We start from the raw sequence: 57479 nt of genomic DNA, 5'->3' as shown, positions 1-57479 counted from the left end.
ACCAGTTGACCATGCCGCCGTGCTCATCGAAACCGTATGCCTGGCGCATCAGTTCGACGTTGGCGATCAGGTTGCGCTGACGCACTTCAACGCCTTTGGGTGCACCAGTGGAGCCCGAGGTGTATTGCAGGAAAGCCACGGTGGCACCATCAACATCAGGACGTTTCCATTCACTGGCCGGCGGCAGACCGAGACCCTGGACTGTCGACACGTCAACCTTGCCCTTCACTAATTCCAGCAGTCCCTGGCAATGATCCTCCGGTGCCAGAATCAACGCTGGCTGTGCATCCACCACCACGTTGCGCACGCGATCCAGGTGGCGCGGTTTGCGCGACGGTGGCGGGAACAACGGTACGGCGATCAGGCCGGCATACAAACAGGCACAGAACGCACGGGCGTAGTCGAGGCTGCTGGGCAGCATCAACAACACCCGATCTCCCGGCGCGTAGCGCGCTTGCAGCGCCGCCGCCAGCGACCGGCTCTGTTCATGCAGTTGGGCAAAGGTCAGGGTTTCGCCGATCTCGACGCCGTTCGGCAAGAAGTGCAGGGCTGCACGCTGTGGGAAGTGCCGGGCATTGGCTTCCAGTACTTCGATCCAGTGATTGAATGAGAACATGGTGGAATTCACGCCATGGCAACGATGACTTTGCGGTCACCGGTGTAAGGATTGCGGCCGTGTGCGACCAGTCGATTGTCAAGCATCAGGATGTCGCCGGGTTGCCAGTGGAAACTGATGGCGGTCTGGCGATAGACCTCGCGCACGGTATCGAGCACCTCATCGGGAATCGCCGAGCCGTCACCGAAGTAAACATGGCGGGGCAGGTTCTCTTCACCCACCGCGGCGAGCAGGCTGGCGCGCACGCCCGGCTCGATGGCCGAGACATGAAACAAGTGCGCCTGATTGAACCAGACCCACTCACCGGTATCAGGGTGCTGCAGCACGGCGGCGCAACGCTGGCGAGTGCGCAGGTCGCCGTCGGCTTTCCATTCCCACTCGATGTCGTTGTCCCGGCAGTAGCGTTCAGCCTGGGCGCGGTCCTCGGTGTTGAACACTTTCTGCCACGGCAGATCCAGCGCGCCGCTGTAGTTACGTACATAGAGCAGCTCGCGACTGGCGAACAGTTCGCGGATCTCGGCGGGCATGCGCTGGTAGATCAGGCGGCTGTCGGCAATCGGTGTTTCGCCACCGGTCTCACTGGCCTTGATGCAGTGGAACCAGATGCGCGAAGGCCACGGTCGGGTGTAGGCCTGCTCGTTGTGCAAGGGAATGAATTGATGGGCCGGGTATTCGGTGGAGCTATACACCCCGGCAAAGACTTTGCTGCGTGGCGTGGAACCGAATTCGTAACTGGCCAGCGGTGCGCCGAAACTGGCGGCGAAGCGCTTGAAGTCGATAGGTGTGGCGACAGTGAATCCTCGAAACAGCACGCCACCAATGGTGGTCAGCGCGTGGGGCAACGTGTCGCGAACTGACGGGTCGAGATTATGAATCGACTGTCCCGGCGTCGCCTGCACCAACACGGGTAACGACTGCTCGTTGCCATCCGCTGGAGCAATGGAGAAAGACTCGGAACGCCCGCTCAGGTGTTCGATTGAGGTCATCCTTTGTACTTCCTTTTTTATCTTTATTCGGCCAGTCGGGCGGCTTGGGCAGACCTTGGAAACAGGGCAGAGGCCGCCGTTGCAGAGTTCGACTGAAATGTATTCGCTCTGATACACGGCGGCATATTAGGTGTTAATGAGATAGATTATCAATACTATTCCTTTAAGTTTTTTTTTGGATTAGACTCCGCCCCGCTGGCCCGAATGAGCATTTGGCCGGCCGAAAAAACAAAAAATATCTGTCGCATGGGAGCGGGGCGTGAATTTCAAAAAGAACACAATTGCGTTGGCTGTGGGGTCGGCGGTCTGCCTGGCTAACAGCGCATGGGCGGCCGAGCAGTCGAACACAATGGAGATCGCTCCGATCACGGTGACGGGTGAAAAAATCAACCGCTCCCTGGAGAAAACCCAGTCCAGCGTCGTGGTTGTCACCGAGCAGCAACTACGCGAGAAGGCCGACCAAAGCCTGGTCGACGTGTTTGCCCGTACGCCGGGTGTGTACAGCCAGGCCGGTAACGAAAACTGGGGTATTCGCGGTGTGCCGGTGTCCGGTTTCGACGACCAGGGCCCGGCCACCCTCAACGGTGCGGTATCGGTTTATGTCGACGGTGCCGTGCAGCCGAACCGTGCACTGACCCTCAGCCCGATGCCGCTGTGGGATGCGGAACAGGTCGAAATTTTCCTCGGCCCGCAGTCCACCACTCAGGGCCGTAACTCCCTGGCCGGCGCGGTGGTCATCCAGACCAAAAAACCAACCTTCCAACCGAGCTTCTCGGCGCAGACCAATGTGGGGAACTATGGTGAGAAGGGCGCGGCGGTAGCCGGCGGTGGTTCGATCGTCGACGACAAGATTGCCGGGCGTATCGCCGTGGATTATCAGGACGGCGACGGTTACATCGATAACGTCACGCTCAATGAGGACGCCAATCCGCATCGCACCAGCAATACCCGCGGCAAATTGCTGATCCTGCCCAATGACGACACAGACGTTTTGCTGACCTACGCCCATAGCGAGCACCGTCAGGGCGACCGCTCGACGATGCGTCTCAACGGCAAGCCGAGTTATTACGACATATCGTCCAATACCGAGGCCTTCGACAACCTCAAGCAGGATACCCTCAGCGCCAAGATCGATTATCGCCTGAACGATGCCTGGACGCTGACCAGCCTCACCGCCAATACCCGTACGGACTACAGCGCCCGTCTGGACTTCGACCAGACCGCTGACTCCAATGAAATCGTTCTGCGCAAGCAGGACGGCGACCTGTTCAGTCAGGAGCTGCGCCTGAATTACGCCTCGGACACGGTGAAGAGTTTCGTCGGTGCCTACTATGGTCATAACACCAACAACTTCCACGACCGGTTGTTGTTCGACAACGAACTGTTCGGTACCACCAAGGGTGATACGCGGATTGAGAACAAGGCAGTGTTCGGTGAAGTCAACTGGACGTTCGCACCGCGCTGGACCCTGATCACTGGTCTGCGCTACGACCACGAGACGAACGACACCGACGTCGAGCAGGACGACTTCTCCAGCCCGGGGCAAGTCAGCAAGTCGTTTGACGCGGTACTGCCGAAACTCGGTATCGACTACGAGCTGGCCACGGATCAGTACCTCGGTTTCATGGTGCAAAAAGGCTATCGCGGCGGTGGCGTCAACGTCCGCGCCGGTGGCGGTCACCAAGCCTACGATCCGGAATACACCACCAACTACGAGCTGTCCTACCGCGGTTCGTTCTTCGACAAGAGCCTGCGCACCCGCGCTAATCTGTACTACACCGACTGGAAGGACCAACAGGTCAGTGTGCGGCAGAGCGGTACCCCCTTCGTTCAGATCTACAACGCCGGTCGCAGCGACATCAAGGGCCTGGAAGTCTTCGTCGAAAAAGACCTCACCGAACAGCTGACGCTGACCGCCGGTGGCGCTTACACCGATGGCAAATACAAGGACTTCGTTACCGGCGAAGGCCAGGACATGAGCGGCGAATCGTTCCTCCTTTCACCCAAGTACAAGGTGTCGGTGGGCGGTATCTATCGCTGGGACGACCGCCTGACCTTCAACACGGACGTTACCTACCAGAGCACCGCGCCGTCGGAATACGAGTTCGGCGCGGACGGCAAGGTTACTGGCGAGCGCAAGAGCGACAACTACGTGCTGGTCAACTTCAACACCGAGTACAAGGTGACCAAGAACGTCGCTGTGTCCGGTTTCGTGAAAAACGCTTTCGACAAGGAATACGTCACCAACGACCGGAGCGACGGCATCATTGATGTGGGTGCGCCGCGCACGGTGGGTCTGGTTCTGCGTTACGACATGTAAGCCGATGAGCGCGGGGAGGCAATCTCTCCGCGCTCGTTTTCAGGCCAATTGTTCCTTTCCAAACCCAGCCTCCCTGGAGGAAATCATGAGTGCTTTTTCGAATGTCACGTCGGGTGGCGCGCAACAGCTACGCCTGTTGCACACCGGTCTGTCGAGCCCTTACTGCCTTGATTCGACGCCGATGCTGGAACGTCAGCAACAGCAGGAATCCAACGCCCGCAGTTACCCTCGGCGCATTCCACTTGTGCTCGAACGAGCCCATGGCATTTATGTGCAGGACAGTCGCGGACAAGTGTTCGTCGATTGCCTGGCCGGCGCCGGCACCCTGGCGCTGGGCCACAACCATCCAGTGATTATCGAAGCCATAACCCAGGTCATGGCCGCGGGTGTGCCAATGCATACTCTGGATCTCATGACGCCGGTGAAGGATGCATTCGTACAGGAAATCTTCGGCTGCCTGCCGGCTGACTTCGCGCGTAATGCACGCATACAGTTTTGCGGCCCAAGCGGGGCCGACGCAGTCGAAGCAGCGCTGAAGCTGACCCGCACCGCCACCGGACGCCATTCGGTACTGGCCTTTGAAGGGGCTTACCACGGCATGACGCTGGGGACACTTTCCATTAGCGGTAACCTGTCACCAAAAAATGCTCTCGGTGCCCTTATGCCAGGTGTTCAGCGCCTGCCGTTTCCCCATGATTACCGTTGCCCGTTCGGTGTGGCCGGTGATCAGGGTGTGACGTTGAACGTGCGTTACCTCGAACATTTGCTCAACGACCCGGAAAGCGGTGTCACCGCACCGGCAGCAATGATTCTGGAACCGATCCAGGGCGAGGGTGGGGTGATTGCCGCGCCGGACCGCTGGCTTCAGGAGCTTCGTCGATTGACCAAGGCCCACGGAATTCCGTTGATCGTCGACGAGATCCAGTGCGGCATCGCTCGCAGTGGTCGGATGTTCGGTTTCGAGCAATCGGGCATCACGCCGGACGTCATCACCTTGTCCAAGGCTATCGGAGGCGGGCTGCCGCTGTCGGTGATGGTCTACAACGATTCGCTGGATGTCTGGCAGCCGGGCGCTCACGCGGGCACATTCCGGGGCAATCAACTGGCCATGGCTGCCGGCACCGCGACCTTGCGTTTCATACGCGATCAGGGCCTGGTGGCGCACGCCGAAACCGCCGGCGCACATCTGCGCAAACAGTTGCAGATGCTGCAAAGCGAGTTCGCCTGGGTGGGCGATGTGCGCGGTCGCGGCTTGATGCTCGGCATGGAAATCGTCGACCCGCTAGGCGCACTCGACGTCCAGGGTCATCCACCTGTCGATCAGGTCCGGGCCAAGGCCTTCCAGCGGGCTTGCCTGAAGCACGGTTTGATCGTTGAACTCGGCGGACGCCACGGTGCGACAGTGCGCTTCTTGCCGCCGCTGATCATCACCGAACAGGAAATCGATTTCGTCGCGCAAATCCTGTTCCAGGCAGCCAGCACGATCAACGAGCGCCCTGAGCATTAATGCTTCGCCGTCACCCAGGGCTTGCCGACATGGAACGGCAAGCCCGTTTTTGTTTTGAACAGGGACTGAAAATGCGTAGGGCTTTAGCGACGATAAAACCCACGTGGGTGCTGGCGACCGTATTGGCATTGAACGGCTGTGGAGCACAGGATCAGTCCGCTGAACACAGTACGTCGCCGCCGCACGTCAAGACGCTCACCGTGCAACCCCGACCGTTTGCCATGACCTCAGACCTGCCTGGTCGAATAGAACCGGTGCGCATCGCCGAGGTGCGCGCACGGATTGCCGGTGTTGTGTTGACCCGACATTTTGAAGAGGGCAGCGACGTCAAGGCTGGCCAACTGCTCTTCAGCATCGACCCTGCGCCGCTCAAGGCTGCATTAATGCGGGTCGAAGGCGCCTTGGCCAAAGCAGAAGCCGATGTCTATCGCGCCAACGCTCATGTGCAACGCTACAAACAACTGGTGGAAATCAACGCCGTCAGCCCGCAGGTATTCGACGACGCGGTCTCTGATCTCAAGAGCGCCAAGGCTAACCGCCTGGCCGCTCAAGCCGATGTGGCGACCGCCCGACTCAACCTCGGTTACTGTCAGGTGCGAGCGGCGATCAGTGGCCGTATCGGCCGCGCCATGGTCAGCGAGGGCGCACTGGTAGGCCAGGACGAAGCCACGCAAATGGCGCGGATTCAGCAACTGGACCCGATTTACGCCGACTTTACCCAGTCCGTCGATCAGATCGTGGCCTTGCAGCAAGCCGTGGCCAGTGGTCGTCTGACGCTCACCGGTGCGGGTGCAGCCAAGGTTACGGTACAGGTCGGCACTCCGGCACAAACTCGACAAGGCAAGTTGATGTTCTCCGATATTTCGGTCGATCGAAGCACCGGGCAAGTCACCTTGCGCGGCGAGTTTCCTAACCCGGACAGCGTACTGCTGCCGGGCATGTATGTGCGGGTCGTAGCGCCGGCGGGGATCGATCCGCAAGCGTTGTTCGTGCCGCAGCAAGCTGTGCAGCGCGGTGTCGACGGCCAGGCCAGGTTGATGCTGGTGGACGCCCAGGGGGTGGTGCGCGAACGGGTGGTCAGCACCGGCGCGATGCTCGGTTCCGACTGGCAGATCACCCAGGGACTAGTGGCCGGCGAGCAAGTGGTGGTCGAGCGCGCCGACAAGCTCAGTGTCGGCACCAGGGTCAACATAATCACCTTGGCCGAACAGCAGGCCCATAACTGAGGGCGTGGCGCTTTTACCCACGGTTGTTAGCCAGGATCTTACCGATGCCCGATTTTTTCATTAACCGTCCGAACTTCGCCTGGGTCATCGCGTTGTTCATCGCGCTGGCAGGAGCGCTGACCCTGGGCACCTTGCCGGTCAGCCAATACCCGGACGTGGCACCGCCGCAAATCAGTGTCAGTGCCAGCTACCCCGGTGCCTCGGCGCAGATCATCAATCAGAACATCACCAGTCTGATCGAGGAGGAGCTCAACGGCATCAAGGATTTGCTGTATTACGAATCCAACAGTGCCAACGGCAGTGCCGAAACCACCATCACCTTCAAACCGGGCATCGATCCCGACATGGCGCAGGTCGACGTCCAGAACCGCTTGCAACGGGTAGTCGGGCGCTTGCCCCAAGCGGTGATCGAGCAAGGCCTGAAAGTGGAGCAGGTACGTGCCAACTTTCTGATGATCTATGCCTTGTCCTACACCAATGGGCAGCAGGATTCGATCGGGTTGGCAGACTACGCCGCGCGGGGCATCAATAACGAGATTCGCCGCGTGGCCGGGGTAGGGCGGGTGCAGATGTACACCGCCGAACGGGCCATGCGCATTTGGGTCGATCCTGCCCGGCTTGTGGGTTACAACCTGTCGATGGCCGATGTCAGTAAAGCCATCGCCGGGCAGAACGTGCAAGTACCCGCCGGCAGCATGGGCGAACGTCCGGGGCCTGCCGAGCAGCACATTACCGCCACCGTCATGGTGCAGGGTCAGCTCGAATCCGTGGAGGCGTTCGGCAACATTATGCTGCGGGCCAATGACGACGGCTCCAGTGTCAGGATTCACGATGTGGCCCGAGTCGAACTGGGTCGTCAGGACTACCGCTTCGACGCTCGCCTGAACGGCAGACCTGCGGCGGCCATGTCGGTGCAGTTGGCACCCGGTGCCAACGCGCTGCAAACGGCGGCGGCGATCAAGGCCCGGCTGGATCAACTGTCGAGCACGCTGCCAGCGAACATGACGCTGAGCGTGCCTTATGACACCTCATACTTTGTCGACGTGGCGATCAAGCAAGTCATCTACACCTTGATCGAAGCCATGGTGCTGGTGTTCCTGGTGATGCTGCTGTTTTTGCAGAACCTGCGTTACACGCTGATTCCGGCCATCGTGGTGCCGGTCTGCCTGTTGGGCACCCTCGCGGTAATGGCGCCGCTAGGGTTTTCGATCAACATGATGACCCTGTTCGGCATGGTGCTGGCCATTGGCATTCTGGTGGACGACGCCATTGTCGTGGTAGAGAACGTCGAGCGCTTGATCACGCAGGAGCGCCTGTCGCCCAAAGACGCGACCCGCAAAGCGATGCAGCAGATCAGCGGGGCGATTGTTGGCATCACCCTGGTGCTGGCGGCGGTATTCCTGCCGTTGGCGTTCATGGGCGGTTCGGTGGGGGTGATCTACCAGCAGTTTTCCATGGCGCTGTCGGTGTCGATTCTATTCTCCGGGTTCCTGGCGTTGACCCTGACCCCGGCCCTGTGTGCCACCTTGCTAAAACCCCTCGACCCGGCGAAAGAGCTACGACCCAACCGCTGGGCGAACGGCTTCAATCGGCGCTTCGATGCCTTGGCCCGGCGCTACGAGCGGTTCAGTTCGAGCTGGGTCCGGCGCAGCACTCGCAGCATGAGCCTGTACCTTATATTGTTGTTGGTACTCGCTTTTGCCTATCACCGATTGCCATCCTCATTCATGCCGTCCGAGGATCAGGGCTACATCATCACGGATATCCAGCTACCACCTGCGGCTTCGGCTTCGCGCACGGATGTGACGGTGCAAGCGTGGGAGCACTATGCCCTGGCGCAACCCGCCACGGATCAGGTGCTGGCCATCATGGGGTTCAGTTTTTCCGGGGTCGGGGCTAACGCGGCGTTGTCGTTTACCAGCCTCAAGGACTGGTCGGTTCGCGGTGATGGCCAGGCCAGCGACGCGGTGGCCCGACGCGCGAATGAGGCTTTTGAGAACGCCGCTGACGGCACGCTGTTCAGCGTGGTGCCGCCGCCGGTGGACGGCCTCGGCACCTCGAACGGTTTCGAGTTACGGTTGCAGGATCTGGCAGGGCAGGGGCACGAAGCGCTGTTGAAGGCCCGAACCCAATTGCTGGAGGCGGCAAAGGCGTCGCTGGTGATCGATTACCTGATGGAGGATGGCCTGGCGGATGCGCCGCAGATCAATGTCAGCATCGACCGCGAAAAAGCCGAAGCCCTCGGTGTGAGTTTTGATGTGATCAGTTCAGCGTTGTCCTCGGCGCTGGGCTCGGAACAAATCAATGAGTTTGCCAATCAGGGGCGGATGCAGCGGGTGATCGTTCAGGCGGACAGCATCAGTCGACAGACGCCTGAAGCGCTGCTGCGCCTGCAAGTGCCCAATCGACAGAACCGATTGGTGCCACTGGAAGCGTTCAGCCGTTTCGAGTGGCAGGTCGGGCCACTGCAGATCGCGCGCTATAACGGGTCGGCGTCGCTGCGTTTTTCCGGTGATGCCGCGCCGGGTTACAGCACTGGTCAAGCCATGGAAGAACTGCAGAAAATCGCCCGTCAGTTACCGGCCGGTTTTAGCCTTGAATGGGCCGGGCTGTCACTTCAGGAACAACAGGCCAGCGATCAGGTGCCGCTGCTGGTGGCGTTATCGTTGATTGTGGTGCTGCTGGTGCTGGTGGCGCTGTATGAAAGCTGGACGATCCCCTTTGCCGTGCTGTTGATCGTGCCTGTCGGCATGCTCGGTTCGGTAGCCGCGGTGACGATCATGGGCCTGCCCAATGATGTCTATTTCAAGGTGGGGCTGATCACGATCATTGGACTGGCGGCGAAGAATGCAATCCTCATCGTCGAGTTTGCCAAGACACTTCACGTTCAGGGCGCGAGCCTTGCGCAAGCGGCGGCTCAGGCCGCGCGTCTGCGTTTTCGTCCGATCGTCATGACGTCCCTGGCCTTCATTCTCGGCGTGGTGCCTCTGGCTATTGCAACTGGTGCGGGAGCTGCCAGCCAGCGAGCGATCGGCACAGGCGTGATCGGCGGTATGCTGGCGGCGACAGTGCTCGGGGTCTTGTGGGTACCGGTTTTCTTTGTCTGGGTTTTGTCCGCGGCAAATCGGTTGCGTAGTCGCCGTGTCAGCCCCACCGAGCCCGGGGCAGACGATGGAACGCGGTAATGTGGATTCAGCTCCCACGTTACATTTTGCGGGCGCCGTTATGCCGGGCTGATGTGTCGGTCAGCAGTTTTTTCGATGTGCTTTGATTGTCGGGTAACTGGTCGCTGAGGTCCCAGATTTCAAGCATTTTGGCGTACTCGAATGCGTGACGCGGATCGGTCTGAATCCACTGCTGAAAGGTCAGGCGTTCTTCGGTCGTGCAGGTTTCATCATGCAATCGCACACACCAATGCGCAGCTTGAGTGAGGATTTCTTCGTCCATTTCGCAAGGGTTGGGGGGATTCATTGACAGCTACCTGTATGGCCGGACAAGCCACGCTACGAGAGAGATTGGTAAAAAAATGTCAAAAAAAACCAAAACAAAACAGTCTTGCGTCCAAGTCTGGAGACTTGGACTCAGCGAATCTTTGCAAACCGTACATTTCTGAAAAGGAGTATTCGCATGTACAACCACTCAGCATCGGCACCCCCCGTTACGCAATTGCAATTCCAGGCAGCGGCAACTCAACGAGCATCCGAGTCAGATCGCGGCACTAATAAACATATCCGTGAGTTGCTGCGTTACTACGGACTGCGCACCAGCTTGATCCGCTTGAAAGTTATCGATGCCTTGCTGATCGCCGCCAGAGATGGACGTTCCATCAATGCGCGCGACGTGCATGCCTACCTGGAATCATTTGCTGCCGAGTTGTCGTTCATTTGTGTGCGTGAAGTGCTCAAACGCCTATGTGATGAAGGTGTAATCCTTTTTCAATCAGACAAGAGATACATTTTTACCACCCAAGCCTGCGCAATACTGGAACAGCACTCCGATTGTTGAAGGCCTAAGGTGCCTCATCACTGGCCGCTTTTGGCTGTGGATTCAACCGGTCGATGCAACTGATTGGCTAAACCTTCAGGTCTTTCGTGTTTCGCGTAACCAGGGAAAGCTACGGGTCAAGGTATGGGCTGGTGGATTTTCACCAAACCCCAGAAACGACAAAGCCCTGAATAATCAGGGCTTTGTCGTATAAAGATGGCGGAGGCGATGGGATTCGAACTCATGGACCTGTTACAGTCGACGGTTTTCAAGACCGTTGCCTTAAACCACTCGGCCACACCTCCGTTTGCGTTGCGGGCGCCATAATACCTGAATGAAACACACTGTCAAACTCTCTGCATAGCTTGTTACAGAGCGTCTGTTATGATCTTTGCGACTGAACGTTTCAAACCAACAGGAGTGTCGCCATGCGCGAACAGGATTACGCAGTTAATAACAGCGTGCAGGTTGAGCAGCTAGAGGTTAGCCGCGTCCTGCGCAACACTTACGGCTTACTCGCTCTCACCCTCGCATTCAGCGGCGTGATGGCGTTTGTCGCTCAGCAGATGCGTGTCGGCTACCCGAACGTTTTCGTGGTGCTGATCGGTTTCTACGGCCTTTTCTTCCTAACCAACAAACTCCGTGATTCGGCCTGGGGCCTGGTGTCGGCATTTGCCCTGACCGGTTTCATGGGTTTCCTGCTCGGCCCGATCCTCAACCGTTACCTGGGTATGCAGGGCGGCGCCGAGGTGGTCAGTTCGGCCTTCGCGATGACAGCGCTGGTGTTCGGCGGTCTGTCGGCTTACGTGCTGATTACCCGCAAGGACATGAGCTTCCTGGGTGGTTTCATCACCGCAGGCTTCTTCGTGCTGCTGGGTGCAACACTGGCGAGCTTCTTCTTCCAGATTAGCGGTCTGCAACTGGCGATCAGCGCAGGTTTCGTGCTGTTCTCCTCGGTCTGCATTCTGTTCCAGACCAGCGCCATCATTCACGGCGGCGAGCGCAACTACATCATGGCGACCATCAGCCTGTATGTATCGATCTACAACCTGTTCATCAGCTTGTTGCAGCTGTTCGGCATCATGAGCCGCGATGACTAATCTTCAGCGTTGAGGGAAAAACCCGCTTCGGCGGGTTTTTTCTTGCCTGCGATTTGAGTAAAGGGTCACGCCATCGGTGGCAAGCGGCGCTTTACCGGGGTTTTCTTGACGATTGCAGTGTTGGTTTCGGCGTGGGTGTTGAGGCGGTCGAGCAGGGTGTCCAGTTGTTCCATCGAACGCACATGCAGTCGGGCGATGAAACAGTCATCGCCGGTGACTTTGTCGCACTCGGTAAATTCGGGAATGGCCTGAATCTGCCGTTCCACTTCCTGCAACTGGCCGGGCAGCGGACGAATGCGGACGATGGCTTGTAATTGATAGCCGAAGCATTTTGGGTCGATCTCGACAGTATAGCCTTTGAGCACGCCACGCTCTTCGAGGCGGCGTAAACGCTCGGCGACGCTGGGCGAAGACAGGCCGCTGATTTGCGCCAGAGCCTTGAGCGAGCGGCGTGAGTCTTCCATCAATGCCGTGATCAGCACTTGGTCAATATCGTCGGTCATGGCAAAACCCCTATTAGGCAGTTAACTCAAACTGCCTTGATAAAAAAGGCAGAAACCGAGTTTAGCCTGATTTTTGCGCTGGAGAAGCCCCTCGGCAGATTGGCATACTTTGGGCTCAAACACAGGAGTCTGATGATGGACAAAACAATACGTCACGGGTCATTCGAAATGACCGCCGCCATGCTGATTTCCGGGACCATCGGCTGGTTCGTGCTGGTGTCCGGGCAACCGGTGCTGGACGTAGTGTTCTGGCGTTGCGTGTTCGGCGCCGGCACGTTGTTGCTGATCTGCGCGGCATTCGGCTTCCTGCGCCCCGGCATTCTGACCCGCACTACGTTCTTGCTGGCCGTGCTCAGCGGCGTGGCGATTGTCGGCAACTGGGTGCTGTTGTTTGCTTCTTACTCCCGCGCCTCGATAGCCATCGGCACAGCGGTTTACAACATTCAGCCGTTCATGCTGGTGGGGTTGGCCGCGTTGTTCCTCAACGAGAAAATCACCCTGCAGAAACTGTTCTGGCTGGGCATTTCGTTTCTCGGGATGCTGGCGATTGTCAGTGCACATGGCGGGCAGGGCGAGAGCGGCAATGATTACCTGATAGGCGTCGCTCTGGCGCTGGGGGCGGCATTCCTTTACGCGATTGCCGCGTTGATCATCAAACGCCTGACCGGCACACCGCCGCATCTGATCGCGCTGATTCAGGTCACCACCGGCGTGCTGTTACTCGCGCCATTCGCGCACTTTTCGGCGCTGCCGCAAGCGCCGAGCGCGTGGGCCAGTCTGGTCACCCTGGGCATCGTCCACACCGGCGTGATGTACGTGCTGCTCTACGGCGCCATTCAAAAACTGCCGACGGCATTGACCGGTGCGTTGTCCTTCATCTACCCGATTGCGGCGATTTTCGTTGACTGGTTTGCCTTCGGCCATCGCCTGGAGCCGCTGCAATGGATCGGTGTCGTCGCAATTCTGTTGGCCGCTGCCGGCATGCAACAGGGCTGGAACCTTAAGTTTCGTCGGGCTGTTACGCCTCAGTAAGCCGTAAAGAAACGTCAGATGTTCCAGCGCGGTGCCGTCTTGGCCAGGCGCTGGCGCATCTCGCCGATGTTGGCGGCTAACTGCCGGACCAATAACCGGTAGCCGTCCAGCGGATTGTAAACCGATGCGGTCAGGCTTGAATCCGACGGCAGCTCGACAGGCCGACTCAGCCGCTGGGACGCACCGGATTTCAGTGCTCGGGCCATACCGATCAGTTGCACCCGAATCAGCCGATGCTCGGCTTTCAAGGACGATTGCAGATGGGCCATGGCATCGGGGTCACTGGTGTCAGGTCGGGTGTTGCCGAGGATTTCCAGGGTGCTGACACACATCCGCAGATGGCGTTGGATAGCATCGAGTTCGGTCATGGAGATCCGCACTTCCTTGGACACCGACGGCATCAACGAGCGCAGTTGCACCATCACGGTGTTCAGGCGGCCCACGAGTTTATGGTGTTCGTCATCGGTGACCGATTGGCCATTGATGATGCGCCCGTAGATCGTCGCGCAGTCGCGCAAGGCATCGGCCAGGTTATAGCGCCAGGAATAAACCGCGTAGAGCGGCAGGGCGAAAGAAAATGCCAGAGCCAGGGCGATGCCGATCAGGATGTCCACCCCACGCCACAACCCGTCGGTGATCGGATTATCGCCATGCCCCGCGACGATAAACACGGTAATCGCCGACAGCAACGCGGTGTAACCGCCCTTGCCGATGGCGTGGTACGAGAAGAACCCACAGACCACTGCCATCGCGAAATAGGTTAGCCACGGCATCCCGAGCCACGCCTGTTGCGCCACCAGCATCAAGCCGACGCCGGCGCCGATCAAGGTGCCGATGGCGCGTTCGGCGGCTTTTTTGCCGATGTTTCCGTGGTGCTGCAAACCGCCAATCACCACCAGCATCGTCACCGACGCCCACTCACCGTGGGGCAGATTGATGCCGGTGGTCAGCAGGATCGTTGCCAGCAACCCCAGCGACACACGCACCGCGTGAATCACCCTGGCGTGGCGATAGCGCCGATACGGGTCCAGCAACGGACGCAGCAGGCGGCGCATTAGCGGTGGCAGTCGATTGGCTCTGAATGTGCTCAGGCTCGCTCTCCTCAGAAGATGTAATCAGTGGTCAGGAAACTCGAACTGCGTCCGCTGATGATCTCGCTGATGAGTTCTTTGTTGGTTTCCTGGAACTTAGTCGCCACCAGTGTCCGAATCGAAAACACCCGCAACGCATCATGCACCGACAGCGTGCCTTCGGCGGAGTTCTTGCGGCCGTTGAACGGGAAGGTGTCCGGGCCGCGCTGGCACTGGGCGTTGAGGTTGATCCGGCCGACCTGGTTGGCGAAGGTGTCCACCAGCCGGCCGACCGCCACCGGGTTGGTGCCGAAGATGCTCAGCTGCTGGCCGAAGTCCGATTCCAGGACGTAATCGATTACCGTGTCCAGATGCCGGTAAGGCACGATCGGCACGACCGGGCCGAACTGTTCTTCCTGATAGACGCGCATCTGCGGCGTCACCGGGTACAGCACGGCAGGGTAGAAGAATGATGCGCGGGCTTCACCGCCGTTGGGGTTGACCACGGTGGCGCCTTTGCTCACGGCATCCGCCACCAGCGAGTGCAGGAAATCGACTTTGCTCGCTTCCGGCAACGGCGTCAGTGCCACGCCGCTGTCCCACGGCATGCCGGGTTTCAGGCTGGCGAGTTTGGCGTTGAATTTCTCGATGAACGCCTCGACCACGTCTTCATGGACGAAGAGGATTTTCAGCGCGGTGCAGCGCTGGCCATTGAACGACAGCGAGCCGGTGAGCGCTTCGCTGACCGCGTTGTCCAGATCGACTTCGGGCAGCACGATGCCGGGGTTTTTCGCATCCAGACCCAACGCCGCGCGCAAGCGGTGCGGTTTTGGATGGAGTTTTTTCAGATCGCTGGCCGCTTTGTTGGTGCCGATAAACGCAAAGATATCGATCTTGCCGCTGGCCATCAGCGCGCTGACGGTCTCGCGGCCGCTGCCGTAGATCACGTTGATCACCCCGGCCGGGAAGCTGTCGCGGAATGCTTCCAACAGCGGACGAATCAGCAGCACACCCAGCTTGGCCGGTTTGAACACCACGGTGTTGCCCATGATCAGCGCCGGAATCAGCGTGGTGAAGGTTTCGTTCAGCGGGTAGTTGTAAGGTCCCATGCACAACGCCACACCCAGCGGTACGCGGCGGATCTGGCCGAGGGTGTCCTGTTCCAGTTCGAAGCGGCTGGAGCGGCGGTCGAGCTCCTTGAGCGCGTTGATGGTGTCGACGATGTAATCGCAGGTGCGGTCGAACTCTTTCTCCGAGTCCTTGAGGTTCTTGCCGATTTCCCACATCAGCAACTTCACCACCGCTTCGCGCTGTTCACGCATGCGTCCGAGGAAGGCTTCGACGTGCTGGATGCGTTCTGCCACCCGCATCGTCGGCCACAGGCCCTGGCCCCGGTCATAGGCGCGGACGGCGGCGTCGAGGGCGGTCAATGCGGTGTCGGCATCGAGCAGAGGCGTGCTGCCGAGGATCACTTGTTCGTCGCCATTTTCACCCGTCAGGTACACCGGGCTGCGGACCTGGGCGAGGGGCCCGGACCAGGTTTTCAGCTCACCGTCGACCAGGTATTCACGCTGCTCGGTCTGGCCGTCGAGGCGGTATTTTTCCGGGATGTCGGTGGCGTCGGGAAACAGGTTGCCGAGGATATGTGCTGTGGTCATGTCGCTACTCCATGTGATGTAAGCCATGCGCTGGCGGCTTGCCGTTCAGATTCACTTCAAAGGTTATACGCCTTATTGGCACGACTTTTTAAGTGCCGATCTCATGATCCCGCGATCTTTTGACCTGAGAACACACAACGGCCGATGCTGCGGTTAAACTTCGCGCTATTTCTAAAGGAGTTCATATGAGTTACTACCAGCCGGGCATTCTCGCCACCCCAGTTCCGCCTCAAGCCCGTCATATGTTCTTCGCACTCGAATCCGCCGCTGCCTTGCCGGCCGCGCTGGAGAATCTTAAGGGGCTGGTGGACGGGAAGTCGGCAGTGGTCGGGTTCGGTGAATCCCTGGTCAAGGCCCTCAAGGGGCAAATCGAAGGCCTGCGCACCTTTCCAGCGTTGACCGGTGTCGGCGTCGACAACCCGTCGACCCAGCACGCGCTCTGGGGCTGGTTGCACGGTGTCGACCGTGGCGAACTGCTCAATCGCAGCAACGCCATCGAAGCCGCGCTGGCCCCGGCCCTGCGCCTGGTGCAGATGAACGAAACCTTCCGCCATCTCACCGGCCACGACCTGACCGGTTACGAAGACGGCACCGAAAACCCTCACGACGAAGCCGCTGTTGCCGCTGCGCTGGTGAGTGACGGCGCTGACGGAATGGTCGGCGGCAGTTTCGCCGCGATCCAACAGTGGCAGCATGATCTGAAAGGCTTCCACGCGATGCCACCCCATGAGAAGGACAGCATCATGGGCCGTCGTTTGAGCGACAACGAAGAGATCGACGACGCGCCGATCTCCGCTCATGTCAAACGCACCGCCCAGGAAAGCTTCGCCCCCGAGGCCTTCGTGGTGCGCCGTTCCATGCCCTGGATCGAAGGCGATCGCGCCGGCCTGATGTTCCTGGCCTTCGGTTTCTCCCTCGATGCCTTCGAAGCCCAGCTGCGCCGCATGAGCGGTCTGGAAGACGGCATCACCGACGGTTTGTACCGCATCAGCCGGCCGATCACCGGCGGCTACTACTGGTGCCCGCCGCTCAAGGACGGTCATCTGGACCTGCGCGCACTGCGCATCGGCTAAACATCGGGAGTGAATATGAACGTGGTGCGCTGGGGCATGATCGGGTGTGGCAGCGTCGCTGAGCGCAAGAGCGGGCCGGCCTTCTACAAGGCACCCGGCTCGGCGCTGGTGGCGGTGATGGGCCGGCGTCTGGAAGCGGTGACCGATTACGCTACGCGCCACGGTATCGCTCGGGCCTACACCGACATCGAAGCGCTGATCAATGATCCCGAGGTCGATGCGGTGTACATCGCCACGCCGCCTGACAGTCATCACGCTTACGCCTTGAGGGTGGCCGCCGCCGGCAAACATTGTTGCGTCGAAAAACCGATGTCGTTGAATTCCGGGCAAAGCCGTGAGATGCAAAAGGTCTTTGCCGATGCCGGGCTGCACCTGTTTGTTTCTTACTACCGACGCTCGCTGCCACGCTTCCAGCAGGTGCGGCAATGGCTGGAGGAAGGGCGGATCGGCGAGGTTCGGCACTTGACCTGGACCCTGACCAAAGCGCCATCTCCGACCGATCTTGGCGGTACAGATAACTGGCGCACCGACCCGGCCATTGCTGGTGGTGGTTATTTCGCCGACCTGGCCAGTCATGGCTTCGACCTGTTCCAGTACTTGCTGGGTGACATCGTCGAAGTCGCCGGGTTTACGGCTCGGCAACGCGGTTTGTATGCCGCTGAAGACGCCGTCAGCGCCTGTTGGCGGTTTGCCTGCGGGGCGATGGGCATGGGCTGTTGGAATTTCGTCGCGGACCGTCGAGAGGATCGTGTCGAGCTGATCGGCAGCAAAGGCCGGATCACCTTTTCCGTATTCGATGAGCATCCGGTTCAGCTTGAAGCCGATGAAAACCTCAGCCTGCGCATCGATAATCACGAGCACATCCAGTGGCATCACGTGCTGGGCATGAACGCGCACATTCGAGGTGAAGCGCAGCATCCGGCCGTGGCCGAACAGGCATTGAAAACCGATTGGGTGATGGACCAGATCCTCAAGCGCTGACGTAGTTTGGAGCAGCTGCCGAGCCTGCGAGGCTGCGTTCGGCTGCGCAGCAGTCGAAAACCCTGCATGCAAGTTTTCCCTGACACACCGCGCTACCTGATTTCACGACTGCTTCGCAGTCGAACGCAGCCTCGCGCTGCTCGGCAGCTGCTACAAAGTCCGCGGTCGGTCGGCGAATCTAACCTTATGCTTCAAACAGTATTTCTCAAGCCTTCCATTAGAACTGATCACGTCATAACTCGTTATAACAATGACGGCATCGTCAATCAGGCGGCGGTGTATGCCTACACGACCCTACGTGTTGCCGATGCCGGAAGGGCATGACATCAAAAAAAGTCCTGTACCGCCAGTTGAAGCGGGCGCGGGTGAGCATCACCAATCGGTTGGTCTGCACACGCTTGCTGACGGACGAAGAGGGCGCGGTCAACGGTGTGATGGGTTTTGACTGCCGCACCGCCGACTTCCACGTGATCAAGGCCAAAGCCGTAATCCTCTGCTGCGGCGCCGCCGGGCGTTTGGGTTTGCCGTCCTCGGTTTACCTGATGGGCACCTACGAAAATCCCACCAATGCCGGCGACGGTTACGCCATGGCCTATCACGCCGGGGCAGAACTGGCGAACCTGGAATGCTTCCAGATCAACCCGCTGATCAAGGATTACAACGGCCCGGCCTGCGCCTACGTCACCGGTCCGTTGGGCGGCTACACCGCGAACAACAAGGGCGAGCGCTTCATCGAGTGCGATTACTGGAGCGGCCAGATGATGTGGGAGTTCCACCAGGAACTCGAAAGCGGCAACGGCCCGGTGTTCCTCAAACTCGATCACCTGGCCGAGGAAAAGGCCTACATGGCGTTCGACGAATGCTGGTACTGCATGCCGTGTGAAAAGGACTGCCCGACCGGGGCGGTGAAGGTCGAGATTCCCTATCTGCTGCGTTAAAAAGTCTTGCGCTAAAAGCTACCCGGCAACACCGGACGCCGGCGTCGGCCGAAACCATCCGCATTGCCATCGGCACCCAGGACACCACGATCAACTGCGCCGCCGGCGGTCTGTTGATTCGCGAGTTGGGCCTGCTGGACAAATACCTGCTGCCCCACGACGGCCCCTACAAAGACGCCAAGTACGAGGTGGAGTGGAAGAACTTCACCAGCGGCGCGCCCCTGACCAACGAGGTGGTGGCCGGCAAACTCGACTTCGGCGCCATGGCCGATTTCCCCGGTTCGTTCAACGGTGTGGCGTTCGAAACCGCGGGCAAGCACAGCCTGTTTATCAGCGTGCTGACGGGCAGCACCAAGGGCAGTGGCAACGGCATCGTGGTGCCGAGCGCATCGAGCGTGCAGTCGCTGGTGGAGCTTAAGGGCAAAACCATTTCTGTACCTTTCGCCTCGACGGCGCACGGGATGTTGCTGCGGGCGGTCGCGGCCCAAGGCTGGGATCCGCTCAAAGACGTGAACATCATCGCCCTGCCGCCGGAAGTTGCAGGCTCGGCGTTGCAGGCCGGGAAGATCGACGCCCACGCCGACTTCGTGCCGTTCGCCGAGCTGTTCCCCAGCCGTGGTTTCGCTCGCAAGATCTATGACGGCGCCCAGGCCAATGCGCCGACTTTTCACGGCGCGTTAGTGGATCAGTCCTACGCGAAAAAGTATCCGGAAGTTGTGGTGGCTTACCTGCGTGCAAGCCTTGAAGCCAACCAGTTGCTGGCGGCTGAGCCGGAGAAATACAGCGAGTTGATCGCCAAGGTCACTGGCGTCGATGACCGAGGTCAATTACCTGTTCCACGGTCCGCTGGGCAAAGTGATTACCGATTTCAGCCATGTGGCGGAGATCTGCCTGGCCATCGGTCGCTCGAAATGGGCTGAAGATCTGCTGCTGCCACCGCTGGAAGTCTTGCGCCCGATCCCCGCCGTGGCCTGGATTCCGCTGGCGATCCTGATGTTCCCATCGTCAGAGTTATCGATGGTCTTCATCACCTTCACCGGCGCACTGTTCCCGATTCTGCTCAACACCGTGCACGGCGTCGAAGGCGTCGACCCACGGCTGATTGCCGTGTTCCAGCACCACACGCTGTTCCCTTGGCGCACCGTGCGCGACAACGTTGCTTTCGGTCTGAAAATGCGCGGCATCGGCAAAGCCGAACGCCACCAGGCTGCCGACGAAATCCTTGCCCTGGTGGGCCTCGAAGGGTTTGCCGAGCGCTGGCCTGACCAACTCTCCGGTGGCATGCAGCAACGGGTCGAAATCGCCCGGGTGCTGATCAACCGCCCGCGCCTGTTGCTGATGGACGAACCCTGCGGCGCCCTCGACGCGCTGACTCGGTTGAACCTCTCAGGACTCACCTCTTACAAGTCCTTGCCAGAAAAAAGCCAAAAGAGTACAAATGTACTCCATGACGACTTTAACTCCCCGCCGCACCGCCATCCTGACCTTTATCCGCGATCGAATCGCCGAGCACGGTCAGTCCCCGAGCCTCGCTGAAATCAGCGAGGCGTTCGGTTTCGCCTCCCGTAGCGTGGCGCGCAAGCATGTGCTGGCGCTGACCGAGGCCGGTTTCATCGAGGTCAATGCGCATCAGGCCCGGGGCATTCGTTTGCTCGGGCAACCGGCGCGGCCCGAGTTGCTGGACATTCCGGTACTCGGCCGGGTGGCGGCGGGTGCGCCGATCGGTGCCGATGCCGAGGTTCACAGCCGCTTGCTGCTCGACCCGTCGATCTTCTCGCGGATGCCGGATTACATGCTGCGGGTCCAGGGTGACTCGATGATCGAGGACGGCATTCTCGACGGCGATCTGGTGGGCGTGCACCGCAATCCCGAGGCGGTCAATGGCCAGATCGTCGTCGCGCGACTCGACGGGGAAGTCACCATCAAACGTTTCGAGCGGGTCGGCGAGGTTGTTCGGTTGCTGCCACGGAATCCGGCCTATAAGCCGATCATCGTCGAAGCCAATCAGGACCTGGCCATCGAAGGGGTGTTCTGCGGTCTGGTGAGGCAAGGGTGATGGGCGCCGTCGTTGCGCTGGATACGCTGTTCAATGGCGGCCAGGTCTGGAAGGGCCGGCCTGCGCCACCGGCCGTCAGCCCGCAACCCACCGGGCATGCCGCGCTGGATGCGGCGTTGCCTACGGGCGGTTGGCCGGAAGCGGCGCTGACCGAAATCCTTTTGGCCGGGCAGGGCGTCGGTGAGTTGCAACTGGTGTGGCCAGCGCTGGCGCGGTTGTCCGCCGCAGGCGAACGCATCGTGCTGGTGGCGCCGCCTTACGTGCCGTATCCCCAGGCCTGGCAGAACGCCGGGGTCGATCTGCGTCAGTTGTCGATCATCCAGGCCAGCGAGCGTGATGCCTTGTGGGCAGCGGAACAATGCCTGCGTTCGGGCAGTTGCGGCGCAGTGCTGTGCTGGCCGCACAAGGCCGATGACCGGGCGTTGCGACGTTTGCAGGTGGCGGCGGAAACCGGCTCGACCCTGGCGTTCGCCTACCGCTCGATCAATGAAGCGATCAACCCTTCGCCAGCGGCGTTGCGCATCGCCATCGATGCCAGGCCTGCGCAATTGCGCGTGCTCAAGTGCCGGGGCGGGTTGGCGCGTTCGGCGCCGATTGCCTTCCCCGTGGGGCATTGAGGTTGCCATGCGCTGGGTGTGTATTCTCTTTCCGCAATTGGCGCTGGACGCGGTACTGCGTCAGCGCGCAGATCCCGATGAGCCGCTGGCGCTGCTGACCGGCCCGGCCCAGCGTCGGGTGTTGCAAGCGGTCAACGCTTCGGCTCGGGCGCTGGGCTTGCGTCCGGGCCAGTCGATGACCGCCGCCCAGGCCTTGAGCAAAGGGTTTGTCACGGCTGAATACGACGCTGCCGAGATCGAGCACTGGCAGCAGTTTCTGGCCGCCTGGGCTTATCGATTCAGTTCACAGGTCAGCGTGCATTACCCGCGTGCGGTGGTGTTTGAAATCGAATCCAGCCTGGGATTGTTCGGCGCCTGGCCGCAATTCGAGGCGCGGTTGCGGACCGAGCTCGGCGAGTTGGGGTTTCGCCATCGGATTGTTGCCGCGCCCAACCCGGTGGCCGCACGGGTGCTGGCCAACGCTTATGACGGTCTGGTGGTGCCCGACGGTCAAGCCTTGCAACATCATCTAGGGCAGTTGCCCATCGACCGGATCGGGCTGGAAACCAGCGTTGCCACCGCGTTGTCGCGCATGGGGTTGCGCACCTTGAGTCAGGTTCAGGCGTTGCCTCGCCATAGTCTGGCCCGGCGTTTCGAGGCCCAGGTGCTCAAGCATCTGGACACCGTGCTCGGATTACGGCGGCTGGCGCTGGCGTTCTACCTGCCGCCGGACCGGTTCGATGTGCGCATCGAGCTCAACTTCGACGTGCAGTCCCATCAGGCGCTGCTGTTTCCGTTACGCCGGCTGACCGGTGACCTGTCGGCGTTTCTTTGCGGACGAGACAGCGGCGTGCAGCGTTTTGACCTGCATTTGGAGCACGCCGGGTTGCCGGACACCGTCATCAAGGTCGGCCTGCTCAGCGCCGAACGTGATCCGGCGATGCTCTTTGAACTGGCCCGGGGCCGGTTGGAGCACGTCCAGGTCGAGGCCCCGGTGCGCGGTTTTCGCCTGCGCGCCGAAGACTTGCCGGCCTTCGTTCCCCAGCGCCAGGAGCTGTTCGACGACCGCCCTCAGCAGTCCTTGCCGTGGGAGCAACTGCGCGAACGCTTGCGCGCGCGGTTGGGAGATGACGCGGTGCAGGGCTTGCGGTTGCAGGCCGATCACCGACCGGAATGCGCGTGGCAGGCCAGTGTCGACAGTCAGCGCTGTGCAGGGCTGCCTGGCGTGCAACGTCCGGGCTGGCTGCTGACTGAACCGCTGGCGGTGCACCAAGGTTCTACGCGCATCCTGATGGGGCCGGAACGCATCGAGTCCGGTTGGTGGGACGGCGCCGATGTGCGCCGTGATTACTTCCTGATCGAAACCCGTTCCGGCCAGCAGGGCTGGGCCTATCGTGCGGTCGGTGAGGACGGCCCGTTGTGGCTGCAAGGCTGGTTCGCATGAGCATCGACTATGCCGAGCTGCACTGCCTGTCGAACTTCAGTTTCCAGCGCGGTGCTTCCAGTGCCCTCGAACTCTTTCAACGGGCGAAAAAGCAGGGCTATCAGGCCTTGGCGATCACCGATGAATGCACCCTGGCCGGTATCGTCCGCGCCTGGCAAGCGGCCAAATCCGTGGAGCTGCCGCTGATTATCGGCAGCGAAGTGCGCATCGAGAACGGTCCGAAACTGGTGTTGCTGGTGGAAAACCTCGAGGGTTACCAGACCCTGTGCCGACTGATTACCCGAGCTAGGCGCCGCACGCAGAAAGGCCAGTATCAAGTGCTGCGGGAAGACTTCAGTGAACCCTTGCCGGGGCTGTTGGCATTGTGGGTGCCGGATGCGGTCGATGACTTCGAACAGGGCCACTGGCTGAAACAGACCTTCGTCGATTGCCTGTGGCTGGCCGTCCAGCTGCATCGCGGCCAGGACGATACCCGCCGGCTGGCTGCGTTGCTCACCCTGGCGGGCGAACTGCGAATCCCGGCGGTGGCCAGCGGCGATGTGCACATGCACGCTCGTGGGCGGCGCGCCTTGCAGGACACCATGACCGCAATTCGTCATCACCTGCCGGTGGCAGAGGCCGGGCTGCGTCTTCATCCCAATGGCGAGCGGCATGTGCGCAGTCTCGAGGCTCTGCAATCGATCTACCCGCAAACACTGCTCGACGAAACGCTGAACATCGCCCGGCGCTGTACCTTCGACCTCGGTCAGTTGCGCTATCAATATCCCCGGGAGTTGGTACCAGAAGGTCAGACAGCCACGTCCTGGCTGCGTCATCTGACCGACGATGGCATCGCGTGGCGCTGGCCAAAAGGCCCGCAGGCCCAAGTGCTGACGCAGATCGACAAGGAACTGGAGCTGATCGCCGAGCTGGGCTACGAAAGCTATTTCCTGACGGTTCACGACATTGTGCGATTCGCCCGTGAGCAAAAAATCCTGTGTCAGGGCCGTGGTTCGGCGGCCAACTCGGCGGTGTGCTTTGCCTTGGGCATTACGGAAATCGATCCGGATCGCACCACGCTGTTGTTCGAGCGCTTTCTCTCCAAGGAACGCAACGAACCACCGGACATCGACGTCGATTTCGAACACGAACGCCGCGAAGAAGTCCTGCAGTACGTGTTCCAGCGTTATGGCCGGACCCGCGCGGCGCTGACGGCGGTGGTCAGCACGTATCACGCGGCCGGCGCGGTGCGTGATGTGGCCAAGGCCTTGGGCTTGCCGCCGGATCAGATCAACGCCCTGGCCGATTGCTGTGGCCACTGGAGTGATGAAACACCGCCCGTGGAGCGCCTGCTTGAAGGCGGGTTCGATCCCGAGAGTCCGGTGCTGCGCCGGGTGCTCAGCCTGACGGGGCAGCTGATCGGTTTCCCCCGACACCTGTCCCAGCACCCCGGTGGTTTCGTGATTTCCGAGGAGCCTCTGGACAGCCTGGTCCCGGTGGAAAACGCCGCCATGGCCGAGCGCACCATCATCCAGTGGGACAAGGACGACCTCGATGCCGTCGGGCTGCTCAAGGTGGATATCCTGGCGTTGGGCATGCTCAGTGCGATCCGCCGCTGTTTCGATCTGTTGCGCCGTCATCGCCATCGGGACCTGAGCCTGGCGACGATCCCGGCCGAAGACTCGCAGACCTACGACATGATCGGCCGTGCCGACACCATCGGCGTGTTTCAGATCGAGTCCCGGGCGCAGATGTCAATGCTGCCGAGGCTCAAGCCCCGGACCTTCTATGACCTGGTGATCGAGGTGGCGATCGTCCGTCCGGGGCCGATTCAGGGCGGGATGGTGCATCCGTACCTGCGACGCCGAAACAAGGAAGAGCCCGAGATCTATCCGTCCCCGGCACTGGAAACCGTGCTCAAGCGCACCCTGGGCGTGCCGCTGTTCCAGGAACAAGTGATGCAGATCGCCATCGTCGCCGCCGACTACAGCCCCGGCGAGGCCGATCAGTTGCGCCGCTCCATGGCTGCCTGGAAACGCCACGGCGGGCTGGAGCCGCACAAGGATCGCCTGGCCGCCGGGATGAAGAAAAACGGCTACACGGCCGAGTTTGCCGCGCAGATTTTCGAGCAGATCAAAGGCTTTGGCAGTTATGGTTTTCCCGAGTCCCACGCTGCCAGTTTCGCCTTGCTGACCTACGCCAGTTGCTGGTTGAAATGCCACGAGCCGGCGGCCTTCGCCTGTGCGCTAATCAACAGCTGGCCCATGGGTTTCTACAGCCCGGACCAGATTCTGCAGGACGCGCGCCGGCATCATTTGCAAATTCGCCCGGTGGACGTGCGCGCCAGTGACTGGGATTGCAGCCTGGAGCCCATCACCGGCGCGCAGCCGGCGATTCGCATGGGGTTGCGGATGATCAAAGGCTTTCGCGAGGACGATGCCCGGCGCATCGAAGCCGCACGGTCGAAGGGGGCGTTTATCGACATTGCCGACCTCGGCGAACGGGCGCGACTCGATTCCCGCGCCCAGGAGCAACTGGCCGATGCCGGTGCGCTGCGTGGACTGGCTGGCGACCGTCATCGGGCGCGCTGGGAAGTGGCGGGGGTGCAGAAACAGCTCGGCTTGTTTGCCGGTCTGCCGAGTCAGGAGGAGGGCGCGGTGTCGTTGCCCAAACCCACCGTCGGCGAGGACCTGCTAGCGGATTACAACAGTGTCGGCACCACGCTCGGTCCGCATCCGCTGGCTTTATTGCGCGGTGAATTGAAAGCCCGGCGCTGCCGCAGTTCGAAGGAACTGCTGGAGGTCGAGCATGGACGACCGGTCAGCGTCGCCGGGCTGGTGACCGGACGACAACGCCCGGGCACCGCCGGTGGCGTGACCTTTGTCACCCTTGAAGATGAGTTCGGCAACGTCAACGTCATCGTCTGGCGCGACCTGGCCGACCGGCAGCGCCAGGTATTGGTCGGCTCGCAATTGCTCAAGGTCGACGGGCGCTGGGAAAAGGAAGGCGAGGTGCGGCATTTGATTGCCGGACGGTTGAGTGACCTGAGCCCGTTGCTCGACGGCATCAGTGTGCGCAGCCGGGATTTCCGTTGACCTCGGACATGATTGTTCCCACACGTTGATGCCCGAATAATTTAATACTGTCTTCAATGATGGCACTTTGGCATAATGCCGGCCGCCGACGTCCCGCACGTCGACTGTCGATTTGATTCCCCCTCGCTTTTTTGCCGCTGCAACCCGCAGTGGCTGGCTATTGCCGTGCCGGGATAAACCGTTTTTCAAAAGGAATGCACAGTGAGAATGATCTCTCGGATGTTGGTATCGGCGGCAGCAGTTGCCGTTTTGGGCGCGATGGCTGGGTGTGCGACCGAAAGCTCGCGCGCCTTGCCGGTAGAAAAGGTCGAAAGCGCCAGCCTCGCTTATGCCGGCGTTCGCGTACCCATGGCGGTCGGCAAGTTCGACAACCGTTCGAGCTACATGCGCGGGATCTTTTCCGACGGTGTAGATCGCCTTGGCGGTCAGGCCAAGACCATCCTGATCACTCACTTGCAGCAAACCAACCGCTTCAGCGTGCTGGATCGCGACAACATGGGCGAGATCCAGCAGGAGGCCGCGATCAAGGGCCAGTCCCAGCGCCTCAAGGGGGCTGACTTTGTGGTCACGGGTGATGTCACCGAATTCGGCCGCAAAGAGACTGGCGATCACCAGTTGTTCGGCATTCTCGGTCGCGCCAAGACCCAGGTGGCCTACGCCAAGGTCAACCTGAACATCGTCAATATCAGCACGTCCGAAGTCGTTTATTCGACTCAGGGCGCGGGCGAATACGCCTTGTCCAACCGTGAAGTCATCGGCTTTGGCGGCACCGCTGCCTACGATTCGACCCTCAACGGCAAAGTGCTCGACCTGGCCATGCGCGAGGCGATCAATCGTCTGGTGGACGGCATGAATGCCGGTGCATGGAAACCGGGCAACTGATCAAGGTCGAAGACAAGGAGCGGTACAAGCATGTTCAAGATTTATGCGAAATGGGCGCTGATGGCGTCGACCGTGCTGGTCAGTGGCCTGTTGGCCGGCTGCAACAGCGGCCCGAAAACCCTTTACCAGTGGGAAAGCTACCAGCCGGAAGTCTACGAGTACTTCAAGGGTGAAGAGCCCAAGGAAGCTCAGGCCGAAGCCCTGGAGCGCGACCTGCAGAAAATCAGGTCCACCGGCAAGACGCCGCCGCCTGGCTACCACGCTCATTTGGGGCTGTTGTACCTGAGCATGGGCAAGGACGATCAGATGGTGCAGCAATTCAGAACCGAGAAGACGTTGTTCCCCGAGTCGACGCCGTACATGGACTTTCTGCTTAAAAACGCCAAGACCGGAGACACCCAATGATCGCGCGCTCATTGAAACTGATGGCCGGGCTACTGGCTCTGGCGGTACTCGGCGGTTGCGTCAGTCCCAAGACCGTGGACTATTCGGCATACAAGCAAAGTCGTCCGAAAACCATTCTGGTGCTGCCGCCGCTCAACAACTCGCCGGACGTCAAGGCGTCCTACAGCCTGTTGTCGCAGGTCACGTACCCTTTGGCTGAAGCCGGTTACTACGTGCTGCCGATCGCCCTGGTCGATGAGACGTTCCGCCAGAATGGCTTGACCACCCCGGCGGATATCCATCAGGCACCGGCCAACAAACTGCAAGAAATCTTCGGTGCCGATGCTGCGCTGTACATCACTGTGACGGACTACGGCACTCGCTACATGATCATCAGCAGCGAAACCGTGGTTACGGCTAGCGCGAAACTGGTGGACCTCAAGAGCGGCGCCACCCTGTGGACCGGCTCGGCTCGGGCTTCGAGCGAGGAGGGCGGTAATAACGGTGGCGGTGGTTTGATTGGCATGCTGATTACGGCTGCGGTCAAGCAAGTGATCAACAACTCCACCGATGCCGGTCACCCGATTGCCGGTGTGACCAGTGCACGGCTGCTGTCGGCAGGACAACCGGCGGGGTTGCTGTACGGGCCGCGTTCGCCGAAATACGGCACTGACTGAACCCTCTGTGCAGGATCGTTCCCACGCGGAGTGGGAACGATCATTTACCCAAAGGCCAAAACCGCTCCCCACCCCCCGGCGCCTCCGTCCACGCCTGCAACGACCGTGTCGGCAAATCAAAATAATCGCGCGTGCGCGCATACCCATGCCCACCCATCCGGCCAATCGCATCGAGCCCGAGCTGATCGATATACAAGGTTTTCGGGTCGATCAATTCATCCCGCACATGGGCCATCAACACTTCGCCAAAGATAATCTCCCGTGACTGCCCGATGGACAGCGCCATCATCCGCCGACATTCCAATGCCACCGGGGCTTCGCCAATTCGTGGACATTTGACCGTGGTCCCGGGAATGGCAGTGAGGCCGGCGGCCGTCAGTTCGTCGAAACCGGGGGCGAACGGCACGGCGCAGACGTTCATGGCTTCCACCAGGGCATCGCTGACGATCTAGTATTTGTCTCGCGGGCTCAATTGGCTGAAGTCGAAGCTTTGCATGGGCAGAATTCTCTAAAGAAGTGGATCAATCGTGCTCAGCGGCGCGTGTGCGCTGTAGTCGTCAGCGAACGGGATGGCCGGTTTGAACAGGCCTTTCCAGTCCGGTTGGCCGAAGGCCCGGTCGCTGTGGCTGCGCATCAGTTTTTCGAATTGTTGTTGGGCCTGGCGTTGCAGGGCGGGGTAGTCGACGCCTTGAACCTGACCGTCCTGCATCACGCAGCGGCCGTCGATGTAGCTGGCGATGCAGTCGTCACCGCGCCCGGCCAATACCAGGTTTTTCAGTGGGTCGAACAGCGGCCCCAAATGCAGGCCGCGAAGGCTGAACACCGTGATGTCGGCCTTGGCGCCCGGTGCCAAACGGCCCAGATCATCGCGACCCAGGGCCTTGGCGCCGCCGAGGGTGGCAGCGTTGTACAAATCCAGGGTGCTGGTGAGCAAGTTCCCGCCCTCCATCAATCGCGCGATGTTGAGACCCTGGCGCATGTTTTCCAGCAAATCCGCCGGCCAGGTGTCGGTGCCCAAGGCGAAGTTGATGCCCTTGGCCCGATAGCGACCGAAAGAGTTCAGTGCCTCACCATCACGGGCAAACACCACCGGGCAATGCACCAGACTCGCGCCGCCATCCACCACGCGTTGCAGATCGTCATCGCCTGAGGTGTAGATGCCGTGTGGCAGCAGACTGCGCGGGGTCAGCAGGTCCAGTTGCTGCAACCAGCCCAGCGGCGAAGTACCGCGCAGCTGCTCGACCATCGCCACCTCACCGAGCCCCTGGCAACAATGCAAACGCATCGGCGCGTTCAGCTCCAGGCTGAGCGCGGCGGTGCGTTGCAGCAGGGCCGGGGTGCAGGTCTGGATGCGATCCGGCACCAGCGCGCCGCGAATCAAACCCTCGTGCGCGCCGTCGAAATCATGGAAAAACCGAGCAGCCGAGTCGAGCCCGGCCATGCCTCGCGCTTCATCCCAGTGATGCCCGAGGCTTCCATCGGCACGCCAGTAACTCATGCCGCTCATGTAGCAGGGGCCGAGGTAAGTCCGCAGCCCCAACTCGGCCGCCACATCGGCCACCTTAGAAAACTCGTCGTAGGTTTCGGCCCACTCGCGGTAATACATCGAGGTGATCGGCATGGCGGTGGTGATGCCGTTGCGGATCAACTGAGTGAAGGCGTAGCGGTATTTGAAAACTTCTTCATCAAGGCTGTAACTCTCCTGCGGACCGCTCGCCAGGTAGTCCTCGGACCACATCCGGCCCATGTCGCGTTTATCGCCGTTGTCCAGCGTCAGCACCGTCGAATCAAGATCCCCGAGCGCATCCAGATCGATGAAGCCCGGGCCGATCAACGCGTTGCCGTAATCGATCCACTGATCCACCGGCCCCGGATAATCGCGCCCGACAAACACGATGCGCGAACCTTCGAACACCACTTCGCCGTCGCGCCACAGCACATGCTGGGTGCCGTCGAACCCGACCACGCAACTGGCTTTCAATCCAATCCTTTTCACAAGCGACTTTCCAGCAGTCGGCCACCTGAGGCGATCAACTCACCGCCGCGATAAACCTGCCGCGCCGGACGCGACACCACCGCCTCACCCAGCGTCTGCACCGGCATCAGCAAAAAGTTCGCCGGTTGCCCGATCTCCACCCCATAACCTTCACAACCCAACGCCCGGGCGCCATTCACCGTGGCTGCTTCAAACGCCGCCGTCAGTTCATCGTCCTTGTTCAAATCGAAACGAAAGGCCAGCAGCATCGCCCGTTCGAGCATGTCGCCATTGCCCATGGGCGACCAGGCATCGCGAATGCCATCCGAACCCAGGCACACGTTCACCCCGGTCTCACGCAAGGCGAGGAACGGCGGCACCGCGCAATCCGCGGGTGCCGAACTCATCAGGGAGATTCCCAAGGCCGCCAAACGCTCCGCCACTGGTTTGACCTGGCTCCACGGCAACATCCCAAGGCAGTAGGCGTGGCTGATCATCACCCGACCCTGACGCCCGAAGCGTTCGGTGTAGTCGGCGATCAGTGCGATCTGCCACAGGCCCAGTTCTCCCTTGTCATGCAAATGAATATCGACGCCACGCTCGAATTCGCTGGCCAGTTTGAACACAAAGTCGAGCTGCGCGATGGGGTCGTTGTCGATGCCGCAGGGGTCGAGGCCGCCGACGTTCTCCACGCCCAGAGCCATGGCTTCGCGCATTAGTTCGGCGGTGCCGGGGCGGCTGATCAGGCCGGTTTGGGGGAACACCGCCAGTTGCAGGTCGATCAGGTCGCGGTAACTTTCGCGCAGCTGTTGCATGGCCTCGACATGGCGCAGGCCGAATTCCGGGTCGATGTCGACGTGACAACGCATCATCAGCGAGCCACGGGCGATGCAGTTTTCCAGCAGGGCGCCAGCGCGTTGAGCGATGGGCGCGTTGACTTCACGCAGCACGCGGCGCTCGTTGGCGATGTAGTCCTTGAGCGTCGGGCCGGCGCTGTTCGGACGCCAGGGTTGGCCCCAGAGGGTTTTGTCGAGGTGGACGTGGCTTTCAACCAGGGCAGGGGTGAGGAGCTGGTTTTGGCCGTCGATGTCGGTGGTGGTGAGGGCAGCGGTCGATGCCGGGCGGCGTTGCTTGAACAGGCCGTTTTCGATCAGCAGGTCTTCGGCGGTTGAACCGTAGGGCCGCACATTGCGCAGCCAGCGGGGTTGGGTCATATCGAACCTCAAATTTTGTGGTGTTTGGGCGGGCCTCATCGTCGGAACGCCGCCCGGAGCAAGCTCGCTCCCACAGTGGTTTTGTGTTGAACATGAAATGTGTGAACAACCCAATACCCTGTGGGAGCCGAGCTTGCTCGCGATGGCCGCGACTCGGTCTCAAGTCAGCCGATCAACCCTTGAGCTTCGACCAGATCCGGTCCTGCAACTCCCGCGCCTTGTTGCTGCACTCTTTCTCCGGGCGCAGGCGCGAGGCGAACTCGTCGGGCATGTTGATCGCGTCCATCACTCGCCATTTGGCGTCGATCAGTTTGTCGCTCTGGATGCCGTTGTCGTAGGCGATGGCGTTGGACACGGCCGCGGCGTTTTCCGGCTTCATCATCCAGTCGATAAAGATCTTCGCGTTGCCAGGGTGCGGGGCGCTTTTCGGTACGGCGAAGTTGTCCTGGAACATCGCCAGGCCTTCGCGGGGGTACACGTACTTGATGGTGCTTTTTTGCAATGTGGCCCGGGCGGTGGAGCCGTTCCAGTTCTGCATCATGATCACTTCACCGGAGGCCATGCGGTCGACGGTGTTGTCCGAGCTGTACATCTTCAAGTGCGGTTTCTGTTTTTGCAGCAGCTCCAGAATGCGCTTGGCGTCCTGTGGGTTTTCGCTGCATTCGTCGACGTTCAGGTAATGGCTGGCGGCGTTGATCACACTGCTGGAGGTGTCGAGGGCGGCGAGTTGGCCTTCGAGTTCCTTGCGCGGTTCGAAGAACTCTTTCCAGGAGTCATCGAGTTTGCCGCCGGGCACCCGCGCGCTGTCATAGGAAAACCCGGTGGTGCCCCACAGGTACGGGGCGGAGAACTTGCGGCCCGGGTCGAAACTCGGGTCGCGGAACGCCGGTTTGACGTACTGGAAGTTGGACAAGGTCGACGCATCGATTTTCAGCAGCAGGTCCTGGTTGATCAACGTGCGCATGATCGACTGCGACGGCACGATCACGTCGTACGCCGCGCCGCCGGCCTGCAACTTGGCCAGCAGGGTTTCGTTGCTGTCGTAGCCGTCCATGGTGACCTTGATCCCGGTCTCCTTTTCGAACTTGGCCAGCAATTCAACCGGGTAGTAGTCGGTCCAGTTATAGAAGAACAGTTCCTTGGGTTCGGCGGCCTGGGCGGTGAAAACGCTGAAGCAACTGAGGGCCAGACCGGCGACGCCGTAACGCATGCTTTTCAATATCATTGTTTTACGCTCCGAAAGTACCGCGAAGGAAAGGGCTCATTGGTTTTTGCCGCGCTGTCCCAGCCAGAAGGCCAGCACCACCAGCACGATGGAAATCACCAGCATCAGGGTCGAAATCGCGTTGATCTCCGGCGTGACACCGGATTTGATCGCCGAGAAGATGTACACCGGCAACGTCGTCGAACCGGGTCCGGCGACGAAGAAGGTCATGATGAAATCGTCGAGGCTGACCACGAACGCCAGCACCGAACCGGACAGCACTGCCGGCCACAGCAGCGGCAACGTCACCCGACGAAACACCTGCCACGGGTTGGCGTACAAATCGTTCGCCGCCTCCAGCAAGCTCTTGTCGAGGTCATTGAGCCGCGCACGGATCGGCAGGTAGGCGAAAGGAATGCAGAAGCCGATGTGCGCAACAATCACCGTCAGCAAACCGAGCTTGATCCCCAGCGCCATGAACAGCAGCAGAGTGGCCACGGCGGTGACGATCTCCGGCAGGATCAGCGGCAGGTTGATCCCGCCCTCGACCATCTTCTGTCCATAGAACGGCCGGTACGTCGCCAACGCCGCGAGCAACGCAATCGCCGTGGCACAGACCGTGGCGATGCCGGCGACGATGATCGAGTTCAGCGCCGCCGTCTGAATCGACGGGTTGGCCAGAATCCGCCCGTACCAGGCGAACGAGAACTCGGTCCACACCGTCGCCGAACGGTTGGCGTTGAAGCTGTAGGCGATCAGCACGAAGATCGGCACGTACAGATAGGCCAGGATCAACAGGCTGACTTCCCGGGTCAGGGGCAGTTTTTTCAGGTGCAGGGCGATCATTCGGTGGCTCCCCGATGCAGGGTTTTAGCGGTGCTGCGGCTATAAAGGGCGTAAAGCACCAGGGACAGCAGCAGAATCCCCAGCAGCAGGAACGACAGCGAACTGCCCAGCGGCCAGTTACGCGCGGTGCCGAACTGTTGCTGGATCAGGTTGCCGATCATCAGTGTCTTGCCGCCGCCGAGAATCGCCGGGGTGATGAAGGCACCGAGACTCGGCACAAACACCAGCAGCGCGCCGGCAATCACGCCGGGCATCGACAGCGGCAGGATGATCCGCCGCAACGCACGCAAGCGATTGGCGCCGAGGTCGTAAGCCGCTTCCACCAGACGCCAGTCGAGTTTTTCCAGGGTCGAGTAGATCGGCAAAATCATGAACGGCAGGAAGCTGTAGACCAGCCCGACGCTGACCGCGAAGTCGTTGTAGAGCAGGGTGATGCCGCCCGCCTGGGGGAACAGCGCATTAATGCTTTGGGCGACCCAGCCGTGTTCGCGCAGGATGATCAGCCAGGCGTAGTTGCGGATCAGCAGGTTGGTCCAGAACGGAATGGTGATCAGCAACACCATGAGGTTGCGCCGACGCGGTGTCAGGCTCGACATCCACAAGGCCACCGGGAAGCCAAACAGAAAACACAGCAACGTGGTGCCGCCGGCCTGGAACACTGAGCGCAACAGCGCCTGGGCGTAGACCCAGTTCAGTTCCAGTTCACCGTCGAAACCTTCCTGGAAAAACAGTTGCACGTAGCTTTGCAATTGCCAGTTGGCCTGCCAGTCGACGCCGCCATACACGTTGCGCGGCAACAGGCTGATGTAGCCCATGATGCCGAGCGGAATGGCGATCAGCGCCAGCAAAGTCAGAACCACGGGGCTGAGTAACAGCGCACGGTTAAGGGCGGGAGAAGTGCTGCTGACGCTCATCTCAGGCCTCCATCAACAGACAGGCGTGGGGCGGCAGGTTGACCGCGACGCGATCGCCGACCATCCGGCCACGGTTCAGGCCTTCGTTGTTCTCGCGCAGCATGACCTTGATGTCGTTGTTCAACCGGCACTGGTAAAGGGTTGCGGTGCCGACATACAACACCGCTTCAATCACCCCGCGCAGGTGATGCGGTTGCGCCGGGTCGACCAATTGCGAGCGTTCCGGGCGGAACGCCAGTTGCACTTTGGCACCGTCGAAACCTTGAGCCGGGCAAGGGATTTCCACCGGCATGCCGCTCGGTACGAACAGTTTTTCGTTTTGCTGGCCGCGCTTGAGGTGGCCAGGGAGGAAGTTGATGTCGCCGATGAATTGAGCAACGAAGCGGTGCTGCGGCCGTTCGTAGATATCGTTCGGCGTGCCGATTTGCAGGATCTTGCCGGCGGACATCACGGCGATTCGGTCGGACAGGGTCAGCGCTTCTTCCTGATCGTGGGTGACGAAAATGAAGGTGATCCCGGCTTCCTTCTGTACGCGCTTGAGTTCGACCTGCATTTCCTTGCGCAGCTTCAAGTCCAGCGCTGACAGCGGTTCGTCGAGCAACAGCACTTTGGGTTTCGGCGCCAGAGCCCGGGCCAGGGCCACGCGCTGCTGTTGGCCACCGGACAACTCGGCCGGTTTGCGCTGGGCCAGGTGTTGCATTTGCACCAGCACCAGCATCTCATCGACCCGTCGCGGGATGAGCTTACGATCAAGACCCTGCATCTCGAGGCCAAAGGCGATATTCTGCGCGACACTCATGTGTGGAAACAGCGCGTAGCTCTGGAATACGGTGTTGACCCGGCGCTTGAACGGTGGCAAATCATTGACCGGTTCGCCTGCCAGACGGATCTCGCCGTCACTGACGTGTTCGAAGCCGGCGATGGTGCGCAGCAGGGTGGTCTTGCCGCAGCCGGAAGGGCCGAGCAGGGTGAAGAATTCGTTGTCGGCGATGTCGACTGAAACGTTGTCGAGGGCTGGAGCCAGCCCCGGATCGTCGGAATACCGCTTGGAGACGTTGCGCACTTCAATCGCTGCTGGATGACTCATATTGGTGCATTCCTCTAATTATTGTATGCAATATCTGGATGCAATCTAGAAATAACCGGATTAATCTGCTCGTGCAACCCCCTTTTTCGAAGGCTGCTCATCGCCTGGGGCCGGTTGTTTAGCGCTAAAGGAGTGTTCAGATGACCGAGAAAAAACTCGAGACCACGGTCGACCGCGTCTACCAAGGGGTTTACGAGGCGATCAGCAAACGTTCATTGCGTCCCGGCATGAAGCTCGGCGAAACGTCATTGGCCGAACTTTTTAATGTCAGCCGGACGTCGGTTCGTGCCGCGCTCAAGCAGTTGGAGGCCGATGGCTTGGTCACTACCGAGCCCAACAAAGGGGCGTCGGTGTCGTTGCCCAGTGATGAGGAGATCCGCTCGCTGTTTGAAACGAGGCGCCTGATCGAGATCGGCATCGTCACTGAGCTCTGTCGTCGTCGTGATACTGCCGTGACCCAGGACCTGCGTGATCACCTGTTACTGGAGGATGAAGCGCACCGCAGCGGCGACCACGAACGGTTGATTCATTTGCTTGGCGAGTTCCACATCAAACTCGCGCAAAGCCTGAACAACCCAGTGTTGCTGGACTGGTTCCGCAAGCTGATTTCCCGCGCCTCGCTGTACGCCGCCGCGCTGGATGACGACAGTCACGAAGCTTGCCGCGACGACGAACACCTGCGGCTGATCGAGTACATCGAAGCCGGCAACCAGAGCGCCGCGATCGAACTGACCTGCATGCATTTGAATGGCATCGAGAAGGCCATTCTCGACGTCGCCGCCACGTTGAAAACCGGCTACCACCCACTCAAGCACCTGATCGAGGTTTAGTCGCGAGATCCGTAGCAGCTGCCGAGCTGCGCGAGGCTGCGTTCGGCTGCGAAGCAGTCGTGAAATCAAACACCTCGGTGTGTCAGGACAAACTCGCATGCAGGGTTTACGACTGCTTCGCAGCCGAACGCAGCCGAACGCAGCCTCGCAGGCTCGGCAGCTGCTACAAGGTTCGTCCGCAGGCAAACTCCCTCGCCACAAAAGCCTGGATGAGGTGAATCAGCTAACCTCTATGAAACCATTGGTGACCGCGATGCTCGAAACAAACGGGCACGCACCGTCCTAATACCGTTGCGATCCCTTAAGCCAGACCTCTACAGGGATACAGAGTCAGTCGATGCAGTTTCTAGACGATTGCCATGGGTGTGCAGGCTGGAACGGTGAAATGGCCGGGCGCATCCGCGCGTTCGATTGGAGCCTGACTGAGCTTGGGAACATGGAGACCTGGCCCAGAAGCCTGTGCAGCGCGGTGCAGTTGATGCTCGCGTCCCCACTGCCGATGGTGATGCTGTGGGGCCGACCGGGTTACATGATCTATAACGATGCGTACTCGAAGTTCGCCGGTGGCCGCCATCCTTACCTGTTGGGCTCCCCGGTGGAACTGGGCTGGCCGGAAGTCGCCGACTTCAATCGGCATGTGGTCGATACCTGCCTGGCCGGCGGCACCTTGTCCTATCGCAATAAAGAGCTTGTGCTTTTGAGGGACGGCATTCCCGAAGACGTTTGGCTGGACCTCTATTACAGCCCGGTGGCGGATGATGACGGGAAACCGGCCGGGGTCATGGCGATGGTGGTCGAGACCACCGAGCATGTGATTTCCGAACGCCGCCGTCAGGCCGCCGAGGACGCCTATCACGCCGACAACGAACGGGTGCGCCTGGCACTCAATGCCGGGGCTTTGCTCGGCTCGTTCGTGTGGGACATCACGGGCAATGCGCTCTCCGGTGACGAGCGTTTCGCCCGCACCTTTTCCTACCCGCCGGAGCAAAACCTGGCCGATCTGCCAACGGACATCGCCGAAGCACGGATCCATCCCGATGACCGCAGCTGGGTGCAGGAGCAGATCAATCAATCAGTGAAAACCGGCGAACCCTTTAACGCCGAGTATCGGGTCCTGCGTCCGGATGGCAGTTATCTGTGGGTGCAGGCGAGTGGTGGCTGCGAGTTCAATGAGCAAGGTGAACCGTTCCGTTTCCCCGGGGTGTTGATCGACATCCACGAACGCAAGACCGCCGAAGAATCCCTGCTCAAGTTCACCCGCAATCTGGAACAGCGCGTTGCCGACGAAGTCGAAGCGCGGCTGGCCGCTGAAGAACAACTGCGGCAATCGCAGAAACTCGAAGCCATCGGCGGTCTCACCGGCGGCGTGGCCCATGACTTCAACAACCTTTTGCAGGTGATCGCCGGCAACCTGCATTTGTTGGCGCGGCATGAACCGGACAACGCCAATGTGCAGCGCCGGGTCAGCGCTTCGATTGCCGCGGTCGAACGTGGCGCCAAACTGTCTTCGCAATTGCTCGCGTTCGCCCGTCGTCAACCCTTGTCGCCAGCGGTCTGCGATCTGCGGCAGGTCTTCGATGGAGTCGGGGAATTGTTGCAGCGAGCGCTGGGGGAAACTATCCAGATCAATGTCAGCGCGGCCAAAGCCCTTTGGTACATCTACGTGGACCGCAATCAACTGGAAAACGCCATCCTCAATCTGGCGATCAATGCCCGGGACGCCATGAAAGGCGAGGGGACCATTGACCTGAGCGCTGAGAACATCGCCCTTGATAGCAAGTTTTGTGCAGGCAAGGGCATCGTTGCCGGCGACTATGTCTGTGTAGCGGTGGCTGACAGGGGTGTCGGCATGTCGCCGCAGGTGCTCGCGCAGGCTTTCGAACCGTTTTTTACCACCAAGGCCGATGGTCAGGGCACGGGGCTAGGCCTGAGCATGGTGTTCGGTTTCGTCAAGCAGAGTGGCGGCCATATCGAGATTTCCAGCGTGGTCGGGCAGGGCACTCGGGTGCAGCTGTATTTCCCTCGCAGCCTGCGCCCGATGCTCAACGAAACGACACGTCATGACCCGCACCAGCCAGGCGGACACGAAACCATTCTGGTGGTTGAGGACAACGAGGCGGTGCGCAGCACTGCGGTGGAATTACTCAGCGAAGAAGGCTATCAAGTCCTGACGGCTGCCAACGGCGACGCCGCCATGCAGATGTTGCTGGATGGCGCGGCGGTGGACCTGATTTTCACCGACGTGGTCATGCCCGGCCTGATCAAAAGCTCGGACCTGGCCGCCTGGGCCAAGGTGCAGACGCCGCCGGTGGCCGTGCTGTTCACCTCGGGCCACACCCGTGACATTATTTCGCGCAATCACCAACTCAGCCCCGACACCTATCTGCTGAGCAAACCCTACGGTCCCGAGGCGCTCACACAGATGGTTCGCACCGTCCTCAACGGCTGACCCGATTCGATCGTTCCCACAGAGTGGGAACGATCGACCCCGTAGGAGCCGCATTTCTTTGAACCTTCCAATCAAGGCTGCTCATGACATCCAATCCCCCCTCAGGCATGGTCAGGGTGCGCGGCGCCCGGGAACACAATCTGAAAAACGTCGATGTCGACATCCCCCGGAATGCTCTGGTGGTGTTCACTGGCGTGTCCGGCTCGGGGAAATCGTCGCTGGCATTCTCGACCCTCTACGCCGAAGCGCAACGCCGCTATTTCGAATCCGTGGCGCCTTATGCGCGGCGCCTGATCGATCAGGTCGGTGTGCCGGACGTCGACTCCATCGAAGACTTGCCGCCCGCGGTGGCGCTTCAGCAACAACGAGGTACGCCGAGCACGCGCTCTTCGGTGGGCAGCGTGACGACGTTGTCGAGCCTGATCCGCATGCTGTACTCCCGGGCCGGCAGTTATCCGCCGGGGCAACCGATGCTCTATGCGGAAGATTTTTCGCCCAACACGCCTCAGGGCGCGTGCCCCGAATGTCATGGGTTGGGGCGGGTGTATGAAGTCACCGAAGCGTTGATGGTGCCGGACCCGAGCCTGACCATTCGCCAGCGCGCGGTCGCCTCCTGGCCTACCGCCTGGCAGGGACAGAACCTGCGCGACATCCTGGTGACGATGGGGTACGACGTCGACAAACCCTGGCGTGACCTGCCAAAAAAGCAGCGCGACTGGATTCTCTTCACCGAAGAAACACCCACGGTACCGGTGTATGCCGGGCTCACCCCCGAAGAAACCAGAGTCGCGCTCAAACGCAACATGGAACCGAGTTACCAGGGTACGTTCACCGGCGCCCGGCGCTACATCCTGCACACCTTCAGCCATTCCCAAAGCGCGTTGATGAAGAAGCGCGTCGCGCAATTCATGCTCGGCAGCCCGTGCCCGTTGTGCGACGGCAAACGGCTCAAGCGCGAGGCGTTGTCGGTGACCTTTGCCGGTTACGACATCGGCGAGTTGTCGCAGATGCCTTTGCTGCAAGTGGCCGAAGTCTTGAAACCAGTGGCCGCTCACAGCTACCTCGAACAGACCGAGGCGGCGGGTGAGGTATTGACGCACGACCAGACCCGCGAAGCCCGCGAGCAACGTGTGGCCCACGGTGCCAGTGGTCACGCCAACGCGCCGGATGTACGCCACACACCGAACCTGTCAGTGGAGAAACGCCTGGCCGCGCAGCGGATCGCACAGGATTTGCTGGAACGGGTCAGCACGTTGACCGATCTGGGGCTCGGTTACCTGGCGCTGGAACGCAGCACGCCGACGCTGTCGTCCGGTGAGTTGCAGCGTCTGCGTCTGGCGACGCAATTGGGTTCGCAGTTGTTCGGCGTGATCTACGTGCTGGATGAACCGTCGGCCGGTTTGCACCCGGCGGATGGCGAAGCATTGTTCGAAGCGCTGCAACGCCTGAAGGCCGCTGGCAACACCTTGTTCGTGGTCGAGCATGACCTGGAAACCATGCGCCGCGCCGACTGGCTGATCGACGTGGGCCCGGCGGCCGGCGAGCATGGCGGCCAAGTCCTGTACAGCGGACCGCCGCCAGGGTTGGCGCAGGTGACGAACTCGCAGACGCGCGCTTATCTGTTCGCCGAGCAGGTCACTCAGCCCCAAGCCAGCCGTAAGGCGAACGATTGGCTACGGCTGGAAGGCATCACTCGCAATAACCTGAACAACCTCAGCGTCGAGTTTCCGCTGGGCTGTTTTACCGCGGTGACCGGCGTCTCCGGTTCCGGTAAATCAAGCCTGGTCAGTCAGGCGTTGCTGGAACTGGTGGGCGCGCATCTCGGGCGCGCGGCAAGTGACAGCGAACCCGAAGCGTTGAGCCTGGAGGATGACGCGCCGCAAGTCAGCGGCGGTCAGGTCTCGGCGGGGCTGGAGTCGATCAAGCGCCTGGTGCAAGTCGATCAGAAACCCATCGGCCGCACACCGCGCTCGAACCTGGCGACCTACACCGGTCTCTTCGACAACGTGCGCAAATTGTATGCCGCCACACCCGAGGCTCAGGCCGAGGGCTACGACGCCGGTCAGTTTTCCTTCAACGTCGCCAAGGGCCGTTGCCCGACGTGCGAAGGTGAGGGCTTTGTCAGCGTCGAATTGCTGTTCATGCCCAGCGTCTATGCACCGTGCTCGACCTGCCACGGCGCGCGCTACAACCCCGAGACGCTGGCAATCATCTGGCAAGGGTTGAACATCGCCCAGGTGTTGCAACTGACGGTGGACGAGGCGGTCACGGTGTTTGCCGAGCAACCGGGTATTCGCCGCTCGCTGGAGGTGCTGCGCGATATCGGCCTGGGTTACCTGCGCCTCGGTCAGCCGGCGACCGAACTGTCGGGTGGTGAAGCCCAACGGATCAAACTGGCCACCGAGCTGCAACGCAACCAGCGTGGGGCAACGTTGTATGTGCTCGACGAGCCCACCACGGGTTTGCACCCAAGGGATGTCGATCGCTTGCTCGAACAGTTGAATAATCTAGTGACGGCGGGGCATACGGTGATCGTCGTCGAACATGAAATGCGCGTGGTGGCGCAGAGTGACTGGGTGATCGACATCGGCCCCGGGGCGGGGGATCAGGGCGGGAAGATTGTCGTCAGCGGTACGCCGCAGAAAGTCGCCAAGAGTAAAAAGAGCCGGACGGCACCGTTTTTGGCCAGAACCCTCCGCTGATCGTTCAGGCGCTGTCCAGCGTACGCCGCACCTTGTCCAGCAGTTCATTGATCTGGAACGGCTTGATCAGCATCTCCATGCCATCGCCGAGGAACACCTGACGGTTGATCGCGGTTTCGGCATAACCGGTCATGAACAGGATCGGCAGCTTTTCGTGCCAGCCCCGTGCCACATCGGCCAGCTCGCGGCCGCTCATGCGCGGTAGCCCGACATCCGTCAGCAGCAGGTCGATGGACTCATCGTTTTGCAGGCGCTCGAGGGCACCTTCGATGTCGCCCACCTGCGTGCAACGGTAACCGGCATCCACCAACACTTCGGCCACGAACATGCGCACCGACGGCGTGTCCTCGACGATCAACACATGTTCGCCGGCACCCTGATGATCGACGGTGGCTGACGCGACTTCGTCGGCCGTGGGGTCGGAGCTGGCCGGCAGCATGATGGTCACTTCGGTGCCGCGCCGGGCGACGCTGCGGATGTGTGCATCGCCACCCGATTGACGGGCGAACCCGTAGATCGTCGACAACCCCAGCCCGGTGCCCTGGCCCAGCGGCTTGGTGGTGAAAAACGGGTCGAACACCTTGTCGATCACGCTGTGTTCGATACCGGTACCGTCATCGCGCACCGACAACGCGACATAGGCGCCATCGGCCAGATTGGGATCGCCATGGGAATAGGCGGCATAGGTGCTGACCCAAATGTTGCCGCCCTGGGGTAGGGCATCGCGAGCGTTGATCACCAGATTGAGCATCGCGCTTTCAAGCTGAATGGGGTCGACCAGGGCGATGGCGGCTTTAGAGGTCAATTCGAGTTTCAGCGCGATGCGTTCGCCGATGGTGCGCACCAGCAATTCTTCAAGGGAGCGCACGTGTTCGTTGATGTCCACGGGCCGGGTATCGAGTGGCTGTTGGCGCGCGAAGGCAAGCAGGCGATGGGTCAGGGATGCGGCACTCATGGCCGAGTTCAAGGCGGCTTCGGCGTAAAACTGAACCTTGTCGGTGCGTGAGGCTGCGATCCGTTTCTGAATCAATTCCAGGCTGGTGATGATGCCGGTCAGCAAGTTATTGAAGTCGTGGGCGATGCCCCCGGTCAGCTTGCCCAGTGCATCCATTTTCTGCACTTGCAGCAGTTGAGCTTCGGTTCGTGCTCGCTCGGCGACTTCTTTGGCCAACTGGGTGGTGGCGTCGTCAAGCCGGGCCAGGTGCGAGCGTTCGCGGTGACGGTGTTCAGTGACATCCTCGACAAACACCAGGCTCAGTTCCGGCGTGCGATACGGCGAAATCTGCCACTCGGTTTCGCGAGTCTCGCCGTGGACCCGCATGCTCAGGGTGCCTTTCCAGCGCTCGCCATAGGCCAGACGCAGACGCAGTTCCTCGATGACCACGTCCTGATCCTCGGCAAAGCACTCGCGCAGGGTGTCCGGGTTGAGATTGTCCTGAATCAGCTGCGCGAAGGCATGATTGCATTCGTGCACCTTCAACTCGGCATCCAGCACCGCGATGGGCGCCGACACATTGACAAAGATTTCCCGAAATCGCGCCTCGCTTTCGCGCAAGGCATTTTCGGTTTCACGCACCCGCAGCAAGGTACGCAAGGTCGCGAGGAGGACATCCGGATCCACCGGGTGGATCAGGTAGGCATCGGCACCCGCGTCCAGCCCGGTAATGATGTCGCCGGTCTGGATCGAGGCCGCCGAGACGTGAATCACCGGGAGCAGGGCAGTGGCGGGTTCGGCGCGCAGTTTGCGCACGATGTCGAAGCCGCTCATGTCTGGCAGATTGACGTCGAGGATCAGCGCGTCGATCGTCACGCTATCGATCAGCTCCAGGCCCTCGGTGCCGGTGCCGGCTTCGAGCACTTCATAGCCGTGGCGTTCCAGGCGCCGGCGCAGCGCGTAGCGCGTGGCGACGTTGTCGTCGACGATCAGCAAACGGATTTCACGCTTCATCGACGGGCTCCATGGCGATAGCCAGCGGGATGATCACGAAAAAGGTCGAGCCTGTGCCCGGCGTGCTCTGAACCCCGACGTCGCCACCCAGCAACTGCGCGAAGCGTTTGCACAAGGACAGTCCGAGCCCGGTTCCGCGAAGGCGTTTTTGCAACGGTGAGTCGACCTGAGAGAAGTCCTCGAACAATGCGCCATGTAGCTGCGGGGCGATACCTATTCCGGTATCGCTGACGGCGAAGCGCACGTGGTCGAGGCCCTCCAGCCGGGCCGAGACCCGGACTTCCCCGCGAGTGGTGAACTTCAACGAGTTGGAAATGAAGTTGCGCAGGATCTGCGCGAGTTTCTTGTCATCGGTGTACAGCTTGGGCAGGCCCACCGGTTCTTCGAAAATCAGGTCCACGGTGCTGGCGTCGACAATCGGTCGGAACATGCCCCGCAGGGCGGCGAACAGGTCAAACATGTCGAACCAGGCGGGCGAAATGGTGATGCGCCCGGCTTCGATTTTCGCCAGGTCCAGGAGGTCGTCGACCATGTCGCTCAGCTCGCGGGCGGCAACGCTGACGAAGGCCACCTGTTTATGCTGCTCGGTGCTCAAGGGCCCGTCGAGCTCATCGGTCAGCAGGCCGGTGATGCTCAGAATCGAGCCCAGGGGCGTGCGGAACTCATGGCTCATGTACGACAGAAAACGGCTTTTGAGGTCCGAAGCCTGGCGCAACTGTTCGGCCTGGGTATCGAGCTCGGCGTACAGCGCCAGAACGCCCTGGTTGGTCTCATCCAGTTCTTCGCGCAAGGCAATGGCTTCGGCCTGTAACTGCGCGATCAGCGCGGCTTGCTCGTCAATCTGACTCATGGGTGTCTCAGCCATGGACTGCCTCCAGAGCAATGACCAATACCGTGACATCGTCTCGTCCACGGCAGAAATCGCGGTGCAGAATGGCGGCAATCACGGCGGGATGGCGGTGCACCAGGCCGGGGTAATCTTGCAGGTTCCAACGGGTCTGCAGGCCGTCGCTGTACATGATCAACAAGTGTCCGTTCACTTGAGCATAGTCAAAGGGTTGCGCCTTTCGATATTGCCCGCCCACGATGCCGGGGTGGGAGGCCAGTCCGCGGGATTTGTCGGGCGCGATCAGGCAGGCACCAATGTTGCCGATCCCGACGAATTTCACGTGGTCACCGTCAAACTGCGCGATGGCCAGCGCACCCCCACGGGTGCCGATCATGGCTTGATGAATGTCCTCAAGCAACAGCATGGGTGAGGCGAAGGGCGACAGGGCGAACGTCTTCTCACCGGCGCGGGCGGCACGTTCGGCTTCTTCGCCATGCCCCAGGCCGTCGATCACCAAGGCGCTGATGTGTGCCCCGTCGAATGCCAGGTGCCAGACATCGCCGCAGGCAGGATCGTTGTGCAACGAATGTTGGCTGATACCGACTCGCCGGTCCGGGGTCTTGTCGCTGCGCGGATACAACCGCGTCAACAGCACCGTCCCCCGCGAGTCGGCATAGACGTCGAACACTTCAGACTGGCGCGACACGGCTCCAAGTCCGATGCCCTGGGTGCCGCCGGTGGAAAAGCCGTCGGTCAGGCACGCCTGCAAATCAAACCCCTTGGCACGGTCCACCGCGAGTATTTCAATCCCGGCGCCTGACGCTCGAGGCAAGATCCGAAGGTGCAGTTCCCCCCGGGCGGCGTGCTTGAGAATGTTGCTGGCAAGCTCGGTAGCCACCAGCGCCACACGCCCGGCATCGGTGGCGTCGAAGCCATGTTCTTCTGCGAGTTTTTGCGCGGTGCGCCGTGCATGGCCGATTTGGCTGGTGTCTTCGATCGGCAGCACTTGCGTCACTGAACCCGGCATATTCACGTCCATCGGGTGATCGTGACGCGAGTGCCTTTGCCTGGCGCGGTATCGAGTTCGAACTCTTCCACCAGCCGCTTGGCCCCGGTCAAACCAAGCCCCAGGCCGCTGCCGGAGGTCCAGCCGTCGGTCATCGCCAGTTTGACGTCGGCAATGCCCGGCCCTTCGTCGCGGAAGGTCAGGCGCAAACCGGTGCGTGCGTTGTCGTCGAGGATTTGCCAGTCCATGTCGCCACCACCGCCATAGACCATGGTGTTGCGCGCAAGCTCGCTGACCGCCGTCACCAGTTTGGTCAGGTCGATCAGGCGCATGCCGCACTCCGTGGCCAGCTTGCGCGCCATCTGCCGAGCCAGCACCACGTCCTGCTCGATGTGAATCGGGTGAGTGCCGCTGCTGCGCACAGTCATTGTTCGCGTACTCGTTCCTGTAACAGTTTCATGCCGCGCTCGACATTCAGTGCAGTACTGACGCCGGGCAGGGTCAGGCCAAGCTCAACCAGGGTGATAGCAACGGCGGGTTGCATGCCGACCAGCACGGTCTGGGCATCCATGATTTTCGACAGCCCGGAGATGGTGCCGATCATCCGGCCGATGAACGAGTCGACCATGTCCAGGGCCGAGATATCGATCAGCACGCCGCGGGCCGACGTCTTGCAGATGCGCTCGGACAGGTCGTCCTGAAGCGTCAGGGCCAACTGGTCATGCATGTCGACCTGAATGGTCACCAGCAGGAAGTTGCCCATTTGCAAAATCGGAATGCGCTCCATCGGCTCAGTCCGCCTTGCTGACAGTCAATCCCAGCCGGGTCAGGGCCAGTTTCAGGGCATCGGCCAGGTTGGCCTTGGTGACCACGCCTTGCAGGTCCAGCCCCAGGTGCACGATGGTCTGGGCGATCTGCGGACGCACACCACTGATGATGCAATCGGCGCCCATCAGGCGAATGGCGGTCACCGTTTTGAGCAGGTGCTGAGCCACCAAAGTATCGACAGTCGGCACGCCGGTGATGTCGATAATGGCGATTTCCGAACCGGTGTCGACGATCCGCTGCAACAGCGATTCCATCACCACCTGAGTCCGTTGTGAATCGAGGGTGCCAATCATCGGCAGCGCCAGCACGCCGTCCCAGAGCTTGACCACCGGGGTCGACAGTTCCAGCAGTTCTTCCTGCTGGCGTTTGATCACCGCTTCGCGGGACTTCTGAAAGGTGCGGATGGTGTGCATGCCCAGGGCATCGAGCAGTTCGGAGACTTCCCAGAGTTGTTCGGCCAACAGCGCCGGATTGTCCTGGTAGTGATTCTGCAGGAGCGCAAACAGCGGGCCTTTGAGCGAGAAGATGAAGCTGGCGGTCTGGTGCGAGTCCTGGCCAAGCAGGGCACGGCTATGGGAGAGTTTTTCGAGGAACTGGCGAATCTCGTCCCAGCCCGGCGCCGCAACGTTCTGGCCGTTACCTCGTTCAAGGCCCGAGACGATCAGTTGCAGAAACTCCGACGTCTGTTGCCGCAGATCCTGCTCTTTGAGGTTGCGCGCGGCACCGCTGGCTTCAAGGCTGTTGCTCCATTCGGCCAACAGTTGCGTTTGGTTTTTTTTCATCGCATCGAGTGTGCTGGTTTGCAATGCCGCCATGTGCCTTGACTCCCTGGAAGTGTTTGCCGGTTTCCCGAATATTGACCGGCGTAAAGTCAGTGACATTTGCCGAATAAGATAGTTGTTCGCTCCGGCAGGATTTTTTGATCTGGTGCACATGGACTCTAGTAGGAGCTGCCGAAGGCTGCGATCTTTTGGTCTTGATTCGGCCTTGCGATGGAACCCTGTCCCCGGGTCGGCTTCGAATCTTCAAGGCGCGACTGTTTCAGCCGCGCACGTGCAGTGATGAACGAGGTACTTATGAACGATGACAGTGGTCTTGAGGAAAACGCGAAAACCGCCGAACCGGAAAGCGCAGACGAAGCGGTCGACCAGAAGCAACTCCACACCGATAACGACAATGAGTTCAGCCCGGGTTTCAAGCCGAATCCCGATCGGCCCAAACCCGGGGATGACACCGATGCCGACATCGACACCGATGGCGGCTAGTCAGGCATTGAAAACGGCCGCATCAAACGGTGCGGCCTTTTTGTGGGAGGGTTATTTGCCCGGATGAGCCGCCTGGAGTTTTTTCGCCATATCCAGATGTTTTTCCAGCGCCGGCAGCATTTTTTGCGCGAAACCTTTCAGGTCCGTGGCGCCTTTGACTTTGTCGTCGGTCACCGTATTGGCCTCTTCCTTGAACAGCTTGATGGCTTCTTCGTGAGCCTTCACTTGATTGTTGGCATAGGCCGCATCGAAAGATTCATCGCGCAAGTCGAGGATTTTCTCTTTCGCCTGTTTGACCAGCGTCGTGCTGTCCGGCACCTCGATGTCATTCTTTTTCGCCAGCGCCGCCAGTTTATCGTTGGCCTTGGAATGGTCGGTGATCATCATGTTAGCGAATGCCTTGATGTCCGCCGATGAACTTTTTTTCAGGGCCAGTCGGCTCGTTTCGATTTCCGCGATACCGCCCGCGGCGGCGTTGTCGACGAAGTCATTGGAAGTGGCAGCGAATACCGTGCCCATGCTGGTGCTCAAGGCAACGGCCAACGTGAGGTGGCGCAAGGTAAATCGGTCCATTGGTTATTCTCCACACAGGTTTTCATGGGCGATCGATTGATCGTTAACGTGTGGAGGTCGACGAGCGGACAAAGGTTTTATTGCGTTTGCGGCATGGCGACGAACGGGCACCGCTGGTCTGATAGGCGGTCGACAGAACCGGCTGACCAAGGCCATTCTGATAGTTGGTGAACGCAATTGATCGCGTTTGCCTCCGATCAACAAACGGAGGTGTTCCATGCCGGTGCCACACGACCTTTATCAGGACCTCAAACTTTCAAAGGAAGATATCCAGCAAAAACGCACCAAGGATCCGTTATTGGATTCACTGATCAACAAGTATTCGCAGGCGGACGCCGAGGTCGTAAAGGCCGAAACCGCCAAATCGGATGCGCCCAGCGATGACGCATTGAAGAAGCTCAAGGAGAAGCGCGTGCAGGTTAAGCAAAAGATCGTTGATCGGCTCCAGACGCCGTCCTGACGCGCCCTGTCTGGTCACCGACGATCGGTGACTGAAAAATTGGAACGGCGATAAATACCGGCACCTCGAATGAATAGAGTCCGAATTTACGGCTCCATGCGAGGTGCCTCATGAATCCAAAATTCCCCAGCGAAGAGCAGGGTGGCTACGACCCCATCCCGACACATCCCGAGCCTTTGAGTCCAGGACGCACTGCCGTCAATCCAGAAGATGAACCGGGCATCGACGAACTGCCCGACAATGAAGGCACGCGCCCGCTGGACGAGGATGAAACCACCGCCATGGACCCGGAAAGGGTGCTTGAGGAAACGGATAATGCGGTGCGCGATGGTGAGGTGAATCCGCGTTGAGTCAGGCACGTTTACTGTTGCAATGCCTTGTTCAACGGCAATCGCGCCATGTTTTTCGCCTTCAACGATCCGAAATACAACCAATCCCCATACTCGCGAACGGTAGTGATCGGCGAATAGTTGTCGCGGCTACTGTCCTGCAAGTTGGCGATCACTTTGCCGTCCAGGTCCAGGCCAAGCGCAAAGGCGCGTTTCTCCACCGGTTTCGGCAGGAAAGTCATTGCTCGTACGATCATCTTGCGCACGAAGGGATGCGGCGCGGTGGCATCGAGCAGTGCGTTGCGCGGTGCATAAATCGCTACCCAGAAGCGGTCGTGGCCATTGAATGCGAGGTTATCCGGCAAGCCTGGCAAGTTGTCGATGAATAGATCACGGGTGCCGGCTTTCGGCCCGCTCAACCAGTAACGACTGATGCGATAGGCGCCTGTTTCGTTAACCAACACAAAGGCATCATCCGGTCCCAGCGTCACGCCGTTGGCGAATTCCAGCTTATCCAGCAGGACCACGGTCTTGCCGGTCTGGAAGTCATAACGCAGCAAGCGGCCATCGCCGCCGTGCTCAATGATCGCTTCGCCGTCACTGCCGTAGCCAAAGCGACTGGAGGCATCGCTGAAATAGGCGTAGTGCCCGGATTTGTCGATCGCAACGTCGTCGGTGAAACCGAAGGGCACGCCGTTGGACGCCGTGGTCAATGGAATCAACCGGCCCTGGGCATCCAGTGACAGCAAGCCTTTGACCCCGTCGGCAATCACCAGCAAACCGTTGGGGTGACGGGCCAGGCCCAAGGGTCTGCCGCCCGTATCGGCCAGGACCTTGGTGACCTTGCCGTCGAGGCTGGTACGGATCAATCGGCCGTCATGCAAACCCGTGATGAGGACGTCTTCCTCCAGCAGCAACGCTTCCGGTCCATCGATATCAGCGGCGCCGACGCGCTCCACACCGTTGAGGCGCTGATTGTCGGCGTAGATGCCGCTGGTGAGGGAGGGCGCCGGTGGCGGTGTCCAGGCCACCGGTTGAACCTTGGTCGGCATCAGCAGCAGAAAGGCGCCGATGGCGACGATCACCAGCAACAGCATATGGCGAAACTTGACGGTTCGACTCACGCGCTGACTCCTGCCGGGGCCAACTGTTTTTGCGCCATCTCGCGCAACGCCAGCATCGACGCTGCCGACTCACGCTCGATGCGGCGCTTGAGCAGCAGTCGATTGGCAATGCGCATCGCCAGGCCGCTGAACTGGTACTCCAGAGTGCGCACAAAGCGTGTGCCTTGGATCAGGGCCTCACACTCGTAAGTCACCACTAAAGACAACCCGTGATCGTCATGGGCCCAGGCACTCCAGCGGCGTCCTGGCAGGTATTCCTTAACCTCCCAGCGCAAGTGTCCCTCACGCCCGCCCGCCTTGATGTCTTCCTCAAACCGCCCCCCCGCATGCTGCGGACCGCTCTGGCCATCGACCTTGAGGGACGAGGGATGCCACTCCGGCCAACGGGTCACGCTGCTGGCATAGGCGAGCACGTCAATCGGGTCTCCAGCAATGTCGATCTGATGCTGCATGCGGGTCATGGTTGTTCTCGTCGGGTGCGGGTCCGTCGGCTCCGGTTCCCAATAGAGGGTGCCGAACAGGTAGTCCATCAGCGGAAAAACGATATTGAAATTGCGTTCCTGCATCAACTCACGACGGTGATGCAGTTCATGCAGGCGGCGCATCTGGCGGATCCACGGCAACCGTGTAACGGGGTTCTTCGGTGGCAGGTGCTCGCAGGCATGGAACACTTCATAGGTCAGGTAGCCGAGGACCAGGCAGCCGCCGAACAACCCGGCGACGTTGGCATCGAACTGCGCAAGCAGCCACCAGACGGGCAGGGTGATGACGACCGTGTGCAACACGATCAGCCAGGCTGGAAACAAAATCACCCGCCAGTCCCGGACACTGGCGTAAGTCATGTGACCGGGGGCGAAAAAGCTGTGATGGTCGCCTGCATGGCGTGCGTAGAACATTCGCGCGAAGTTTTTTTTATGATGCCCCACGTGCCGATGGACCATGTACACGCCGAAGTTGAAGAACAACAACGTCAACGGCATCGCCAGCCATTCCAGTGGCTGAACCTGGTGCACGGTGCTCCAGAATCCGCCGATGGCCAGCACCCCGAACAGCAGCACAAAAGCGCCGTGCAGCCATGGGTTGTAGAGCGGATGAATCTCAGCGCGGTAGCGGGCGCGAAATGCTTCGGTGGTCTGCCTCACTGCATTCACCTGTGGTTATTGTTATCTCCAGCAGATTAGACGATCCCGGCGTTTTGGCTGGCCCAACCTTGAGGACACAACCGCCATGCTTCGGTGCAAACCGCACTCAGGTCAGCGGGTTCCAGCGTTGCGACCAGTCATCATCGGATTTGATCACTTCGCGCAGCAGGTCAAAGGCGCGTTGCAAGGTCGCGGAGTCGCGGTCGCGGGAGTAAACCAGATAAGTCGGGTAGCTGAATTCCGGGGCTTTGGGCACTTGCTCCAGCACACCGCTTTGCAGATAACTCTGGACCACCCGGGTGCGGAAGTAGCCGCTGCCGCCGTTTTCCAGAATGTACTGCAAACCCAGTGGGCCGAGGTTGAAGCTCAGCGCGGCTTTGGCTTTTTCCGGCAGGGCCGCATCGTGCTGACGGCGAAAGTCCGGGCCCCAGTCGATGTACACGTAGGGATCGGGTCTTGCGGCCAGACGGATGAGGACCAGTTTTTCTTCCAGCACCTGCTCGACTTGCAGGCGCGGCCAATACTCGGGCTGGTAGACCAGCGCCGCATCCAGAACCCCCAGTTCCAGTTGGCGCAGCAGGTTTTCACCGTCACGAATTTCCATGCGCAGGGCGTGGCTGGGGATCTTCTCGCGCAGCGCGCCGGCCCAGCTGAGCATCAGCGGGTTGCACAGACTGACCTCGCCACCGATGTGCAACACGTCGCGGTAACCCTCGGGCAACGGCAAGTCCCGCCGCGCCGCTTCCCAGGTTTCGACCAGTTGATTGGCGTAGACCACGAAGGCTTCACCGTTCGGCGTCAGGCGCGCACCGGCGCGATTGCGCACGAACAGGGTGCTGCCCAGTTGACTCTCGAGTTTCTGCACGCGCGCGGTGATCGCGGTCTGGGTAACGTGGAGTTTTTCAGCCGCCGCGGCAAGGCTGCCGTGGCGGACGATTTCCAGAAAGGTGCGGGCGAGATCGATATCCATGGTGCGGCCGGTGTCGGAGGTGCCGGCATTGTAAGAGCAGGGGCCGGCAACGGATACCTCGCAGGCCGATCTTCGAGTTTGAAATGGGGTCATTGGTTTATAAGAAACAGGGAGTTTCTGGAAGTGATTCCGTCAAGTTGAGCATAGGGGTATTCGTTGATAGGTCGATGAAGTTTCGCTGAGCGCGATACTTAATGATGTGTGCCAGGTGGTCCATTGCTGCTTGCTCTGTAGGGGCTTTTCCGAAGTTGCGGTTGATATTTTTCTGAAATGTTTTGCAAGATCTTCTTGGTTGTCCGATGTAACAAAATGGCTTTAGCTTGAATTGTCTTTTGAACGGTTTCGACGATTGTCAATAACTTTTGCTGTGTCGAAGTCCGGATTATTTAAAGGACTTATTTCAACTGAAAAGGAACTTCAGAAAGTGTCGAATAAATATGCTTATACGAAACAAGATGTAGAAAAAGTTTTCCAGGAAATGGAAGAAGAGTTGTTCGCGTCCAGAACGCCAGGTGCAGACGACGAATCAGTGCCAAAGATGCTGGTGGTCGTTGGCGTGGAGGGGGCGGGTAAAACGCATTTGCTCAATGAGCTGCTCAAAACTTCCCGCTATTCAAATTACGTCCCGCTGTACGAGCCTGAATATCGCACCCGTCATCCGCACTACGACGAGATCGAGAAGCATGGCGTGGTGTATGCCTACAAGCAGACCGAAGCGTTTATCAGGGATCTGGGAGCGATGATCTTTGAGAAGTCCCTTGAAGACAAGTACAGCATCATCATGGAGGCGGGCCTTGAAACCCCTGAATTTGCCGGTTTTCAAACGGGTGAGCATGCTTGTGTCTATGAATATGAGGTTCATGTCATCGCGAGCAAAAAAGATTTTGCGCACGTGTCGACCATCGTGCGGGCACTGGATAGCGTGAAGGGGAACAAGTTGGAACGCTTCGTTTCACGTCGGGACATAGACGCGGGCATGGCGAATGCCAAAGCGGTATTGACTGCCTTCGAAGAAGCGTGTTCCAGGGTGCAAGGTTCGGAAATTACGTTGTATGAACGTAACTTTGGTACAGATAAAAAAAGCAGGATGATTTGCCGCAGTCAGTGCGTAGAAGTCGGGGACTTGACGCCGCAGCCGATAAACAATGGAAGTGTTTCGGTTCCGGTGGCCATGAATCAGGTGCGTATTGAATACAAGTCCGGTGCTGTTCTATTCGGGGTGTACAAGGCATTTTTCGATATTGCCGATGGGGCAATCTTTCACCGTTATGGTCGTGAAAAGATGGTGCTTGAATGTCACGCGGCTCTGGCGGGTACTCTTCAGCTGGATCGCAAGGATGGAGAGTTGGTAGTGAACAACCTTTATTCTTATATTCTTAAATACGCCATTCGCTAATACACAGGAATGCCATCGTATAAAAATAAACGGTTCGTTTTTAACGCCGTACTCGTTGATGATTGAACTGTCGAACGTGATTGCCGGAACTGCAAATGAGTTCCGGCTTTTTTATGCGTTTTTTCTAAAATGCGAAACACGAACAGCCAAACGCCCCCCAAAAACCTTGAAAGTCACTGACCGGCGCGGACGACAGTCTCGCTCTCTCGTGACTGTGCGCATGCACCGCGCAAGCCCCGACGCATTGATGAACCTGCGCCGTCAGCGGCGCCAGGGGTTTCCAATGGCCCGGTACTTTGGCCACTGGCGACCATTCAGGCACCACGGGGACTGGAGGCGGCCCGAGTTTTTCAAACTCGACGCTGCCGTAGACGATCTTGCCGTCGACGATGGTCAGGACCGATTCGATCCATTTGACGGCTTCATCCTCGATGTGGAAGTAATCCGCCGACAGCGCAATCAGGTCCGCCAGTTGCCCGACCTTGATCTGGCCTTTTTTGCCTTGCTCGGAGGAAAACCAGGCGCTGCCGTGGGTGAAGAGTTCCAGCGCGGTATCGCGGCTCAAGCCTTGCGGGTACAGCGCCAGACCACCGACGGTGCGGCCGCTGATCAGCCAGTACAGCGAGGTCCAGGGGTTGTAGCTGGACACACGCGTGGCATCGGTGCCGGCGCCGACCGGAATGCCTTCGGCCAGCATACGAGCGATGGGCGGCGTGGCTTCGGCAGCCTTGGCGCCGTAACGGTCGACGAAGTATTCACCCTGGAATGCCATGCGGTCCTGGATCGCGATGCCGCCACCCAAGGCTTTGACCCGTTCGATGTTCTGCGGGGAGATGGTTTCCGCGTGGTCGAAGAACCACGGCAAACCGTCGAACGGAATGTCGTGATTGACCTTCTCGAACACGTCGAGCATGCGGCTGATGGATTCGTTGTACGTGGCGTGCAAACGGAACGGCCAGCGCTGTTCCACCAGATGGCGGACCACCGGTTCCAGTTCCTGCTCCATGGTTTGCGGCAGGTCTGGGCGGGGCTCGAGGAAGTCTTCGAAGTCGGCCGCCGAGAACACCAGCATTTCCCCGGCACCGTTGTGCCGTAGAAAGTCATCGCCCTGACCGTAGTGGGAGGTGCTGGTCCAGTTCTTGAAGTCGGTCAGCTCTTCCTTGGGTTTCTGCGTGAACAGGTTGTAGGCGATACGCACTGTGAGCTGCTGGTCTTTGGCCAATTGCTGGATGACTTGATAGTCGTCCGGATAATTCTGATAACCGCCGCCGGCATCGATGGCGCTGGTGACACCGAGGCGATTGAGTTCGCGCATGAACTGCCGGGTCGAGTTGACCTGATATTCCAGCGGCAGTTTCGGCCCTTTGGCCAGGGTCGAGTAGAGAATCATCGCGTTGGGACGGGCGATCAGCATACCCGTCGGATCGCCATTGGCATCACGCTGGATTTCTCCACCCGGCGGGTTCGGCGTGTCGCGGGTATAACCGACCACCTTCAACGCGGCTCGGTTGAGCAGGGCGCGGTCGTAGAGGTGCAGGACGAACACCGGGGTGTCCGGCGCGGCCTTGTTCAATTCATCAATCGTCGGCAGGCGTTTTTCGGCGAACTGGAACTCGTTCCAGCCACCGACCACCCGCACCCATTGCGGCGTGGGTGTGCGGTCTGCCTGATCCTTGAGCATGCGCAGCGCGTCGACCAGTGAGGGGACGCCTTCCCAGCGCAGTTCGAGGTTGTAGTTGAGGCCACCACGGATCAGGTGGAGGTGCGAGTCGTTAAGGCCGGGAATCACCGTGCGACCGTGCAGGTCGATAATTTGTGTGCCAGGGCCTTGCAGGGCCATGGCCTGGGCATCGCTGCCGACCACCACGAAGCGTCCGTCCTTGATCGCGACGGCGCTGGCTTGAGGTTTTTTGCGGTCGACGGTGTGCAGGCGTCCGTTGTACAGGATGAGGTCGGCTGGGGCGTCGGGCATGGTTTTACTCCCTGCGATTAGCGGGCTGATCCAGGCACCGACGGCGCCTGCCGAAAGGCCTTGCAGTACACGTCGATGGTTAAATCCGTCGTGGTCGTCAGGTGGGCTCATGGCAGTGCTCCGCGCAATATGATCCGGGGGCAAACAGCCGATGTCTGACGCATACGGCCAGAGGGAATATAGACGGCAAATCCAAAGGTAGCCGTTTTCCGCTGGCGAAAAACGACGAATCCCGCCTCGAGGGGCGGGATTCGTTTGCAGCCAGGCGAGCCCCGAAGGTCGGGAGCGGCGCGCTTAGGCCGGGAACAGCTCGGACAGTTTCATGGCCAGCATCATGTCGCCTTCAGCGCGCAGTTTTCCGCTCATGAAGGCTTGCATGCCGTCGGTTTCGCCGCTGACGATGCCTTCCAGGGTTTCGCCGTCCATCACCAGAGTCACCTGGGCGTCCGGGTTTTCGCCTTCCTGGAGCTCGCAGGTGCTGTCCTTGACGATCAGCGAGAAGTTCTTGGTGTCGTCGATGCGGAAACCGAATACCAGGTCCAGACCGGCAGCAGCGGCTGGGTTGAACTTGGCTTTCATTGCTTGTACGGCATCAGCTACGGAGGTCATGGTTCGATCCTTTCTTGGGTAATTAGAGCTGGGTGAATACAGCCAGGGTCACAATAGTCCGGACTCAGCGAAACGTGATGAGTTCCGGGGTCTTCAACAGTTGCAGGTGCGCATGACTGTTGAAAGAAGACAGAGCCACCTCGCGACCGCGAAACTTCAGCAGGTTGAGCGAGGTGTTGACGATTTGCCAGTTCAGTTCAAACGCCTGCTTTGCCGGCATTTGCGTAATGAGGTGGAGCAGGGCCGTGATAGTGCCGCCGGAGGTGAACACGGCGATTTTCTGGGTGTTGTCGGCGCTTTCGAGGATTCGCTGCAGACCGGCTTGCACCCGTTCGACAAACTCCAGCCAGCTTTCCAGGCCCGGTGTGTGATAGGTGCCGGCGAGCCAGCGTTCGATAATCAGGGCGAATATTCGCTGGAATTCGCCGCGGTTTTGCGCGGCATTGCGCAGGATGTGCAGCGCTTCGGGTTCGTCCGGTAACATGGCCGGCAGCAGCGCGCGGATCACCGCGTCGGCGTCGAACTCATTGAAAGCGGAATCGATTTCCAGGACGGGCACCGGCAGGCCTGCCGCAGCGAGCTGTTCCAGTGCGCTGTTGGCCGTGTGCTGCTGTCGGCGCAGATCGCCCGAGAGGCAGCGATCGAAGCTAATACCCAGGTCGGCGAGGTGCTGGCCCAGGACTTCTGCCTGGCGAATACCGGTCGGCGACAGGACGTCATAGTCGTCTGCACCAAAGGAGGCCTGGCCATGTCGAATCAAATAGATACTGCCCACGTCCGCGTCATCCCGGTACGTTGAAGGTCCGGCGAGGTTATGAGGATGAGGGTGAGCTGTCAATGAAAAAACATACGCTTGTTTGAAATGCCCGTTACAGGGCTGTTGCCGAAGGTTTCACGGCTGGCCGCCGCGGCGGTGCATGGGTATGCTGGAGGTATCCCGCGCGCGTTTTTGCAGCGCATCGTATTAAAGGAGTCCCTGTGGAGTTTTTTGCCGACCACATCCGATGAGGCCACACCCTAAGAACCATACGGGCTGGGCTCTCATGACCATTCACACACCGTCACGAACTGTTAGAAAACTGTTAGACCTTGCCTGTCCTTATCTGTACAGGAGGGAGGGTCGATACACTCTCAGAGTTCGCCCCAAAGGCTCCAAACAGAGCTGCACACTTTCCCTCAAAACAGCGAACAGGCAAGTCGCTTTGGCCACTGCATCGCACCTTCTGAGCACTCTTAGAGCCTTCCACCTGGACAACCATGAGGCGACGTGGGAGGAACTCAAGGCCCATCTTCTATGGCTCGCTGAGGGCGTGTTACAGACTCGCTCTATGTGGGATGGTCTGAGTGGAATGGGACAAGTCTATTCAGACCTTAACGATGACCTTGGAGAGATAGCCTCAACAGAGCCTCTAAATGTCGATCAGGCCAAGGCATTGGAGATCGGGCGGCGCATTATGCGGGCAGCCGAACAGAGAGCAGCAGGCGACTCAAGTGGAATTCTCGCGATTATCGAAGAGCTGACGCTGTAGTGGTCAACTAATTCCGGACACCTCGATAGGTGATTTTGACGCCATCGCCCGTTCGTAAACGGTCGGTGGCAGATATCCCAGTTTCGAGTGCAGCCGTTCGTTGTTGTAAAACCCAACGATGTACTCAGTGATGTCGCGTATCGCCTCGGCATGGTTGGCGTAATCACGTCG

Annotated in this window: 50 protein-coding genes, 1 tRNA gene and 4 pseudogenes (1 of these 55 running past the window's edge); 27 read left to right on the top strand and 28 right to left on the bottom strand. The window is 60.0% G+C overall.

The features are described 5' to 3' along the window. Both FQ187_RS10855 and FQ187_RS10850 read right to left on the bottom strand, forming a co-directional pair. A protein-coding gene (locus FQ187_RS10855; RefSeq protein ID WP_149629453.1) for a condensation domain-containing protein crosses the window boundary here: on the bottom strand, window positions 1-616 show its start. Its footprint begins 2810 nt before the window's first position; only the first 616 of its 3426 coding nucleotides appear in the window; the start codon lies at window positions 614-616; its stop codon lies beyond the left edge, outside the window. 8 nt (window positions 617-624) lie between these two features. Continuing rightward, window positions 625-1602 (bottom strand): TauD/TfdA family dioxygenase, encoded by a 978-nt coding sequence (locus FQ187_RS10850; RefSeq protein ID WP_149629452.1) that lies wholly within the window; start codon window positions 1600-1602, stop codon window positions 625-627. A 259-nt stretch (window positions 1603-1861) separates the two neighbouring features. Between FQ187_RS10850 and FQ187_RS10845 the strand changes: the two genes are divergently transcribed. The 4 genes from FQ187_RS10845 to FQ187_RS10830 all read left to right on the top strand — a co-directional run bounded on the left by FQ187_RS10845 (window position 1862) and on the right by FQ187_RS10830 (window position 9840). Further along, entirely contained in the window at window positions 1862-3922 is a 2061-nt protein-coding gene (locus tag FQ187_RS10845; protein ID WP_149629451.1) for a TonB-dependent receptor, read from the top strand. Between the two features lie 85 nt (window positions 3923-4007). Further along, window positions 4008-5429 (top strand): diaminobutyrate--2-oxoglutarate transaminase, encoded by a 1422-nt coding sequence (locus tag FQ187_RS10840; protein ID WP_149629450.1) that lies wholly within the window; start codon window positions 4008-4010, stop codon window positions 5427-5429. A 71-nt stretch (window positions 5430-5500) separates the two neighbouring features. Beyond that, window positions 5501-6655, top strand: a complete 1155-nt coding sequence (locus FQ187_RS10835) for an efflux RND transporter periplasmic adaptor subunit (RefSeq protein ID WP_149629449.1) — start codon at window positions 5501-5503, stop codon at window positions 6653-6655. Between the two features lie 44 nt (window positions 6656-6699). Beyond that, entirely contained in the window at window positions 6700-9840 is a 3141-nt protein-coding gene (locus FQ187_RS10830; RefSeq protein ID WP_149629448.1) for a multidrug efflux RND transporter permease subunit, read from the top strand. A gap of 19 nt (window positions 9841-9859) precedes the next feature. On the opposite strand, the gene FQ187_RS10825 is transcribed toward FQ187_RS10830, so the two are convergent. Further along, window positions 9860-10126, bottom strand: coding sequence for a DUF4880 domain-containing protein (locus FQ187_RS10825; protein ID WP_149629447.1), 267 nt, complete (start codon window positions 10124-10126; stop codon window positions 9860-9862). Window positions 10127-10282: 156 nt separating this feature from the next. On the opposite strand from FQ187_RS10825, the gene FQ187_RS10820 reads away from it, so the two are divergent. Further along, entirely contained in the window at window positions 10283-10660 is a 378-nt protein-coding gene (locus FQ187_RS10820; protein WP_149629446.1) for a fe2+ zn2+ uptake regulation protein, read from the top strand. Window positions 10661-10856: 196 nt separating this feature from the next. Here the strand turns inward: FQ187_RS10820 and FQ187_RS10815 are convergent. Next, a tRNA-Ser gene (locus FQ187_RS10815) sits at window positions 10857-10944 on the bottom strand. A 123-nt stretch (window positions 10945-11067) separates the two neighbouring features. Between FQ187_RS10815 and FQ187_RS10810 the strand changes: the two genes are divergently transcribed. Beyond that, window positions 11068-11739, top strand: coding sequence for a Bax inhibitor-1/YccA family protein (locus FQ187_RS10810; protein WP_149629445.1), 672 nt, complete (start codon window positions 11068-11070; stop codon window positions 11737-11739). A 65-nt stretch (window positions 11740-11804) separates the two neighbouring features. Here the strand turns inward: FQ187_RS10810 and FQ187_RS10805 are convergent, their stop codons facing one another. After that, window positions 11805-12242 carry an Lrp/AsnC family transcriptional regulator gene (locus tag FQ187_RS10805; RefSeq protein WP_008155029.1) on the bottom strand — a complete coding sequence of 146 codons (438 nt, stop codon included), beginning with the start codon at window positions 12240-12242 and terminating at the stop codon, window positions 11805-11807. A 135-nt stretch (window positions 12243-12377) separates the two neighbouring features. Here FQ187_RS10805 and FQ187_RS10800 point away from each other — a divergent pair, with 135 nt between their 5' ends. Then, window positions 12378-13274 carry a DMT family transporter gene (locus FQ187_RS10800; protein ID WP_149629444.1) on the top strand — a complete coding sequence of 299 codons (897 nt, stop codon included), beginning with the start codon at window positions 12378-12380 and terminating at the stop codon, window positions 13272-13274. 14 nt (window positions 13275-13288) lie between these two features. Here the strand turns inward: FQ187_RS10800 and FQ187_RS10795 are convergent, their stop codons facing one another. Continuing rightward, window positions 13289-14329: an FUSC family protein gene (locus tag FQ187_RS10795; protein WP_178122702.1), complete on the bottom strand. Its 1041-nt coding sequence runs from the start codon at window positions 14327-14329 to the stop codon at window positions 13289-13291. 47 nt (window positions 14330-14376) lie between these two features. Further along, window positions 14377-16002, bottom strand: a complete 1626-nt coding sequence (locus FQ187_RS10790; protein WP_149629443.1) for an NADP-dependent glyceraldehyde-3-phosphate dehydrogenase — start codon at window positions 16000-16002, stop codon at window positions 14377-14379. A 185-nt stretch (window positions 16003-16187) separates the two neighbouring features. Between FQ187_RS10790 and FQ187_RS10785 the strand changes: the two genes are divergently transcribed. The 13 genes and pseudogenes from FQ187_RS10785 (at window position 16188) to FQ187_RS10725 (ending at window position 28107) form a co-directional block, all read left to right on the top strand. After that, entirely contained in the window at window positions 16188-17075 is an 888-nt protein-coding gene (locus tag FQ187_RS10785) for a Dyp-type peroxidase (RefSeq protein ID WP_149629442.1), read from the top strand. 15 nt (window positions 17076-17090) lie between these two features. Further along, window positions 17091-18056: a Gfo/Idh/MocA family protein gene (locus tag FQ187_RS10780; protein WP_149629441.1), complete on the top strand. Its 966-nt coding sequence runs from the start codon at window positions 17091-17093 to the stop codon at window positions 18054-18056. Window positions 18057-18305: 249 nt separating this feature from the next. Then, window positions 18306-18892: pseudogene (locus tag FQ187_RS10775) on the top strand (FAD-binding protein); the annotation flags it as partial. Further along, window positions 18893-18994: pseudogene (locus tag FQ187_RS29930) on the top strand (4Fe-4S binding protein); the annotation flags it as partial. It lies immediately after the preceding pseudogene. After that, window positions 18979-19903 (top strand): annotated as a pseudogene (locus FQ187_RS10770) (ABC transporter substrate-binding protein); the annotation flags it as partial. The pseudogenes FQ187_RS29930 and FQ187_RS10770, both read left to right, overlap by 16 nt. Beyond that, window positions 19880-20530 (top strand): ATP-binding cassette domain-containing protein, encoded by a 651-nt coding sequence (locus FQ187_RS30315; RefSeq protein ID WP_371925537.1) that lies wholly within the window; start codon window positions 19880-19882, stop codon window positions 20528-20530. The pseudogene FQ187_RS10770 and the gene FQ187_RS30315, both read left to right, overlap by 24 nt. After that, complete coding sequence (gene lexA / locus FQ187_RS10755) at window positions 20433-21050, top strand: transcriptional repressor LexA (protein ID WP_149629440.1); 618 nt, start codon at window positions 20433-20435, stop codon at window positions 21048-21050. Before FQ187_RS30315 ends, lexA begins: the two co-directional genes overlap by 98 nt. Further along, window positions 21050-21667, top strand: coding sequence for a translesion DNA synthesis-associated protein ImuA (gene imuA / locus FQ187_RS10750; protein ID WP_033061610.1), 618 nt, complete (start codon window positions 21050-21052; stop codon window positions 21665-21667). The genes lexA and imuA overlap by 1 nt, the downstream gene beginning before the upstream one ends. Window positions 21668-21674: 7 nt before the next feature. Beyond that, window positions 21675-23090 (top strand): DNA polymerase Y family protein, encoded by a 1416-nt coding sequence (locus FQ187_RS10745; RefSeq protein ID WP_149629439.1) that lies wholly within the window; start codon window positions 21675-21677, stop codon window positions 23088-23090. Further along, window positions 23066-26164 carry an error-prone DNA polymerase gene (locus tag FQ187_RS10740; protein WP_218580700.1) on the top strand — a complete coding sequence of 1033 codons (3099 nt, stop codon included), beginning with the start codon at window positions 23066-23068 and terminating at the stop codon, window positions 26162-26164. The genes FQ187_RS10745 and FQ187_RS10740 overlap by 25 nt, the downstream gene beginning before the upstream one ends. A gap of 207 nt (window positions 26165-26371) precedes the next feature. Next, a complete protein-coding gene (locus FQ187_RS10735; RefSeq protein WP_165353332.1) occupies window positions 26372-27046 on the top strand; it encodes a CsgG/HfaB family protein in 675 nt (224 codons plus the stop codon). A gap of 60 nt (window positions 27047-27106) precedes the next feature. Beyond that, complete coding sequence (locus FQ187_RS10730) at window positions 27107-27451, top strand: DUF4810 domain-containing protein (RefSeq protein ID WP_371925536.1); 345 nt, start codon at window positions 27107-27109, stop codon at window positions 27449-27451. Continuing rightward, a complete protein-coding gene (locus tag FQ187_RS10725) occupies window positions 27448-28107 on the top strand; it encodes a DUF799 domain-containing protein (RefSeq protein WP_149629437.1) in 660 nt (219 codons plus the stop codon). Before FQ187_RS10730 ends, FQ187_RS10725 begins: the two co-directional genes overlap by 4 nt. A gap of 40 nt (window positions 28108-28147) precedes the next feature. Here FQ187_RS10725 and FQ187_RS10720 read toward each other — a convergent pair. The 7 genes and pseudogenes from FQ187_RS10720 to FQ187_RS10690 form a co-directional block, all read right to left on the bottom strand. Further along, a pseudogene (locus FQ187_RS10720) lies at window positions 28148-28555 on the bottom strand (flavin reductase family protein); the annotation flags it as partial. Between the two features lie 60 nt (window positions 28556-28615). After that, window positions 28616-30103, bottom strand: a complete 1488-nt coding sequence (locus FQ187_RS10715; protein ID WP_149629436.1) for an amidohydrolase family protein — start codon at window positions 30101-30103, stop codon at window positions 28616-28618. Next, window positions 30100-31296 (bottom strand): amidohydrolase family protein, encoded by a 1197-nt coding sequence (locus FQ187_RS10710; RefSeq protein WP_149629435.1) that lies wholly within the window; start codon window positions 31294-31296, stop codon window positions 30100-30102. The genes FQ187_RS10715 and FQ187_RS10710 overlap by 4 nt, the downstream gene beginning before the upstream one ends. A 172-nt stretch (window positions 31297-31468) precedes the next feature. Next, window positions 31469-32521, bottom strand: a complete 1053-nt coding sequence (locus FQ187_RS10705; RefSeq protein ID WP_149629434.1) for an extracellular solute-binding protein — start codon at window positions 32519-32521, stop codon at window positions 31469-31471. Between the two features lie 36 nt (window positions 32522-32557). After that, on the bottom strand, window positions 32558-33346 hold the full coding sequence (locus FQ187_RS10700) for an ABC transporter permease (protein WP_046048507.1): 789 nt from the start codon (window positions 33344-33346) through the stop codon (window positions 32558-32560). Beyond that, the gene (locus FQ187_RS10695; protein WP_149629433.1) at window positions 33343-34260 is read right to left on the bottom strand and encodes an ABC transporter permease; all 918 of its coding nucleotides are present in this window, start codon (window positions 34258-34260) and stop codon (window positions 33343-33345) included. The genes FQ187_RS10700 and FQ187_RS10695 overlap by 4 nt, the downstream gene beginning before the upstream one ends. 1 nt (window position 34261) lies before the next feature. After that, the gene (locus FQ187_RS10690; protein ID WP_149629432.1) at window positions 34262-35347 is read right to left on the bottom strand and encodes an ABC transporter ATP-binding protein; all 1086 of its coding nucleotides are present in this window, start codon (window positions 35345-35347) and stop codon (window positions 34262-34264) included. A 140-nt stretch (window positions 35348-35487) separates the two neighbouring features. On the opposite strand from FQ187_RS10690, the gene FQ187_RS10685 reads away from it, so the two are divergent. The 3 genes from FQ187_RS10685 (at window position 35488) to uvrA (ending at window position 41328) form a co-directional block, all read left to right on the top strand. Next, window positions 35488-36177 (top strand): GntR family transcriptional regulator, encoded by a 690-nt coding sequence (locus FQ187_RS10685; protein ID WP_149629431.1) that lies wholly within the window; start codon window positions 35488-35490, stop codon window positions 36175-36177. Between the two features lie 337 nt (window positions 36178-36514). Further along, the gene (locus tag FQ187_RS10675) at window positions 36515-38626 is read left to right on the top strand and encodes a PAS domain-containing sensor histidine kinase (RefSeq protein WP_149629430.1); all 2112 of its coding nucleotides are present in this window, start codon (window positions 36515-36517) and stop codon (window positions 38624-38626) included. An 83-nt stretch (window positions 38627-38709) separates the two neighbouring features. Beyond that, window positions 38710-41328, top strand: a complete 2619-nt coding sequence (gene uvrA / locus FQ187_RS10670) for an excinuclease ABC subunit UvrA (protein WP_149629429.1) — start codon at window positions 38710-38712, stop codon at window positions 41326-41328. Between the two features lie 4 nt (window positions 41329-41332). On the opposite strand, the gene FQ187_RS10665 is transcribed toward uvrA, so the two are convergent. From FQ187_RS10665 to FQ187_RS10640, 6 genes are read right to left on the bottom strand one after another with little or no spacing between them, the layout of a single operon-like run. Further along, on the bottom strand, window positions 41333-43276 hold the full coding sequence (locus FQ187_RS10665) for a response regulator (protein ID WP_149629428.1): 1944 nt from the start codon (window positions 43274-43276) through the stop codon (window positions 41333-41335). Beyond that, window positions 43266-44141 (bottom strand): sensor histidine kinase KdpD, encoded by an 876-nt coding sequence (locus tag FQ187_RS10660; protein ID WP_149629427.1) that lies wholly within the window; start codon window positions 44139-44141, stop codon window positions 43266-43268. Before FQ187_RS10660 ends, FQ187_RS10665 begins: the two co-directional genes overlap by 11 nt. Beyond that, entirely contained in the window at window positions 44134-45144 is a 1011-nt protein-coding gene (locus tag FQ187_RS10655; protein WP_371925532.1) for an ATP-binding protein, read from the bottom strand. Before FQ187_RS10655 ends, FQ187_RS10660 begins: the two co-directional genes overlap by 8 nt. Beyond that, window positions 45135-45539: an anti-sigma regulatory factor gene (locus FQ187_RS10650; protein ID WP_149629426.1), complete on the bottom strand. Its 405-nt coding sequence runs from the start codon at window positions 45537-45539 to the stop codon at window positions 45135-45137. The genes FQ187_RS10655 and FQ187_RS10650 overlap by 10 nt, the downstream gene beginning before the upstream one ends. Further along, the gene (locus FQ187_RS10645) at window positions 45536-45898 is read right to left on the bottom strand and encodes an STAS domain-containing protein (protein ID WP_149629425.1); all 363 of its coding nucleotides are present in this window, start codon (window positions 45896-45898) and stop codon (window positions 45536-45538) included. The genes FQ187_RS10650 and FQ187_RS10645 overlap by 4 nt, the downstream gene beginning before the upstream one ends. Before the next feature lie 4 nt (window positions 45899-45902). Further along, a complete protein-coding gene (locus tag FQ187_RS10640; RefSeq protein WP_149629424.1) occupies window positions 45903-46754 on the bottom strand; it encodes an STAS domain-containing protein in 852 nt (283 codons plus the stop codon). 261 nt (window positions 46755-47015) lie between these two features. On the opposite strand from FQ187_RS10640, the gene FQ187_RS10635 reads away from it, so the two are divergent. Next, complete coding sequence (locus FQ187_RS10635; RefSeq protein ID WP_149629423.1) at window positions 47016-47204, top strand: hypothetical protein; 189 nt, start codon at window positions 47016-47018, stop codon at window positions 47202-47204. A gap of 51 nt (window positions 47205-47255) precedes the next feature. Here FQ187_RS10635 and FQ187_RS10630 read toward each other — a convergent pair whose 3' ends face one another. Beyond that, window positions 47256-47777: a DUF4142 domain-containing protein gene (locus tag FQ187_RS10630; protein WP_149629422.1), complete on the bottom strand. Its 522-nt coding sequence runs from the start codon at window positions 47775-47777 to the stop codon at window positions 47256-47258. Window positions 47778-47994: 217 nt separating this feature from the next. Between FQ187_RS10630 and FQ187_RS10625 the strand changes: the two genes are divergently transcribed. Beyond that, complete coding sequence (locus FQ187_RS10625; protein ID WP_076030754.1) at window positions 47995-48237, top strand: DUF465 domain-containing protein; 243 nt, start codon at window positions 47995-47997, stop codon at window positions 48235-48237. A gap of 110 nt (window positions 48238-48347) precedes the next feature. Continuing rightward, complete coding sequence (locus FQ187_RS10620) at window positions 48348-48587, top strand: hypothetical protein (protein WP_149629421.1); 240 nt, start codon at window positions 48348-48350, stop codon at window positions 48585-48587. An 11-nt stretch (window positions 48588-48598) separates the two neighbouring features. Here the strand turns inward: FQ187_RS10620 and FQ187_RS10615 are convergent, their stop codons facing one another. The 3 genes from FQ187_RS10615 to FQ187_RS10605 all read right to left on the bottom strand — a co-directional run bounded on the left by FQ187_RS10615 (window position 48599) and on the right by FQ187_RS10605 (window position 51802). Next, window positions 48599-49663, bottom strand: a complete 1065-nt coding sequence (locus FQ187_RS10615) for an SMP-30/gluconolactonase/LRE family protein (protein ID WP_371925535.1) — start codon at window positions 49661-49663, stop codon at window positions 48599-48601. Window positions 49664-49686: 23 nt separating this feature from the next. After that, window positions 49687-50832, bottom strand: coding sequence for an SRPBCC family protein (locus tag FQ187_RS10610; RefSeq protein ID WP_149629419.1), 1146 nt, complete (start codon window positions 50830-50832; stop codon window positions 49687-49689). Window positions 50833-50938: 106 nt separating this feature from the next. Then, complete coding sequence (locus FQ187_RS10605) at window positions 50939-51802, bottom strand: LysR family transcriptional regulator (RefSeq protein WP_149629418.1); 864 nt, start codon at window positions 51800-51802, stop codon at window positions 50939-50941. Window positions 51803-52226: 424 nt separating this feature from the next. Here FQ187_RS10605 and FQ187_RS10600 point away from each other — a divergent pair, with 424 nt between their 5' ends. Then, entirely contained in the window at window positions 52227-53198 is a 972-nt protein-coding gene (locus FQ187_RS10600) for a zeta toxin family protein (RefSeq protein WP_149629417.1), read from the top strand. A gap of 124 nt (window positions 53199-53322) precedes the next feature. Here the strand turns inward: FQ187_RS10600 and FQ187_RS10595 are convergent, their stop codons facing one another. The 4 genes from FQ187_RS10595 to FQ187_RS30865 form a co-directional block, all read right to left on the bottom strand. Further along, complete coding sequence (locus FQ187_RS10595) at window positions 53323-55170, bottom strand: amidohydrolase (protein ID WP_149629416.1); 1848 nt, start codon at window positions 55168-55170, stop codon at window positions 53323-53325. Window positions 55171-55464: 294 nt separating this feature from the next. After that, window positions 55465-55779 (bottom strand): SCP2 sterol-binding domain-containing protein, encoded by a 315-nt coding sequence (locus FQ187_RS10590; RefSeq protein WP_149629415.1) that lies wholly within the window; start codon window positions 55777-55779, stop codon window positions 55465-55467. 64 nt (window positions 55780-55843) lie between these two features. Then, complete coding sequence (locus FQ187_RS10585) at window positions 55844-56554, bottom strand: histidine phosphatase family protein (RefSeq protein ID WP_149629414.1); 711 nt, start codon at window positions 56552-56554, stop codon at window positions 55844-55846. Between the two features lie 757 nt (window positions 56555-57311). Further along, window positions 57312-57479 (bottom strand): IS3 family transposase (locus FQ187_RS30865; protein WP_371925534.1); only part of this gene is annotated, 168 nt, incomplete at its 5' end.

Source organism: Pseudomonas sp. ANT_J28, assembly GCF_008370005.1.
Lineage (GTDB): Bacteria > Pseudomonadota > Gammaproteobacteria > Pseudomonadales > Pseudomonadaceae > Aquipseudomonas > Aquipseudomonas frigoris.
Note: the sequence above shows the minus strand (reverse complement) of the source record. Positions and strands in the feature narration are given on the sequence as shown.

Excerpts from the sequence above, each read along its gene's own strand:
- FQ187_RS10745 (WP_149629439.1), top strand. The coding sequence starts at position 21,675 with ATGCGCTGGGTGTGTATTCTCTTTCCGCAATTGGCGCTGGACGCGGTA.
- FQ187_RS10830 (WP_149629448.1), top strand. The coding sequence starts at position 6,700 with ATGCCCGATTTTTTCATTAACCGTCCGAACTTCGCCTGGGTCATCGCG.
- FQ187_RS10690 (WP_149629432.1), bottom strand. The coding sequence starts at position 35,347 with ATGAGTCATCCAGCAGCGATTGAAGTGCGCAACGTCTCCAAGCGGTAT.
- FQ187_RS10605 (WP_149629418.1), bottom strand. The coding sequence starts at position 51,802 with ATGGATATCGATCTCGCCCGCACCTTTCTGGAAATCGTCCGCCACGGC.
- FQ187_RS10665 (WP_149629428.1), bottom strand. The coding sequence starts at position 43,276 with ATGAAGCGTGAAATCCGTTTGCTGATCGTCGACGACAACGTCGCCACG.
- FQ187_RS10735 (WP_165353332.1), top strand. The coding sequence starts at position 26,372 with ATGATCTCTCGGATGTTGGTATCGGCGGCAGCAGTTGCCGTTTTGGGC.
- FQ187_RS10705 (WP_149629434.1), bottom strand. The coding sequence starts at position 32,521 with ATGATATTGAAAAGCATGCGTTACGGCGTCGCCGGTCTGGCCCTCAGT.
- FQ187_RS10595 (WP_149629416.1), bottom strand. The coding sequence starts at position 55,170 with ATGCCCGACGCCCCAGCCGACCTCATCCTGTACAACGGACGCCTGCAC.
- FQ187_RS10660 (WP_149629427.1), bottom strand. The coding sequence starts at position 44,141 with ATGGCTGAGACACCCATGAGTCAGATTGACGAGCAAGCCGCGCTGATC.
- FQ187_RS10625 (WP_076030754.1), top strand. The coding sequence starts at position 47,995 with ATGCCGGTGCCACACGACCTTTATCAGGACCTCAAACTTTCAAAGGAA.
- FQ187_RS10655 (WP_371925532.1), bottom strand. The coding sequence starts at position 45,144 with ATGGACGTGAATATGCCGGGTTCAGTGACGCAAGTGCTGCCGATCGAA.
- FQ187_RS10645 (WP_149629425.1), bottom strand. The coding sequence starts at position 45,898 with ATGGAGCGCATTCCGATTTTGCAAATGGGCAACTTCCTGCTGGTGACC.
- uvrA (WP_149629429.1), top strand. The coding sequence starts at position 38,710 with ATGACATCCAATCCCCCCTCAGGCATGGTCAGGGTGCGCGGCGCCCGG.
- FQ187_RS10695 (WP_149629433.1), bottom strand. The coding sequence starts at position 34,260 with ATGAGCGTCAGCAGCACTTCTCCCGCCCTTAACCGTGCGCTGTTACTC.
- FQ187_RS10820 (WP_149629446.1), top strand. The coding sequence starts at position 10,283 with ATGTACAACCACTCAGCATCGGCACCCCCCGTTACGCAATTGCAATTC.
- FQ187_RS10630 (WP_149629422.1), bottom strand. The coding sequence starts at position 47,777 with ATGGACCGATTTACCTTGCGCCACCTCACGTTGGCCGTTGCCTTGAGC.
- FQ187_RS10590 (WP_149629415.1), bottom strand. The coding sequence starts at position 55,779 with ATGACCTCCGTAGCTGATGCCGTACAAGCAATGAAAGCCAAGTTCAAC.
- FQ187_RS10640 (WP_149629424.1), bottom strand. The coding sequence starts at position 46,754 with ATGGCGGCATTGCAAACCAGCACACTCGATGCGATGAAAAAAAACCAA.
- lexA (WP_149629440.1), top strand. The coding sequence starts at position 20,433 with ATGTACTCCATGACGACTTTAACTCCCCGCCGCACCGCCATCCTGACC.
- FQ187_RS10835 (WP_149629449.1), top strand. The coding sequence starts at position 5,501 with ATGCGTAGGGCTTTAGCGACGATAAAACCCACGTGGGTGCTGGCGACC.
- FQ187_RS10825 (WP_149629447.1), bottom strand. The coding sequence starts at position 10,126 with ATGAATCCCCCCAACCCTTGCGAAATGGACGAAGAAATCCTCACTCAA.
- FQ187_RS10730 (WP_371925536.1), top strand. The coding sequence starts at position 27,107 with ATGGCGTCGACCGTGCTGGTCAGTGGCCTGTTGGCCGGCTGCAACAGC.
- FQ187_RS10850 (WP_149629452.1), bottom strand. The coding sequence starts at position 1,602 with ATGACCTCAATCGAACACCTGAGCGGGCGTTCCGAGTCTTTCTCCATT.
- FQ187_RS10650 (WP_149629426.1), bottom strand. The coding sequence starts at position 45,539 with ATGACTGTGCGCAGCAGCGGCACTCACCCGATTCACATCGAGCAGGAC.
- FQ187_RS10785 (WP_149629442.1), top strand. The coding sequence starts at position 16,188 with ATGAGTTACTACCAGCCGGGCATTCTCGCCACCCCAGTTCCGCCTCAA.
- FQ187_RS10675 (WP_149629430.1), top strand. The coding sequence starts at position 36,515 with ATGCAGTTTCTAGACGATTGCCATGGGTGTGCAGGCTGGAACGGTGAA.
- FQ187_RS10615 (WP_371925535.1), bottom strand. The coding sequence starts at position 49,663 with ATGCTGTTGCTGGTGATCGTCGCCATCGGCGCCTTTCTGCTGCTGATG.
- FQ187_RS10725 (WP_149629437.1), top strand. The coding sequence starts at position 27,448 with ATGATCGCGCGCTCATTGAAACTGATGGCCGGGCTACTGGCTCTGGCG.
- FQ187_RS10700 (WP_046048507.1), bottom strand. The coding sequence starts at position 33,346 with ATGATCGCCCTGCACCTGAAAAAACTGCCCCTGACCCGGGAAGTCAGC.
- FQ187_RS10805 (WP_008155029.1), bottom strand. The coding sequence starts at position 12,242 with ATGACCGACGATATTGACCAAGTGCTGATCACGGCATTGATGGAAGAC.
- FQ187_RS10810 (WP_149629445.1), top strand. The coding sequence starts at position 11,068 with ATGCGCGAACAGGATTACGCAGTTAATAACAGCGTGCAGGTTGAGCAG.
- FQ187_RS10795 (WP_178122702.1), bottom strand. The coding sequence starts at position 14,329 with ATGCGCCGCCTGCTGCGTCCGTTGCTGGACCCGTATCGGCGCTATCGC.
- FQ187_RS10685 (WP_149629431.1), top strand. The coding sequence starts at position 35,488 with ATGACCGAGAAAAAACTCGAGACCACGGTCGACCGCGTCTACCAAGGG.
- FQ187_RS10635 (WP_149629423.1), top strand. The coding sequence starts at position 47,016 with ATGAACGATGACAGTGGTCTTGAGGAAAACGCGAAAACCGCCGAACCG.
- FQ187_RS10800 (WP_149629444.1), top strand. The coding sequence starts at position 12,378 with ATGGACAAAACAATACGTCACGGGTCATTCGAAATGACCGCCGCCATG.
- FQ187_RS10780 (WP_149629441.1), top strand. The coding sequence starts at position 17,091 with ATGAACGTGGTGCGCTGGGGCATGATCGGGTGTGGCAGCGTCGCTGAG.
- FQ187_RS10840 (WP_149629450.1), top strand. The coding sequence starts at position 4,008 with ATGAGTGCTTTTTCGAATGTCACGTCGGGTGGCGCGCAACAGCTACGC.
- FQ187_RS10620 (WP_149629421.1), top strand. The coding sequence starts at position 48,348 with ATGAATCCAAAATTCCCCAGCGAAGAGCAGGGTGGCTACGACCCCATC.
- FQ187_RS10790 (WP_149629443.1), bottom strand. The coding sequence starts at position 16,002 with ATGACCACAGCACATATCCTCGGCAACCTGTTTCCCGACGCCACCGAC.
- FQ187_RS10710 (WP_149629435.1), bottom strand. The coding sequence starts at position 31,296 with ATGACCCAACCCCGCTGGCTGCGCAATGTGCGGCCCTACGGTTCAACC.
- imuA (WP_033061610.1), top strand. The coding sequence starts at position 21,050 with ATGGGCGCCGTCGTTGCGCTGGATACGCTGTTCAATGGCGGCCAGGTC.